Below are 57671 nucleotides of genomic sequence, written 5' to 3' on the forward strand. Positions count from 1 at the left end.
CATGACAACGCCAACGACGCCAGGGATAGCCTTCAGCCGCTTCTCCACGGCGAGGCAATCGAGCATTGCGATGAGCCCGCGGACCTCAAGCGTGATCTTTTGCGTCATTTTTCCGTGCCTTGCCGTGAGGTGACAGTTCCGGCGAGTTGGCAGCATCAAGATTGCCGGAAACTCTATCGCCGTTTGCTCGATCTTCCACCATTGCCTGCTAGCTCCAGATTCAACTTCAGCCCAGCCAACCGCCGGCGAACCCGGCGCGGCGCAATCCGGCCACGATGTAGGGACAACCACGCATCAAGCGCCAAATCAGGCCGCTCAGATGGTTCTCGATCATCAACACTATGGGGCCCTGGTTGATGCCGAAGTGCCAGGGCGACACCCAACAGCTATAAGGATTGCCGGGCTCGCCTGGATGAGTGGGATTAAAGGCGGCCTTGAAGCCGTATCTGTTGAACTGCTTCAGTTTCGCCTGGTGGATGCAGAAACTGATCGCCTGCAGCACGATATCGGGTGCGAACGGCACCGAAGCAACGACCGCCCAAGGCGCGAGCGTGCCGTCATCCGGTCCGTAGGGCACGCCACGTCCGACATAGTCGTAGAACTCGCGCTGGATGCCGTTCAGCTTGAGAGTCGCCGGACCAGGCCCCTCGCTTGCGGTGATGCCCCAGCAACACTCCCGATAACCCTCGAACTTGCGCGGGTTCATGGTCGCATAGCATTGCTGGAGGTAGGTTGCCCGGCGACTGTTCTCGAAGTAATCGATGCCCTTCTTGCGCATGAAGGTGTCCTGAATTCCGCGAAAATCGATCCACACATGTGAAAGCTGGTGTGTGAAAAGCGGTCCGGCGTATAGGTACTCGTAGCCGTAGCAGCTCTCCCAGCGATAGGTGGACGTCCAGGCCGCGTAGCTGCTTTCCGGAAGCGGGTATGTCGGCGAGCCAAGTCCCAGAATGTAAAGGAGCAGCGCCTCGTCGTAGCCCTCCCAGCGGTATTTGATGAAGTCCGCCTCGGGAGTCCAACCGTGGGTCACTGTCTCACCCAAGTTCTGCGCCCACTGCCAGTCTACACGACGATAGAGTGCGTCGGCGAGCGTGCGGATTTCCCTCTCGTCGGCTGCTTCCTTCTCGAAATACGCGGCCGCCGCCAGCGCGCCGGCCAGCAGGAGGGCGCTGTCGATCGTCGACAGCTCGCATTGCCAGGCGCGCCGCCCCGTCTGCATGTCGAGGAAATGATAATAGAAGCCGCGGTACCCGGTAGCATCGGGCTCCGGTCCCTGGGGGGCTGTCCAGAAGAAGCGGAGCGTAGCCAGGGTTCGTGCGACAGCATCATGCCTGGCCATGAATCCGCGCTCGACGGCGACTGGGTAGCAGGCGAGAGCCAAACCCGTCGCAGCGATGCTCGACGGCCAGTCGGCGGCAGTCTTATCGAGGATGAGGCCGTTAGTAGGGTTCACCTCATTCAGAAAATAGTCGAAGCTCTCCCACTGCAGCTGCAGCAGCTCTTCCACATCGGCGCTTCGCCTCGCGTTCACCATACTGCCAATCGCCATGAACTCACCGCCTCGGTCACATTGCCCCGCAGTCGACGCCGATAAGCTCATCCGCCGTCTTCTTCTGCTTGTCGTTCAGAGCAGCGTACAGCTTCTCGGTCGCTGGCTTCACGGCCTTCATGGCTTCGACAATGGCTTCCAAGCCCTCTATTCGGGCATCCATCCGGTCGGTCGCGCTGCCTTGTTGCATTCTCTCCGTCACGCTCTCGCGCGCGTTCTGCAGGACGTCCACCCGGCCCTTGACGGCCCCTGCATAGGCGTTCCAGACGCCCAACTGGTCGCTGGTGATGCCCAACTCGTTCTTCAGGAAAGCAAGGCGGCCTTCGACCACGGCTCCTATTCCAGCCCCTGGATGGACGGCCATGGCACCCATCGCGCTCTGGCTTCCGGTCACTGCCTGGCCCATCAGCATTTCCATCATCAGACAGCCGCCACCCATCATGCCGATCACAGGCCTCGTCTCGGCAAGGGAGATCCCGGCAATCGTCGCGGCCGATGAGGCGGCCAGCACAGCCACTGCGAATGATCTCGACATGACACCTTTCCTCCTGGTTTCAGAACCTCTCGATCTCTGGCGATTTCCGGTTCGAAAGCCTCTATTCCTTCAAGCCCAAGACATAGGCCGACACGTCTCGCACCTCGTCCTGCGAGAGCTTTATTCTCGGCATGGTGGGATGGTCGTGAGCGGTAAGCCAGAAGTTGAGCGCTGCTGCGGTCATTCCCGGGGTCGCGGCAATCTCCTCGAAGCTGGGCGCCTCGGGGACGGGTGACTGAAGCTGGCCGGCGACGACAGCGTGGCAGGACGCGCAGACCTCGAGCGCGAGCTGGTACCCCTGCTGAACGTCTTGCGCCTGCGCAGCCGCAACCATCGTGAGGGTGCTCGTGACTGAGGCAATCAGTATTCGCATGGCAATATCCTCCCTGGTCCGGAGGCTGGCGGGACTTGGCCACCGCTCTCGTCACGTCATGCACATCGGGGCTGGCATGAGCAGCTTGTCCGCCAGCGCTTTCTGCGTGTCGTTTAGCGACGCGTAGAAAGGCTCCAGCGCCGCTTTGAGGCGGCGGAGCCCTTCCAGCCTCGCCGACAGCATTTTCTCGTGAAGCTCGATCCTTTCGACCGGCGTGCCGTCTGCGGAATTCATCGACATCATCATGGCGGCGGGCATTCCGGCCATCATTGCCTTTGCGGCACGGGCATTCGCTCGCAGCGCCTCCGCTACGGCCTCCCATAAAGGCTGCTGCGCCTCGGTCAGCTTGAGTTCGGTCGCGAGGAAGGCGATGCGGCCCTCGACGTGCTCCGGCGACATCATCTGTCCCATCGGACCGCCGCCGCCCGCCATCATGTCCATCATCATTTTCATCATGCCGTCGGGCATCATGCCGTTCGACATCATGTTGTTCGGTGTCGGTCCGCCCATCATCATCGAACCCGTTGCCGGGCCTGCGTCTGCGCCCTTCGGCTGCTCCGATGTGGCTGCAGGAGGTGTTTCCGATGCGCCTTCGGTGGTGTGATGGGCTTCATTTGCGAGAGCGGGGACGGTCAGAACCAGCATCGCCGCCATCGCCATGCTTCTGTACAGGGTACTCATGGCTGTCTTCTCCTGTTGGTTGGTAGTTTCATCGCCGGCCGCCTTCACCCGGCGGCCGAGGCGCGCACGATCCTCGGCGATCGCCGCGACTGCCGCATTGCTCTGCGATTGTTTCTCATGGTCTATACTCCCCCTTCAGGCCGCGTAATCAACGACGGTCATCATGCCGGTCGCCATGTGGTAGAGGTGGTGGCAATGGAAGGCCCAGGTTCCGGGGTTCGCGGCATCGAATGCCACCGTCACTTCGCGCATTGGCGGCACCCATACTGTGTCGCGCACTGCTCCGGCAAAGCGCTGGCCGTCAATGGCCACCACCTGGAAATGATGGCCATGCAGATGCATGGGATGTCCCATCATGCTGGCGTTGCGCATGGTGAGTTCGATGCGCTGCCCGTTGCGCACCGAGATCGGCCGATGGTCGCCCCATGTCTTGCCATTGAGGGTCCAGGAATAGCCCTGCATCGATCCGCCGAGCACCACCGGCTGCTGAAGAGCCGCTGGCATTTCCGCCAAAGGCTTGACGGCTGCGAGACCAACCTCGAATGCGAGGTCGAGCGCCGGCGCAGCTTGTTCACCAGCAGGCGCGACACGCTTCACCGCGCCGCCCTTGGTCGCCAGAACGAACCCTGTCCGCTCGACGCTGCCCTCGCGCAGTGCCAGGACCGGCCAGGCTCCCGCTTCATCGGGAATGCGCAGCCTGATGTCGATGCGCTGGCCCATGGCGAGTGGGAAGCGGCGGCCGCGGACCGGGACGACGGGGTTCCCGTCGACCGCAATTGCCTCTCCTTCGACCAATCCGGTGTCGATCCAGAATGCGGTCGCGGTCGCTCCGTTGATGAGGCGCAGCCGGACGTTGCCGTTCCGTTCGACCGGGAACGCCTGCGGATCGTCGAGTGTGCGGTCATTCGCCAGGTAGGCGTCGTACTCGATGTCATTGACGTCCATGGGCATCGACATGCCTTGGCCGTCGTCGGCCATGCCCGTCGCGGACATATTCATGCCCGGCATCGAATGACCCGACATCGAATGACTCGTCGCGGCACTAGCCGCGCCTGTCAGTCCGGCAAGCAGCTCCTGCGGCGTTTTGAAGCTGAAGTCGTGGAACAGCACCACGACCGGGTGTTCGTCCACGTCCGCTTCAGCGGCGTCGGTTACGATCAGCGGCGCGGCAAGCAGTTGCTGCTCCTGCAGCGTGTGCGCGTGCATCCAGTGAGTGCCCGGCGTCGCGATCAGGAAGCTGTAATCGTAGCTCTGCCTCGGCTGCAGCAGCGGCTGCGGTAGGTCCGGCACGCCGTCCTGCCCGAACGGCGGCGTCAGGCCGTGCCAATGGATCAAGGTCGGTGCGTCGAGCGCGTTTTCCATGCGGACTTGGAAGCGGTCTCCAGCGGAGGTGACCAAGCCGTGCGTGCCGTCTGGCTGGACAAGGCCGAGCACCTTGGCAGCTCGGCCGCCGACGTCGATGATCCGGGTGTCGGCACGAATGACCTTATAAGCGGCCGCTCGCGCTGTGCGCGGGATCACCAGCGGCAGAAAAACGCTCGTTGCGCCTATGGCCGCCGCGGACGCCAGGACCTTGCGACGGGATATCTGTTGCATGTGAAAGCTCTCCATCTTCGTGGCTCGAAGCCGGCTCGTCGGCGGCAAGCGCGAGCGTGGAAGCGCACGCGCTCAGGCGATGATGAGGAGCTTGGGAGGGCGTGGCTTGGTCGTTACGTCACCGGGAGAGGAAATGACGAGCGGTGCAGTCGCGGTTGGCTGGGCTTTGGATGCGATTTCGACTACCTGAATGTCGACGGGAACGCAGATTGAGCAGCCCGAAGCGGACGCACAACTTGTTCCTTGATCGTGCGCGTGGCCAATGTCGCAGGTCTTGTGGCGGCCATGTTCTGGCGCCACAGAGCTTCCATGGATATGTTCGGTTGCGTAGTGAGCGCCCTGGCCCGCGACTGCATTGGAATGGCCCCCGTAGACGATCGCGGAGGCCGCCATCAGCATCGCCAGAGAGATAGCCAGCCACCACGATCCGCCCAATTCCGACAGATGCATCATGAAAGGCTCCAATCCTGATCGGATAGCGTACCGATCCACAAGCCAACCCTCCTACATGCGCGGTGCCAAGCACCATCCTTAAGTGAATAATACCCTGCAACCGCGAACGACGAATTGTTCTAGGTCAAAGTTGTTCGCACGCAGCGGCAGTTTCCAGCTGCCCCAAATACCGGCATCGACAGGCGCAGCGTTGTGGATTCCGCAATCTTCGGCTTTCCGCGCCGATCGGACTGTGCGCTCTTTCTAAATTTCCGTACCTAAAGCCGCCGTTCCGCTGCCGTCCCCAGGGCTGCCTGTCATCAAAGCGCCTACAGTCGGGGTCATTGCGATACATTTGGCCATTGCTGAAAGCGGACATCAACTGACCAGTCCTCGACTGCCTGATCAAATGCGCCACACTATAAGAGGCGGCGCCGACATGTCCAAATTTGCAAGTGGCTCGTGTGATTGTCTTTGGTTGTGCATCGCCGTCATGCGCGCCGCGCAATCGAAGAGCCTGCTCCAAAATCTACAGCGGCAATCCGGTTTCCGGGTGTCGGTGGGGCGCGAGATCCACACCGGCGCCTGCAAAATCGCCCTCCGGCGATTGGCCGAGGGAGCGGAGGACCTCGGGCAGCGAAAAAGGATGAACCAACCCGGAAGCTTGCCGTGTGACTGGGCATGATGGCCCCGCATTTAACGCGCCCGAAGAGATTCGAAATCCTGCCCTCCAGATTCGTAATCACCCTGGCAAAAATAGCTGTTTTAAATTAACAACTTAAATCGTCTCAGCGCATAGGACATTACTAAGAGTTAGACTTTCCAAGCACTCTAGGATTCCGGGAACCCCATTGGCGGCCAATCCCTTTCAACGTTGTGAACCCCCCGCCTGAGCAGAACTCATACGGGCGACAATGGCCAGGTGACTTGTCTGTGGATGCCCCTAAGCGGCGTAGCCGCGACCGACATGGCTCCGAGTCAACATAGCAGCTAGGGGCAATCAGTTTAAGCGATAAGGTTCCAGCACAGGATTGAGCCGGCCCGGACGCCCGGCAGTTGTGAGGGTTCGTGAAGTCCCTCCGACCTTGATCCAGGTAAATGACGCCGTGCGACCTTCATACTAGCCTTAGGCACAGCACAATCTTGACAGCTGCACTGAACGAAAGCTCCGCAAAATGCCTGGCACAAAACATTCGATGGAAGAGGCTGTAGCGACAAAAAGCGTTTGAGCAGCGTTTCAGCCATAAAGGCGGCGTGGAGGCGGTTGGGATTTGCCGGAATCCACGAACAGGCGACTTGGCGCTGAATGTTCAGGTCCCCACGAAAAATGAGGCTGCCCTGGTGCCGGCGACATTTTGCGGTTTGGAAGTACTCGTAGATGTAGTTGGCACGGTTAGTGCTTACAAGGTTCACTAGCACTCCAACGCGCAGTTGCTAAAGTTCGCAACCGGTGTCTCGCCAAGCGGAACACCTTAGCGAAAGAAGACGCCTGTTAGATCGAAGCCATTGTAAAGCGCTTTACCGCAAGGATGTGCCGAGCGATGACCATCTCCTCGTCGGTGGGGATCACCCGCACTTCTACAGCGCTATCCTTGCTGCTGACGACATCCGCGTGAATTTGGTTGGCCGCGGCATCCAGTTCGACGCCGAGCCACCGTAGCTTGTCGCAAATGGCCGACCGCACCGGCGCCGAGTGTTCGCCGATGCCAGCCGTGAAAACGAGGCATTCAAGGCCCTCTAGCGTATTGGCAAGCGCGGCAGTCTCGCGCGCGGCGCGAAACACGAAGAGCTCAACAGCCTCGCGCGCCGCGTCGCCGGTATCAGTGATCAGCGCGCGCATTTCTGCAGAGACGCCTGACACGCCGAGCAGGCCCGACTTGTGATAGAGAAGATCCTCGAGTTCGGCGGGGCTCATGTTTTTCTGCATCAGCAGATAGAGCAGGACCCCGGGATCGGTGCCGCCCGGACGCGTTCCCATCACCAAGCCGTCGAGCGCGGAGAAGCCCATGGTCGTGTCGACGCTCTTGCCGTCGCGCATGGCGCAGAGACTTGCTCCATTGCCAAGGTGCGCAACAACGGTTCGCTTGCGGGCAAGCTCCGGCGAGATATCGCGCAGTCGCGTCGCGATGTATTCGTAGGACAGTCCGTGAAAGCCATAACGGCGGACCCCTTCGGCCTCGTAGTTGCGCGGCAGTGCAATGCGGCTCACCGTCGCATCGAGCGACTTGTGGAACGCTGTGTCAAAACAGCCGATCTGCGGTAAGCCAGGGCGAAGCCTTGCGATGGCGTCGACGCCGACCAAGGTCCGCGGCTGGTGCAACGGCGCTAGCGGCGTAATCTCCCTGACGGTTTCGATATTCGACTGGGTGAGCAGCACCGGCTCGTCAAACGAACGACCTCCGTGGACGATGCGGTGACCGACTGCGACCAATCCTCCTACGCCGGCACGTTCATCCAGCCAGCCGAGCAACGCGCCAAAACCAGCATAGTCCTGCTGGTCAGCAACCAGCTCGCGGTCCACCAGCACCGATCCGTCAGCCGCCTTGGCGCTCAGCCGCCTATCGCCCAGATCGAGTATTCCGCGTGAAAGCAGCTGCGGATACCCCAGGTCAACTTCATAGAGCCCGAATTTGGTGCTCGACGAACCAGCGTTGAGGACCAGAACGATGTCCGGCATCAGTGTCCGACCCCAGCCGCATCCTCTTGAGACCAGTTCCAGTTGCGGATCTCAGGCATGTCGTCACCGTGCTCACGGATGTAGCTCTTGTGCTCCGCCAGCCTGCGCTTGAGATCGGCGACGAGGCCACCTGCCCGGTCAGCAAGTCCCGGTACGCGGGCGATCGCGGCGAGCGCCAGATTAAATCTGTCGAGTTGGTTCAGCACAACCATGTCAAACGGTGTGGTCGTCGTGCCCTCCTCTCGGAAGCCATGCACATGCATGTTATCGTGATTGGCGCGTTTATAGGTGAGCCTGTGAATGAGGTAGGGATAGCCGTGATAGGCGAATATGACCGGCCGATTCTTAGTAAACAGCGCATCGAATGCTGCGTCGGCAAGCCCGTGTGGGTGCTCGGAGTTCGACTGCAACGTCATCAGGTCGACGACATTGACGACACGTATCTTGAGGTCGGGCAAGGCTGACCTGAGAAGATCGACAGCAGCAAGCGTCTCCAAGGTCGGCACGTCGCCGGCACAGGCCATCACGACGTCAGGCTCCTGGTCTTGCGGGCAAGTGCACGCCCAGTTCCAAATGCCAGCGCCAGCGCGGCAATGTGCGTCCGCCGCTTCCGCCGTCAGCCATTGCGGTGCCGGTTGCTTGCCGGCCGTAATTACGTTGATGCGATTGTAGGTTCTCAGGCAGTGATCGGTCACCCAGAGCAGCGTATTGGCGTCCGGCGGAAAATAAAGACGTACCGTGTCGGCCTTTTTGTTGGCGACGAAGTCGGCAAAGCCCGGATCCTGGTGACTGAAGCCGTTATGGTCCTGGCGCCAGACATGGGAAGTGAGCAGGTAGTTAAGCGACGAAATTGGCTTGCGCCATGCGAGCTCACCAGACGTCTTGAGCCATTTGGCGTGCTGATTGACCATTGAGTCGACGATGTGAATAAAGGCCTCGTAGCAGGAGAACAGGCCGTGGCGGCCGGTCAGCAGGTATCCCTCCAGCCAACCTTGGCATAGATGCTCGCTCAGCACCTCCATGACGCGGCCATCGCGCGATAGCCCCACGTCAAATGACTCAATCCGCTCCATCCACACGCGATCGGTGACCTCGAGGACAGCATCGAGCCGATTTGACGTCGTCTCGTCCGGACCAACTATCCGGAAATTCTTCGCCTCTGCGTTGAGGCTCATGACGTCGCGCAGATAGCACCCCATGATCCGGGTCGCCTCGGCTTTTGCTCCGCCGGGTAGCCGAACCTCGACCGCGAAAGCCTTCCAGTCGGGCAGTGTGAGCTCGCGGCGCAAGAGACCGCCGTTGGCGTGCGGGTTGGCTCCCATGCGGCGCGCGCCGGTTGGCGCCAATGCAGCCAGTTCCGGCATCAGCCGACCGTCTGCGTCGAACAGCTTCTCCGGCCCATAACTTCGCATCCAGTCTTCAAGTATGCGACGATGGGCATCGTCCTCGCGCGCGTTTGCAACGGGCACTTGATGCGAACGCCAGAAATCTTCGACCTTCTTGCCGTCCACCTCCTTCGGCCCTGTCCAACCTTTAGGGCTGCGTAGCACAATCATAGGCCAGCGCGACGGCCCGCCAGCCCACTGCGGTGCGCGGGCCCGCGCCTGGATGTTGCGGATGCTGTCAAAGGCCTTGTCTAAAGTCGCCGCCATGAGCTGGTGCATGATGGTCGGATCACTTCCCTCGACGAAAAGCGGCTCATAGCCATAGCCCGCGAACAGGCTCCTCAGCTCTTCGTCGCTCATGCGGCCAAGGATCGTCGGATTGGCGATTTTGTAGCCGTTCAGATGGAGGATCGGCAGGACGGCCCCGTCGCGCGCCGGATTCAGGAATTTGTTGGAGTGCCAGGCTGCTGCAAGTGGTCCGGTCTCGGCCTCGCCATCGCCAACGACGCACGCAACGATGAGCTCGGGATTGTCGAAGGCGGCGCCGTACGCATGGACCAGGGCATAGCCGAGTTCGCCGCCTTCGTGAATCGAGCCGGGGGTCTCCGGCGCAGCGTGGCTCGGCACTCCGCCGGGGAAGGAGAACTGGCGGAAGAGCCTGCGTAGGCCGTCTGTGTTGCAACCGATCTCTGGATAGATTTCGCTGTAGGTGCCCTCGAGATAAGTGTTCGCCACCATTGCCGGCCCGCCATGCCCCGGTCCGCAGATGTAGAGGATATCGACGTTGCGGGCGCGGATGATCCGGTTCAGGTGCGCGTAGATGAAGTTCAATCCAGGCGTCGTACCCCAATGCCCAAGAAGCCGTGGCTTCACATGCTCCGCGCGAACTGGCTGGCTCAGCAGCGGATTGTCGAGGAGGTAGATCTGGCCCACCGAGACGTAGTTCGCAGCGCGCCAATAGCGATCGATGAGACCGATCTCGACCGGAGAAAGCGGGTCGGCACTACCGTCCTGAACGTCATGCATGGCACTTACTCCATTCAATTCTCAAATTGGTGCTGCGGAATGAAAGAGGAGATCCCGTCAGCGAACCATGGCCGCCGTTTGCTGTTGGCTTCCCTTCTCAAGCAGCGTCGCGCCTATTCCTTCGCTTCCCGTCCAGAAACCTCTTCGATGGCAATGCGGAAGAAGATGTGTAGGGCCTCATTGGTCGCGGGTGGTGTAACCGGCTTCAAGGCGCCCGGCTCCCACCAATTGGAGTACTTGCCTAGCAAAGACCAGGCATGGTCTCGCTGCCGCTTGTGCCCGATCCGGTCAGGCAGCTCCTCATAGCGTCCGTCCACGATCACGCTTTTCCACTCGCGTCCTCGTGCCCGGCTTTGGACAAGCACCGATACGAGTGGATTGGCACGCATCCACTCGATCTTTTTTCCAGGAATAGAGAAAGCATAAAGCGCGCTGTCGGCGTACGCATAGTAGATCGGAACGACATAAGGCCGCCCGGCTTGGGTACAGGCAAGATGCTCGGTGTGACCTGCGGAAAGTACCGCTGTGCACTCTGCTGGCGTGAGCGTCCGTATCCACATCGTGAGCTCCATCCAGTTCATGACAAGCTCCAGCGCGCGCGACGCCTCTGAAGAGCCAACCTCGAGGATGGCCTCGCGAAGATAGCGCGTAGCGAGAGCGCGACTACTCGCTCATGTCGCGGAGAGCTTGGCGGTTCATCAGCTCAACTTCGCGTGAACCTTCGAGACCGATGAAGCCCATTTGCCTGAATTTGGTGAAAATGCGCGACACCGTTTCGATTGTCAGCCCCAGATAGTCGGCGATGTCACCGCGCGACATCGGGAGGTCGACATGGTCCAGGCCACCCTGCCGTTCAGCTATATCCAGGAGGAATGCAGCGACGCGTTCGGCCGCATTCTGTCGCCCCAGAACAAGGAGATGTTGCTGAGCGCGCGACATAGTTAGAAGCGCCAGGGGGAGGAACTTGGGTGACGCGGCGATCTCCGACGTCAGCCGGATCTTGCGGACGCCGGTGCCTCCGATTGCCTCGGCAAAAAACTGATGCATTGGCTCGGCCTCGAAGCCGAAGACCTCACCAGACAAGTAGAAAGCGGAAATCTGTCGGCGGCCATCGGCCATCAATCTGTAGACGCGCACACAACCGAACTGGACCTGAAAGAGATTTCCCGCCTCCTCCCCCTCGGCATAGATCTCGGCGCCTGACGGATAGAATGGGATGGGCTGTCCCATCACTGCCGGGAAAAGCGGTTCGCGGATTTCGTGTGAAGCAATCTCTCTCATCGTGTGCGTGATCATCTCGATCTCTCCCGAAAGCTGATGAGAGATCCATCGCGCAAAGTCGCCGTGCAAGAAATTGGATCACCGCCCTAAGGGACTTCCCTTAGTCCTGCTGGCGGCGTCAGCGCGGCGAGCCCTCCCGCTCCACATGATCGTCAGCCAGCCTCACGGTCTGGCCACTATAACCTTCGCGAGATCTTGCAGCTATCGAGGGCCGATACCCGCCGTGAGCGCCATACGAACGAGCTCAGGCAAGTTCCGGGCCTCCATCTTGGCCATCACGTTGCCTCGATGGACTTCGACGGTCTTGGGACTGATGTTCAGGTCGTAGGCAATGGTCTTGTTAGGGAGGCCGGCGACAACACCCGTCATCACCTCCCGCTCTCTTTCGCTCAGCAAACCCAATCGCGCGTTGATCACTGAGACGTCCACGCCGGCGGCAGTCTTGGAGAGCTCGGATGCGGCGTTCTTGATCGATTCGATAAGGACGGTCTTCTCAAAGGGCTTTTCGATGAAGTCGAGCGCGCCGGCTCTCATGGCTTCCACGGCCATAGGCACATCCCCGTGGCCGGTGATCACGATGGATGGAATTCGAACCGGCAGCTCGCGTATTCGTTTCAACAGCTCGACGCCACTCATATCGGGCATGCGCAGATCGGTGACCAGGCAGCCGTTCCTGATGGAAGGCGCTGCTGAGAGAAAAGCAGTGGCGGAATCGTGCACGCGAACGCTGAAGCCTGACTTAGTTAGCAAAAATGCCAGCGAATTCCGCACAGCCTCTTCATCATCGACGATGTGAACTATGTAGTCACCGATCTGCATGGGCAACGTCTTCTTCGTAAGCAGGCACGGTGAAGCTGAATGTGGCGCCACCGTGCGAATTACGGCGGACCTCTATAGAGCCGCCATGCGCTTCGACTATTCTTTTCGAGATTGAGAGGCCGATCCCCATGCCGCCTGATTTGGTGGTGACGAAGGGCTGGAAAAGCTGTGACGCGATTTCGCCGGAGATACCGGGACCTGTATCCGAGACCTCGACCAGGACCATGTCATTCGGCGTCGGCGACGTTCGAACCGTGAGCAGCCGCGTCTCGCTCTCGCGCATGGCCTCCATCGCATTTCGCATGAGGTTCATCAGGACCTGTTGGATTTGCACTCTATCCGCCAAGACGAATACTGCCCCCGGCGCGAAGTCAAATACAGACCGCACACCTCTTTCTCGCGAACCCACGAGCGCCAGCGCCCCTGCTTCCTCAACGAGCTTGCGAATATCCTCCGGGGTCTTTTCGGTATCGCCCCGCGTTACAAATTCACGCAAATGACGAATGATCTGGCCTGCGCGAAGTGATTGTTTGGAAATTTCCTCAAGAGCCATGCGGGTGTCGGGATCCGTTGCCTCATCTGTCAGACAGCCCTGCGCGTAGTTTGCGATTGCCGACAGGGGCTGGTTGAGCTCATGCGCGAGCGTCGAAGCCATTTCTCCGAGTTCATTTAAGCGAGCCAGGCGGGCAAGCTCACCCTGGATTTCCTGGAGCCGCGCAGCTGATTCCTCACGTTCCGTGAGATCCCTGATGAAGCCGGTGAAGTACCGTCGATCGCCCGACTTCATTTCCCCAACGGCAAGTTTCATCGGAAACGTAGATCCGTCCTTCCGCCGCCCGACGACTACCCGGTCGACGCCGATGATGCGCTTCTCGCCCGTGAGGAGATACTTTTGAATGTAGCCGTCATGCTCGGTATGGTAGGGTTCAGGCATTAGCATTCGCACATTCTGGCCGATGACTTCGACCTCCTGATATCCGAACTGCCTTACGGCGGCGGAGTTGAAGGACACGATCTTCCCGTCTTGCTCGATGACGACTGTTGCATCCAGCACGGTGTCCAGAATGGATCGGAGATGGGCTTCCCGCTCGTCGAGCGTGCGCTTAATCGTTTTGATCGAATGCCATCCGCGATGCAGCAGTTCCCCGCCGCCAGCGATTGCCACTCCAACGATCGCGAAAACTGCCAGATCTAGGGCATTCTGGGGAGGAGCCAAGCTCCGAAGATAGAGCACGGCTGGCAACGTCAATGCCAATGACACGAGTCCGGGTCTAATACCGCCGGCGACGGACGCGATCAGGATTGCAGGCGTGAAAAAGGTGAAAACCGCCCGATCGTCTAGCCAGCCCTGAAGCGACAATCGCACGACAAAAGCAGCAGCGACGCTGACGGTAGCCAGCAGGTATCCCGCATTGCCCTCAAACCGACTGTGGGCAACGCCGTTCAGGAATCGGCCAAAGCGGTCGATTGTGGCTTGTTCAGCCATCGTCGTACCCAGCACAAACTGACCGAACAGCTAACCGCCGGCCACCCCTCAAGATGTTTATTCTCAGAACAACCTAGCAGATAATCGGCAGGCTGACAGCACTGCCCGGGCTTTTGAGCAGCGTCAAGGATTTGACCGCGCAAGGCTGGTACGCAAGTTCAAAATCACGACGGTTGGCCGATTGTGCGAAGCTCGGATCATCTTGGTCCAAGACCGGATTACCCTCACTGGGGACAAGGCATACTCGGTGATGCACGCTCTTTATAGCGAGGTTCAAGCGCGATGAAGGCGATGGTCCTCGTGCGAGTTGGGCAGCGCCTGCAACTGGTCGACTACTTACAGCCTACCCTAGGTGCTGGCGAACTGCGTTTGCGCATCGAAGCGTGTGCCGTATGCCGCACTGACCTCCACGTGGTCGACGGCGATCTGGCCAATCCCAAACTGCCCCTTATCCCTGGCCATGAGATCGTCGGCATGGTGGAGGCCGTTGGCGAAGGAGTAGACAGGTCGCGGATTGGCCGGAGGGTCGGCGTGGCATGGCTCGGCCACACATGCGGATCCTGCTGTTATTGCGTGAGTGCAGCGGAGAATCTGTGCGATCAGCCGCTCTTCACAGGCTATACGCGCGACGGCGGCTTCGCGACTCATACGGTGGCGGACGCCGCCTATGCTTTCGATCTCGATCTCGAGGCCGATCCAGTATCGTTGGCACCCCTGCTCTGCGCGGGCCTGATCGGCTGGCGTTCGCTGAAAAGGGCTGGCGACGGCAAGCGGATCGGCATCTACGGTTTCGGCGCGGCGGCGCACATCATTACGCAGGTCGCCCGCTGGCAAGGGCGACAGGTCTTCGCCTTCACACGGACGGGCGACCGCACGGCTCAGGATTTCGCGCGCTCGCTCGGGGCAGTGTGGGCAGGCGGCTCGGATGAGCAGCCCGGCGAACCTCTCGACGCCGCAATCATCTTCGCACCGGTTGGCGAACTTGTGCCGGCCGCGCTTCGCGCGGTCCGCAAGGGCGGCCGTGTAGTATGCGGCGGCATCTACATGAGCGACATTCCGGCGATCCCGTACCGGCTTCTATGGGAGGAACGCGAACTCGTCTCGGTCGCCAATCTGACCCGCCGCGATGCCGAGGAGTTCTTTCCGATTGCGCGGTTGGCCGGCGTGCGCACACATACGAAGACCTACCCGCTCGTGAACGCCAACGACGCGTTGGCAGATCTTCGCAGTGGAAAGCTTAGCGGAGCGGCGGTGCTCGTCCCGTAAGTAACCTATGCGCGTGATCAGGATGCTCGCTCACCGAGCTTGCGCATCCGACCGACCCATCTTGCATGCTTCGCATTCCCAGCGCTTGCGACTGATCCGAAAAACGTCTCCCGCACGGGCTTGATCCCCACGAAATTGAGAATGTTCCGGCGCATCGCGGCGGTGCCATGACCGAAATACCAGAATCGGTAGAAAAAGGCCGGCATGCCCATGGTGACGACAATTCGGGCAGACCGCCCGTCGAGCAGCGTCTTGGTGAATGCACCGGCCTTATCCGAATACTCGAAGGCAACCCCTGGCCGCATGACGTGTTCGAGGAAAGCCTTGAGCATGGCCGGCAACGTGCCGAGCCACAGCGGAAATACAAACACAAGGTGCTCAGCCCAACGCACGGCCTCAGCCGTCTCCTTGAGGCTGTCAGGAAGGACTCCGTGTTCGAACTCCTCCATCGTGCGCAGCCAGGGATAATCGAGCGTCGTAAGGTCGATCCGACGGACCGTATGCCCGTTTCGCGATGCTCCCTCGGCGTATGCATTGGCTAGGGCGCGGCAAAGACGATCGGGGCTGGGATCGGGATGCCCGACGATCACCAAGATGTGGCGTGGCATCACGGCTTCTCGACGCGAGCCACCTGATAGGTGTGCATAGCGCCCTCCCGCCCGATCGAAACGTACTCACCAGTGACGAAGCGCTCCTCGCCCAGGCGAAATCCGATTTCGTCGTCCCGTTCGCCTTCCACGTAGTCGAAGTACCATCGTCCGCCCGGCTTGCGCCGCAAACGCCCAATGCGCGCGTCCTCGATACCGCTGAAGCGCCGCACCCGGCAGGCGGCTTGGTGTGCTTTCCACGCGCGCGCGTCGAGACGACCGTCCTTGTCGAGCGGGACGAGCAGGTCGTAGCCTTCGTCACGTTCACCTTCCGGATGGCCCTTTTCACGTGCAAGCAGCAGCCGCACGCTACGAAAGTTCGGTGTCAGATTCTTGGTTTCGGTCATGGCGTTTCCCTTTCTTCGGCTGGTGTAGCCGCAGGGATCACAACCGCCTTTGATCGGCATCAACGGTGGCGCGGTCAGAAACGAGTGAGGGAAAGGTAGGCCGAAGCACCGAGGCCGCCAGCAGTCAGGGTCGCGACCGCCAGTGGAAGCCAGAAGCGAACAGGGCCTGCCACCGCAGCGAGCGCAAGTCGCAGTAGCGCGTTTACAACAATCGCGGCTAGCGCAGCTTCGCCAGCAGTCGCCACGGAGGCAGCTGTTCCAACCAGGCGCAGCGTGCTCAGGACGGCCACGTCGACATCGACTGCTCCGGAAATCGCCGCTGTCGCCAGCAGGCCTCTTGCCCCGACATATCCGGCCAAAGCTGCGTTTGCTGTCGCGACAACCGCAAAGAGCAGCGCGAAAAGAAGCAATGGCCCAAGGTCGAAGGGATTGCGCGCGGCCGGCGCGATTGGAGCGCTGTCGGTGCCACGCGCCAGAAGCAGAACGCCGCTAGCTCCAAAACCGGCAGCGGCTGCGAACGCTGCCAGGCCAATGGCGCCCAACACCTGAACCTCAATGATGGCGACGATCAGGCAGACACGCATGATCGACACCATAGCCGCCAGCGAGGCGGCGCCTGCCAAGCGCACCGGATGATCTGTCTTCGCGGCGCGGCCCAGAGCGATAGTCACAGCAGTAGAAGAAATCAGAGCGCCGGTCACTGTGCTGATGACCAGACCCTGCGTCGCGCCAAACACCCGTACGGCGATGTAGCCGAAATAGGAGATGGCCGCGGTGAGGACGGTGAAGAACCAGACCTCCCACGGATTGAGTCCATCCCAGGGATCGATGGTTCGGTTCGGCAGGATCGGCAAGATGACGGCCGTCATCACCGCCAGGATCATTGCCGATCGAAGCTCGATCCAAGTCAGCCGCCTCAGCAGTCCATGCAGGACCTCACGACTGGCAAGAACCGCGGCAAGGGCAGTGCCTCCGGCTGCGGCGGCATAGACGTCTCCGGTAACCGCCAAGGCGCCCAACAGGAAGACGCCAAGGCCGGCAAAGACGCCTGTGACGCTAAAGTCATCATCATGAGATGCCTCACGTGCCTTGAACCATGCAAAAACAGCGGCGAAGCCGAGAAAGCTGGCGACCAGCACGGACACCCCGTCGAGCGTGTCCGCCAATGCCGCCGAAGTGCCGCCGAGCAGCCCCGAGATACCGTAGGTGCGGATCCCGGCTGTGCGGCTACCCTCCGCCGCGTCGCGCTCGCGCCAGCCGCGCTCAAGCCCTACGAGGAGACCGATTGCAAGTGCCAGTCCGAGCCTCGCGATGAGAGTGTCCATCAGGGCTGCCTGCTTTCAGGCGGCAACGGAAGGCAGCCGTTCGCGAACCCAGGCAACGATCTGTCTTGTGCTCATCGCGCCCGAGGCGCGTGCAATCTCCTTGCCGCCGTGAAACAGGATCATTGTCGGAATACTGCGTATCCCGAGTCTTGCAGCGATTTGTTGCTCGGCGTCCGAATTGAGCTTGATCAGTTGCACATTCGGTTCAAGCTCTCGCGAAGCGGCTTCATAGGCGGGCGCCATCATTCTGCACGGGCCGCACCAAGGCGCCCAGACATCGACGAGCACGGGCAACGAGCTGCGGCCGATAAAGCGGTCGAAAGTCGCGGCATCGACATCTTCGGGGTGACTCGCGAACAACTTGCTGCCGCAGGAGCCGCATTTGGCGGCCTCTGCCGGTCGAGAAACCACCAGCCGATTCACGCCGCCACGTTTGCCGCAGACAGCCCGTCTCTCGTTCATCTTAGTACTCAAAGCCCTTATCATGCAGCGTGCGAAGGGCGTTCAGGATCACCGCGACGTCGATAAGCTCCTGCAGCAGCGCGCCGGCCACCGGCGTGATGAAGCCGAATGCTGCGGCGATCATCCCCCCTCCGGACAGCACCAATCCCGCCACAATACTCTGCATGGCGATTGCCCGTGTCCGCTGCGCAATAGAAACCGCATCGGCCACCGGACGAAGACGGTTGGGCAACACAATGACGTCTGCCGCCTCGGAGGAGGCCGTAGCCCCCCGGGCACCCAACGCTACGCCGACGGTCGCCGTCGCCAAGGCCGGCGCGTCATTGATGCCGTCTCCGACCATCATGGTCGTCCCGTGCCGCTTCTCCGCCTCCACCGCAGCAACCTTATCGGCAGGGCTTGCATCAGCAATGACGCAGTCTATCCCAAGAGCTGACGCCACGCGTGCGGCAGTACCAGTATCGTCGCCCGTCAGCATGACGAGATGTGACACACCAGCCGAGCGAAGGCTCCGTATCATTTCTCGAGCGTCGCCCCTCAGCGAATCGCCGAACGTGAATACGCCCGCAAGCCGGCCGTCAGCAGCAACGAATACGCGCAGCACAGGCTGACCGCTGTAGCGGGCCTCCCCACCTGCGGACCATCCAGGAAGCTGTTGGTCACCAACGACAAGAGATCGGGATCCAGCGCGGACAGGCGTCCCATCGACGATGCCTTGCAAACCTGAGCCGCGAACCTCGCGAACGTTTTCGGGATGGGAAAGACTGAGACCTTTCTCACGGGCGAGCCGGATGATCGAATCACCTATAACGTGATGCGACGCCTGCTCGAGCGAAGCGAGCAGCCTCAACAATTCGTCCGCATTTCGGCCGGGCGCAATGTCGATGTCGATCAGTTCCGCCCCACCGAGGGTCAGCGTGCCGGTCTTGTCGAAGACTGCGATGCGAACGTTCGCCAACGCCTCAAGCGCTGCACTTCCTTTCATTATGACACCAGCCCGGGCCGCACGGGATATCCCGCCGATGAAGGCCACTGGGGCAGCAAGGATCAGCGGACAGGGGGTTACGACGACCAGAACGGCAAGCGCCCGGATCGGATCGCCTGACGAGTACCAGGCCAGCCCGGCTATCATCAGTGTTGCCGGTAACATGAAGATTGCGAAGCGATCGGCTACTCTAATAAATGGCGCTTTGGCTGTCTGCGCTGCGGCGACCATGCGAACGATCGTCGCGTAGGTGCTTTGTGCGGCGGCCGCTGTGGCGCGCATGCTGAAGGCCTCGCCGGCATTAACCGTTCCACTGCGAAGCACGTCGCCCTCGCGCCGTCGCTCTGGCAAGGGCTCGCCTGTCACCGTCGACTCATCGATGAGCGCAAGTGGATCGGTCAGCAAACCGTCCACGGGAATGAGCTCGCCGGCGCGAACCAGAAGTGCGTCTCCGACCGCGATCTGTTCGACGGGAACCGTGTCGAGCCTGTCGCCGCCTGAGCGATGCGCGACGCGCGGCGAACGGTCGGCCAATGCGGTCAGATTGCGTTCGGCGCGCCCTCGAGCAAAGTCTTCGAGAACCGTGCCCCCCGCATACATGATGGCCACCACAATCGCAGCGAGTGCTTCGCCGAGGACAAGAGCAGCTGACATCGAAATGAGGGCTATTGCGTCGACTCCCAAGCGACCTATCCAGAAGTCGCGGATGATGGAAAGGGCGAGCACCGTCACCACAGGAATCGTCGCGGCTGCCCAGATGAGACGCGGCTCTACTTCACCGTGGCCGAACCGCCAGACGCCTAGTCCGACTGCCAACCCGACCAGCGCGAGGCCAAGCAACGCACGACGAAGCAGTGGCTCGTTCAAGACGCGCATTTCGTCGGCTTGGGCGAGTGGCGTTGTCATAGTCCGCTGACTACCTCATGAAGCAGTCGCCGAACCTCTGCCGCTACGCCTGCGAGGGCCGGGTTTTCGACTGCTGCCATGGAGGCGATGGGGTCGACTGCGGCGATTTCGACCCTGCCAGGCTCGCTCTGACGGACGATAACGTTGCAAGGCAGCATAGTGCCTATCTTGTCTTCGGCCTGCAGGGCTCTCCATGCCAAATGGGGGTTGCAAGCACCGAGGATCGTGTACGGCTTGAAATCGACACCGAGCTTATTCCGCATGGTTGTGCGGACGTCGATGGTCGTCAGCAGGCCAAAGCCCTTGGCCGCAAGTGCCTTAGTGACATGGACGACGGCATCATCGAACGCCATGTCCACGACCTTGCTGAAATAGTACTGCATCGGAGCTTTCCTATTCGCCTCTCAGCCATTTGAGCGCATAGCTAGCCGCGGAATGCAGTGTTGGCGTTGATCCAGCGCAACGCTCGAGTTCACCGCCCTGGTCTAGTTGCAGCGAACGCGGAGAAGCGGATTGACCATCAGGAACTTGGAGCACGCGGTCCGGCCGAAGTCGCTTGCCGTCGTCGGCGCCTCGGCGCGACTGGGGTCGGTCGGCCACGTGGTGCTGGACAACATCATCGCTGCCGGCTTCGAGGGCGCGGTCTGGCCGGTCAACCGGAAGTACCGAGAGCTCGCAGGCCGCCGTTGCTATCGTAACGCCTACGAATTGCCTGGCGCGCCGGATCTTGCAGTGATCGCGACGCCGCCGGCCGCGGTCCCTAGAGTGATTACCGAACTCAGCGAGAAGGGTACCCGCGCCGCCGTGGTCATCACCGCCGGAATGACGCTCGAGAACGGGCTCAGACAGGCGATGCTTGATGCCGCGAAACCGACCTTGTTTCGGATCATCGGACCCAACTCGCTGGGGCTCATGATCCCGCCATTGAAGCTCAATGCAGGGTTTGCTCACTTAGCGGCGAAGGCGGGGAACATTGCACTACTCTCGCAGTCCGGCGCCATCGCGACATCGCTGATCGACTGGGCAGCAGACAACAATGTCGGCTTCTCGCATATCGTATCGCTGGGCGACATGGCCGACGTCGACGTCGGCGACTGGCTTGACCTGCTCGCCGGGGACGGCAAGACCCAGGCAGTCGTGATGTATCTGGAAACCATCCCCAATGCGCGCAAGTTCATGTCGGCGGCGCGCGCAGCAGCTCGCATCAAGCCCGTCATCGTCATCAAGGCGGGCCGGCAGAAGGAGGGCGCCAAGGCGGCGGCGACCCACACGGGCGCGCTATCGAGCCCAGCCCGCGTGGTTGAAGCAGCGCTGCAGCGCGCCGGTATTCTTCGCGTCAACGGGCTTGCGGAGCTATTCGACGCCGTTGAGATCACCGCGCGATTTGCTCCCTTGGATCGCGCCCGCCTCGGCATCGTCACGAATGGCGGCGGCGCCGGGGTCCTTGCAGTAGATCAGGTTATCGAATGCAAAGGCGAACTGGCCGCATTCTCGGCGGCAACGATCGAAAAGCTGAATGCCTCGCTCCCGCCAACCTGGTCCCATTCCAATCCGGTCGACATTATCGGCGACGCGCCAGCTGACCGTTACCGCTCGGCCATCGGAGCGGTCGCCATGGATCAGGGAACCGACGCAGTGTTGGTGCTGAATTGCCCAACGGCGTTGGCCTCGGCTACTGAAGTAGCAAAGGCAGTGGCGGGCCTAACCAGCAGCGGAAAAATCAACGGCAAGCCGGTCCTCACCTGTTGGCTCGGCGAACGCACCGCGCGCGACGGCCGTCGCATTCTGCACGAAGCAGGAGTCGCGAGTTTCGAGACGCCGTCTGACGCGGCTATCGCCTTGTCCTACCTTAGCGACTGGTCCCGGGCACAGAAGGCGCTGACCCGTGTTCCATCGCAAAGAAGCGAGGACGTCAGCGGCGACAGCGAGGCCGTTCGCGCAATCTTTCGCCAGGCAGCAAAGGATAGCCGCCGTCTGTTGACCGAGCCGGAGGCCAAGGCAGCAATCGCAGCCTATGGCATAGCCGTTCCCGAGACAGTGGTCGCGCTGACCATGCGGGACGTGGCTGTGGCCGCCAGGCGCCTGCTCATGAAATCGGGCGCCATTGCCGTAAAGCTTCTGTCGAAAGGGATCTCCCACAAGTCAGACATCGGAGGTGTCGAGCTGAACATCACGACGCCAAAGGCGGCCGAAGAAGCAGCAAACGCTATTGCGCGCCGAGCGCGCGAGAAAGCCCCGGGCGCAGTGGTCGAGGGTTATGCCGTTCAGCCGATGGTCGTACGCAGGCAAGCGCAGGAACTGATTCTCGGCATGAATCGCGATCCGATCTTCGGCCCTGTGATCCTGTTCGGTGCCGGCGGCGTCGCGGTCGAGGTCATTGACGATACAGCCGGCGCTCTCCCGCCGCTCGACGACGTGCTCGCCGGCGACCTGATCGAACGGACTCGCATCGGGCGGCTCCTTGCCGGCTTTCGCGACCATCCGCCGGTGGACCGCAAAGCCATTGCCGCGGCGCTTAACGCCGTGTCCCAGATGATCGTCGACTTCCCGGCGATCGTATCGATGGACATCAACCCGCTGCTTGCGGATGCCGGCGGAGCGATCGCGCTTGATGCTCGCATCGAGATCGACCCTTCCGCGGTCGAACAACACGGGCCCAATCCTACACTAGTGATCAGACCCTACCCGGCCGAATGGGCAAAAGACGTTTCAACTGACTGCGTCGACGTTCACATCCGGCCGATTAAACCAAGCGACATCGAGCTTTATCCCGAGTTCCTGGCGCGCATATCGCCGGATGACATCCGGCTGCGGTTTCTGGCGCCGCGCAAGAACTTCCCGGATCAGATGCTAAAGCGATTGACGCAGCTCGACTACGACCGCGACATGGCATTTGTCGCATTGGACAAGAAGACCGGAGCGCTCGCCGCTGTTGGTCGGCTGTCGGGCGTTCCAGATCGGACAGTCGCGGAATATGCACTGCTCGTCCGCACAGACCTGCAAGGTTATGGACTCGGTTGGAAGTTGCTCCAGCACATTGTCGATTACGCGCGAGCCGAAGGGATTGGCCGCATCGAGGGCGTCGTCCTCAATGAGAACGACGCGATGATGAGGATGTGTCGCGAGTTCGGTTTCTCGGTGGTGTATGATCCGCATCAGCCCGGCATTTCCAAGGTCGAACTCGCGCTGACTTAAAGTCTCCGGTGGCCCACTTGGAGAGATCGCAATCGCAAGGCGTGGTGCCAGAGCCCCGCCTTTCAGAATGCGGTCCCCGGCGCACCGCTGCGTCAGTCGGCAGGCAACTCTTGCCGTTGACATTCGGCGATCGTCGCAGGCATTCGACTGCCTGGCGATGGGACCACTTGATCGTAATCAACAATTGCTCGCCGCTGCAACTTCGAATGTTGATCTGGCGCAATGAAGATGCCGTTCACCGCAGAGATGCTGCTCAGGCGATGGTTGGTCATCGCAACCGGCGAAATGGAGCTGCTCAAATGGCATTCAAGACATTACTGTCCGTCACCGACCCGGAGCTCGGCGATAGGGACCTCCGGATTGCTGCCGATCTCTGTGATCAGCTTCACGCGCACCTTTCGGTCCTCGTCCTTGGTCTAGCGGCGCCTCCGCCGGTCGGTGAATATGCTGCGATGGTCTCCGACGTCTGGCTGGAGGAACGCCAACAGGATATGAAGAAACTGCAGGAGCGCACGGCTGCCGCTTCCAGGTTCCTCGCGGAGAGCGCGATCTCGAGCGACCTTTCCAGCGAATATCAGGAGATTGCCTGGGCCGACGAAGCCGTCGGACGTCGCGCGCGCTATTCCGATCTGACCGTGATCGGACCGGAAATGCTCGGGCGCGAAACACTTAAAGACAAGGTGATCGAAGGCGCTCTCTTCTCATCCGGCAGACCATTGCTTCTGATCCCGAGAGGCTCGCGGCCAACGCTGAAGCCAGCACGGGTCATGGTTGCATGGGATTCTCGCGTCGAAGCGGCAAGGGCCGTGCGCGAGTCCCTGGAAATTCTCGCCGGTGCGCAGGAGGTGCGCATCGTCCTGGTTGATCCAGCCGAGAGGGAGAGTGGGCACGGCGCTGAGCCTGGAGCAGACATCGCCACATATCTCGCACGCCACGGAGCGAAGGTCTCCGTCGACCGACTCCCGAGCGAAGGCAAAACCGTCGCCTCGGTGCTTGGCCGACACGCAGTCGATACCGCCGCCGAACTTGTGGTGATGGGGGCCTACGGTCATTCGAGGTTCCGCGAGCGCATCCTCGGCGGTGTCACCAGATCGATACTGGAAAACCCCGCACTGCCAGTCCTGATGGCGCGGTAACACCCCTGATCTGCGGCATGAAGCGGCCGGTGCGCTGGCCGTTTCAGCCGACCTTGGATGCGCTGCCGGAAGCGACCGATCACTCTCTCGCCTCTCGTCCCGTAAGCTCTTCCATGCGAATTCGGAAGAAGACATGGGGAGAATGGTCTGACAGCGGTGGCGCCACGATCCTCAAGGCACCTGGCTCCCACCAATCCGCATGCTTGCTCAGCAACGCCCAGGCGTGATCCCGTTGCCGCTCGCAGCCCTCCCTATCAAGCAATTCCTCATAGCGTCCATCGACAATGACGCTCTTCCATTCGCGACCCTTCTTGTGCTCTTCGATCAACACTGAAACCAGCGGATTGGTCCGCATCCATTCGATCTTCTTGCCAGGCATCGAGAATGCGTAAAGCGCATTGTCGGCATGGGCGTAGTAGATCGGGGTAATGTATGGATGCCCCCCATTCGAACATGCCAGATGGGCCAGGCGATTAGCGTCCAACACCTGGGTGCATTCGCGTGTGCTGAGGTTGCGTAGCCACATGCCTGCTTCTCCTTCCGCGGTGTAGAAGAAGCTACGTCCGACGCCGCATTGTCGGCGTTGACACGCATCAAAGGCCGAACGGCTCGGGTATAGCTAGTTGCGCTGCTCGACCAAGGTTCCTTCGGTGAGCGTGTCGGCGGGATGGACGACAATCCTGTCGCCTACCGCGACTCCTCCCTTGAGGATCTCAGCGACTTCATCGTTCATATGGCCAACCTGAAGTTCAGCCTGTTCTAGCCGGCCATCCCGGACCACAAAGACATTCCACTGGCTTCCATTTCGAAACAAAGCACTGATCGGCACCTGCAGGCACTCACCGCACTCCCATATCGTCATCTCGGCGAAGACGCGGTACCCGTGGCCCAGCCGGCGTTCCGGTTTATCGAGATCGATCACCGCGTTAACGCGTTGTTCCTCGATGCCGAGTGCCGATACCTTGGTGAATCCGGCCGGATCGACGCGCCGGACGATCGCGTTCAACGGTTGATCGCCTCCCCAATCCGAGATGACGGCCTTCGTTCCCGTTGAGATGCGCACCGCATCCGCCGACAGCAGGTCGACGGTGATCTCCAGTGCGCCCGTATCACCGATCTCAGCGATCTTCATGCCCGGCACAACAGCCTGCTCGCTCTTGGCAAATACCGCGAGGACGGTTCCGTCGACCGGGGCGAGCAGATTGACGCAGCAGCTGCCGGCAGTCGGATCGAGCGGATCGGGCTGCAGAAGGCGGGCCTCGGCGCTTGCGAGTTCAGCCCTGCGGAAGCCGATCGTGGCCTTCGCCGCCTCGACCGCAACCCTTCGCAGCTCGACCTCGTTGTTGGCCCGCTGTAGCGCGGCCTCGGAGATGACACCCGGCTTGATGAGTTTCAATGCACGCTCGAGATCGTCCTCCACCAGCTTCAGCGCCGTCTCGCTTCGTTGCAGTTCGATTTCCGCAATGCCCACAGCTGATCGCGCGGCATCGCGAGCAGCCAGCAGCTCTGCCTCCGTGCGCTTGTCGATCAGCGGCGGGTCGAGCGGATGGATCGACGCCACCACGGTTTCATTTGCCTTGACACTATCCCCTTCCTCCAGCACCGAGCGCGCCAGGTGACCGGCCATGGCCGTCGACACCGTGTAGACGTCACGGACACGCGTGACACCCTCCTCCTTGATCGTCACGCGCATTGGCCCCTCGCTCACTAAAGCGACGTCGACCAGAGAAGGTTGCTCGCGCAGTGCATAGGCAAAACCGCCTGCCACTGCGGCCAGAGCAAGAACCGCTCCGCTACGTTTGAGCCATAGTGATCGCATAAAGCTAATCCCTCGTCTTGAGCACCCGCACCAGATCCAGTCGATCGACGCGACGGCGAACGAGCAGCGCGGCCAGCACGGCAACGCCGACCACGACCAGGCTGGCAATCGCAAAGGTCGATTGCTCGACCACAAACGGAATTCGAAAGAGATCGCTATCGGAGGACTGCACGACCAGCCACGCGAAGCCGTAGCCCGCGATCCAGCCGAGCGGTTGAGAGAGCAACACGATGACGGCAAGCTCGATGAGCAAGACGCTCGAGACTTCGGCTCGCGTGAAGCCGAGCACCCGCAGGCTCGCCAGCTCGCGAGCGCGCTCGGACAGCTGGATCCGCGCCGTATTGTAAACGACTCCGAAAGTGATGATCACCGCCAGCGTCGTGTAGACAGTGGTCATGATCGTCATGTTCTCCTTTATCGTCTCGCCGAAGCGCGTTCGCGAAACGCCCAGCAGAGCGACCGAGGCGATCACAGGTGTTTTCTTGACCGCAGCATGGAAAGCATCGAGGTGTCCGCTATCGACCGCCAGCCTTACGCTGCCGATCCTGGGGCCATCACCGACCAACCGGTCGAGGGACTCAAGCCGCATGAACACGGCCAGGCCGACGAAGCTCTGCACGATCGCCGTGACCGGAACGCGCTCGATCCGATGATCTCGCTCCAGAAGCTCGACCTCGACCAGATCTCCAACCCGCAAATGTAGCGTGGAGCTTACCCGCTCCGAGATCAGGAGGCCGCTCGACGGTAGCTCGACCGCCCGGAGGTGTTCGTCCAGGACCTGAATGAGGTCGGGCTGGCGCGGGACGCCAGAGATCGCGAGGCGTTTCTCCCGGTGGCCCTTGCGCAAGATCACGGGGACGGTTCGGAATGGCTCGGCCCTGAGCGCGCCGGGCAATCGGGCGACGTCCTCCAGAACTCGCGGGGAAAGCTCCTGATTGAACGTCAGCAGGGCGTCCTGCCGCTCGGCGCGGAAGAACACTGTGTCGATCATAAAATCGAGGGAATCAAAGGAGAACAGCGCCATGATGAGCAAGGCGAGCGACAATGAGGCCCCAAGCATTGTAAGCAGCGTTCTCGCCGGCCAGCGCACCAGATGGCGGAGAGCCATGACGGTGAGTTGCGACATCAGTGCAACGGAGCGCGTACCGCCGGCCAAAAGGCTGCGGTAGCGCGTCGGCGCCGGTGGCTGCATGGCGACCGCTGGCGGCAAGACCACGACTGACCAGATCGCACGGGCCGCGCCCGCAAGCGCGGCCATGACCGCAGCGCCGCATGCGATGACATAGAGATCGAGGCTTTGCCGGAAGATGAGGAACGGAAATGAATAGAACTCGGAGTAGAGCCGGGTCAGTCCGATGCCGAGCTGATAGCCCGTAACAGCACCGATCAGAAGGCCGATCGTCGAGATCACGAGCGTGAGCTTGGCGTAGTGCCAAGCGACCGCCGCCCGGCTGTATCCAACCGCCTTGAGCAGCCCGATCTGCTCGCGCTCCAGCGAGATGAGGCGTGTCAGAACCATGTTGACGAGAAACGCCGAGACGAACAGGAATACCGGGGGGACGACCGCAGACATCGCCCTCAGCTGGGTGAGCTCGTGATCGAGGAAGGCGTGAGAGAACTGGTCGCTTCGATCATAGGCGCCTGTGCCTCCATAGGGCTTAAGCAGCGCATCCAGAGCGTCGATCACCACGGGCAAGTCGGCATCGCGGCGCGTCCGCAGCACGACGTCGTTGAACGCCTCGTTCATGTCGAAGAGACCGGCGAGCGCGGTTCTGTCCATGAAGAAGATACCGAAGCGCTTCTGGTCCGGCAGCATGTCGCCAGGCCCCACGGCGTAGATGAATTCCGGCGATAAAACGATGCCGGTCACCGTCAGTGTGCGCTTGCGTCCGTTCAGGACCGCATCGAAGCGGAAACCGGTCGTCATGCTGTGAGCTTGCGCAAACGGCTCTATCACCACGACCTCGTCGGCCCTGCCCGGTTCGGGAAAGCGGCCAGAACGCAGATAGAGTCGGTTGACGGCCGGCTCGCCACGATCCGGGATAGAGATGGCAAGGCCCGTCGCAGGTTCGGCCATCCCGGCGATGTCGAGCAGCGCGGGCCGCACGACGCGCAACTCAAGCGCGCTTACACCGTCGATGCTGGCGATCTTCCTGCCCAAGTGCAGGGGCGCGCGGGTCAATCCAGTAAACACGGTCGCGAAACGATAGCGATCGTAGAACGCTGAGCGTGTCTCCTCGAGCGAACGATAGCTGCCGATCGCAAGAAGGAGAGTTGCGACCCCGCAGGCCATAACCAGCGCGATCGCGAGGACCTGCGCCCACATCCTGCTGAGGTCGCGCAAGAGCTTGCGGTCGAGGATCGAAAGCATACTACCAGGTCACTTCCGCCGGCTGGGCACGTGTCTCGTTGGCCACCGCTCCGACAATGCGGCCGTCCCTGAAGGTGAGGACCCGGTGCGCGATCCTCTGGATGCCTGCGTTGTGGGTGATGATCGCCATGGTCGTCCCCAGCTCGGCATTGATGCGGGAGAGTGCCTCGAGCACGAGGATGCCGGTCTTGGAATCAAGGGCGCCCGTCGGCTCGTCGCACAGCATCACTTCCGGCCGCTTGGCAATTGCCCGCGCGATAGCCACGCGCTGCTGTTCGCCGCCGGAGAGCTGTGCCGGGAAATGAGACATTCTCTCCTTGAGCCCGACCATCTCCAGCGCCTCCTCTGGTGGCATTGGATCGGTCGAGATCTCGGTGACCAGGGCGACGTTCTCCCACGCGGTGAGGCTAGGAATCAGATTGTAGAATTGAAAGACAAAGCCGACGTGATCACGTCGGTAACGGGTCAGCTGGCTCTCTGACGCAGTGGTCAGTTCCTTATCGCGGAAACGGACGGTCCCGGAGGTGGCCTGATCGAGCCCGCCCATGATGTTGAGCAGCGTCGACTTGCCGCTGCCCGAAGGTCCGAGCAGGACGGCCATCTCGCCCGCGTAGAGATCGAGATCGACGCCACGCAAGGCGAAGACCTCGACATCACCCGAGCGATGGACCTTTGTGAGGCCGTGGGCTGAGAAGATCGGCTGCTTCATCGAGTGACTGCATTTGTTAGCGCAGCCACAGGACACGCTTCCGTCAGTCAGTGCTTTGATGCGTATCAACTGAACCGCGCGAGAGAGTTCATGGATCAGCTGCGCGAGGAAAGAACGCTGCGTGAGGCTTCCGGCGACGTGCTACCTCCTGCAGCGCCTCGGTGACCTCGCCGTCGCTCAAGTGCGGAAATGCTTTGTAGTGGTACCCAAGTGCGTGGAAACGCGTAGGCTGGCTTAGGCAGACCACTCTGTTGGCCTCTAGCATAAGTTCCTCGATTGTATCGAGCGGGGCGACGGGCAGTGCAACGACGATCTCGCGCGGCGATCGCCGCCTGAGCGCTCGAACGGCGACCTTCATCGTGGTGCCGGTCGCGGCTCCATCATCGACAACGATCACTGTCTTGCCTTCAACCGACAGCGGATGGCGGTCACCAAGATAGGCAAGTCGACGCCGTTCCAGTTCAGGACGCTCGCGCTTGATCAAATCGGCGAGCTGAGAGTTGTCCAGCGCATATGCTTCGACGATCTCGCGATTGAGCACGACGTCTGGCGGATCGCCATCGACGATCGCCGCCACGGCAAGTTCCGGGTTCCCTGGCGCTCCGACCTTGCGCACGATGACCAGGTCAAGGGCGGTGCCCAGCACTTTTGCGACCTCAGCGGCGACAGGCACTCCGCCACGAGGCAGAGCAAGCACAACGGGCTGCTGAAGCCGTAGCTTATCGAGTTCGGCCGCGAGTTGCCGGCCTGCCTGTTGCCTATCCTCGAACATCAGTGTGCCGGCCAGAGTTGGCGAAGGGATTTCTTCATCGAGGCCCGAACCTGCACGCTTTCGCCTTGCGAAATGTGACGATCGATCAGCGCGAAGACGGCATTGATCGCGCCATCGTAATTGATGTTGGTCTCGTATCCGAGCGCGCTCTCCACTCGCATGATGAAGTCCTGCTTCTTGCGTTCTGCCGCGGGCGCATCCGCGGGATTCCAGCCCTCGAAGTAGATGCCCCTGATGAGCGTCGGCAGCTGCGCGGACAGATCGGCTGACTCTTCGGGAGAAAGCCAATCACGCAGCGTCGTGAGCACGGCTTTCAAAAAATGAAACGCCCGCCGGTCGCTCCAGCCGAGCTCCGTCGCCAGCTCGTTGACCCATTGCTGGGCCTGCTGCGCCGAATGTGAGAAATTGGGTATCGAGGTCATGTCGATTCCTCCTTGCGATTCTGCCATCTGAAAGGCCAGGCGACATCGATGCGAACTGCCGATGGATGCCGCCTGCCGGTGGTCAGGCCGCCTTCACCTCGATCTTCTTCTCGGCCTTCTGGGCCTCGGCCGTCTTCGGCAGCTTCACTGTCAAGACGCCCTTGGCGAAGTTCGCCTCGATCTTGTCGGCGTCGACGCCCTCGGGCAAAGCGAAGGAGCGCTGGAAGGAGCCGTAACGACGCTCGGACAGGTGGTAGTCCTTCTGTTTCTCCTCCTTCTTTTCCTCCTTCTCGCCCTTGATGGTCAGCGTATGGTTGGCGAGCTTGATCTCGACGTTCTTCTCGTCGATCCCCGGCAGCTCGGCGGTGACCTCGTACTCCTTCTCCTTCTCGACGAGATCCATCGCCGGCGCCACGGGCCACTCGCCGTGCAGCCTTGGCATCCCGAAGTCGAAGATCGAGCGTGTGGCCGGCAAGGATCTGCCGAAGGGATGGAATTCGTCGAACAGCCGGTCGATCTCGCGGCGCAAGCTGTCGAACGGCGCCCAGCCCGGGGTGGCCGAAGCAGGTGTCGTGGTCTTCTCGGTCTTTATTGGCAGTTTGGTGGCTTCAGGCATCGTTTTGACTCCTCAGGGAGGTGGGGTTGCTCCACAGGCATAGCGTGTGTCCCCAACGGGGCCTTGCTATCCTGCTTGTCGAACTCAGCTTCCAACCGGCCCGACAAGTGCAGCAATTCAAATGCGCAGAAGGTGCTTCATCATTGACCTGCATCAACCGGCGATCGATCGAGCCCTCCGGACGTTTCCGTTGATCAATTCGAGAAGAGCCGATGGAGACCGGTCTCGCTGAGGAGCGACCGAGTCACACCACCGAACGCCCATTCGCGCAGCCGACTGTGGCCATAGCCACCTGCCACGACGAGATTCGCGCCGGTTTCGGCCGCCATGGTGCCGAGCGCATCGGCGGCCTGTGAACTGCCGAGTGCCATGACTTCGGATCGCGCCTTGACGCCGTGCTTCATGAGAAAACGTACGACGTCTGCGACACTCTCGCGCGCGCCCTTCGGGTCAATATCGTCAACCGCGGCTACCAGGACATGCTGCGCCTGCGTCAGGAACGGCATCGCGTCGACGACCGCCCGGCGCGCTTCGCGCGTATCCTTCCAGCCCACGACCACGCATTCGAGCCGTATCGGTGCAAGGTTGTCCGAGTGCACAAGGACCGGTCGTCCGGCCGACAGGATCAGGGCGCCGGCATCGACGAAACCGCGGGACGGGCCGAGCGAGCCGCCTGGCGCACCCGCCACGATCAGGTCCGCGGCCCTAGCATTTAGCGCCAACAGCCGCGTTGGATCGCCAATATCCCCACGCCAGGACGCACGAGAATTGCCATTCGTTACCGTCTGGAATTCCTTCTCCAGTTTCTTGAGTCGCGCCTCGATTTCCTCGACCTGCTGACGCATCACTTCGGCAGCTGCGATGCCATCGTTCCCGACTGGCACAATGAGGTTCGATTCAGCGGCAGCAAAGGCAATCATGTCCGCTTCGAAGCGGCGTGCGAGATCCCAACCAAATTCGATGCGCGGAGCGGCCGGACTCTCAAGATCGAGCTGCACCATGATTGTTTTGAACGTCATTGTCTCTACTCCGTGGATGGAAGCGAGACGATCACGGCTGCTGACGGCCGGCGTTGATGCACGTCAACTCGACGCTGCGGCACTCCTCATGCGCCACATCATTGGATTCGCAGGTGGCGGGCTCCCATTTCAGGGGTTTATCGACGCCTCATCGGAATATCCCCGGCACGAAACGGACGCCAAATACGAGCGGCCCATCGGCATGTCGCACTGCAACTGCCCTACCGGGGCGCCTCTCCGGTTGATACCGATCAACGTCTCCAGTGGATTTGCTGCTTACCCTTGGGCGAAGAAGAGGCCGTGATGGGACCGATCTTATGAATGCTGTCACACGCGTCGGTGACTCCGGTCTGTCGCAAGCCGAAGCCGCCGACCGGCTGCAACGGTACGGGCGCAACGCTCTCCCGGAGCCCAAGGCCCCTTCTTTGGCTGTCGTGTTCTTCCACCAGTTTCGCAGCCCGCTGATATACATTCTTTTTGTTGCGGCCGTCGTTTCGGCTGCAATCAGCGATGTCGAGGATGCGATCTTCATCGGGATCGTTCTGTTGATTAATGCGGTCATCGGTACGGTTCAGGAGCACTCAGCCGGCAGGGCCGCTATCGCCCTCAGGAGACTGGAGCAGCCACATGCAAGCGTGATCCGGGACGGCATCCGTCAGGATATCGATGCACGCGAGGTCGTTCCTGGCGATGTGGTCTTGCTCGAGGCAGGCGGGCGCGTTCCGGCGGATCTGCAACTCCTGGCAAGTGAAGATCTCCGGTGTGACGAATCCCTCCTGACTGGCGAGTCCGCTCCAGTCAAGAAAGACGCTTCAGTCGAGCGTTCGGATGACAGGAGCATGCTGGCCCATGCTGGCACGATGGTCACCCGCGGGCGCGGGCGCGGCTTGGTTACCGCGACCGGTCAGACGACGGAAATCGGCAAAATCGCCCGAGAGATCGCCAAGAGCTCGCTGTCGCGTCCACCTCTGCTGATCAGGCTCGATGCCTTTTCACGCACGATCGCGCTCACGGTTGGTGTAGCGATCGCTGCGCTCGTAGCGGTCGGCTGGCTGCGCAACATGGACATTCATTCATTGTTCTTGATGGCGGTCGGCCTGGCCGTCAGCGCCATCCCCGAAGGACTGCCGGTCGCCATTTCGGTAGCACTCGCCATCGCGATGCGGCGCATGGCGAAGGCAAACGTCATCGCACGCAACATGACGGCAATCGAGGCGCTCGGCTCCTGTACCGTGATCGCCACAGACAAGACCGGCACGCTCACGATGAACGAGTTGACGGTCAAGGAGCTGAAACTGCCGGACGGCACCACGATCATGTTCGAAGCCGGGCATGATCTCGATGCTTGTCTGGTCGAGTCTCCTAATGTCGATGCGCAACGAGCGAGAGTCCGCGCGGTTGGCCTTCTGCGGGCAGCAGCACTCCCGAATGAAGGCTCTCTGATCGTCGCGGAAAACGCATGGAAGGGCTTCGGCGATACCGTCGATGTGGCACTTCTTGCGGCCGCCCGCAAATGCGGAATTGTGCACGAGGAAGTTCTGGCGGGTCATCCACTGCTGACGCGCATCCCCTACGAGCCTGATCTCAAATACGCCGCCTCATTCCACGAGCGCTCGGATCGCGTAAAAATCTTCGCAAAGGGCGCGCCCGAGCAATTGATCGGCATGTCCGACCGTATGGATATTGGCGGCACCGCCGTGCCGATCGATCGTGCCGCGCTGATAAACCAAAAGGAAGAGCTCGCCGGTCGCGGACTGCGTGTCTTGGCTTTCGCCGAAGGCGAGATCGACACCGACGTGAATGGTGGCTACGGCCACAGACATTTGGTCAATCTCGTCTTTCTCGGCTTCGCTGGAATGCACGATCCGTTGCGTCCTGAAGTGCCGGATGCGATCCGCGCCTGCCGCACCGCCGGTGTCGACGTGGTTATGATCACCGGTGACGATCCGAAGACTGCAACCGCGATTGCACGCGATGCCGGCCTCGAGTTTTCCGAAGATCGCGTCGTCACCGGAGCGGCTGTGCGCCAGGCGGAAGACCAGAGCCAGGCACAGCTCGACGAGTTGACCCGTTCTGCTCGCATTTATGCGAGAGTGGAGCCAGCTCAGAAACTGTCGATCGTGCTCTCGCTGGGACGAAATGGTCAATTCGTTGCTGTAACCGGTGACGGGGTCAACGATGCCCCCGCACTGAAACACGCTCATGTCGGAGTGGCAATGGGGAGGAAAGGCACGGACGTCGCTAAGGAAAGCGCCGACATTATCGCCACCGACGACAACTTTGCTTCAATCGTCGGCGGCATTCGGGAAGGTCGCGTCGCCTATGCCAATATTCGCAAGGTCGTTGCCATGCTTGTATCGACGGGCGCCGCGGAGGTGGTTCTGTTCCTGTTGGCCATTCCGCTTGGATTGCCGATGCCCCTACTGCCAGTGCAGCTTCTATGGCTAAACCTGGTCACGAACGGCATTCAGGACGTCGCCCTTGCAGCTGAGAAGCCGGAGGGCGACGAGCTTTTCTATCCGCCGCGCAGTCCGTCTGAGCCAGTCTTTGATCGCGCGATGATCCGGCGCATTCTGCAGGCCACCGTCGTGATGGGCATCGGCGGCTTTCTGGTCTTCTGGTGGCTCCTGGAACGCGGTCACTCCGAGCACGACGCGCGCAACTATCTTCTGCTCCTCTTCGTGCTGTTTGAAAATTTCCAAACCTTCAACAGCCGATCCGAACGGCACTCCGTTTTCTCCCAGCCGATCTCTGCCAATCCCCTCCTCGTCATCGGCGTCGTTGCAGCACAAGCATTGCATATCGGGGCGATGCACCTGCCATGGATGCGCGACACGCTTGGACTGACGCCAGTCTCGATCAGCGACTGGGCGCTGCTATTGGCGATCGCCGCGTCGCTTCTTATGGTTTCGGAGGTCGACAAGCTGTCAATGCGTTGGCGGCAACGTCCTACGGCCAAGCATCTCGCAATAGGGTAGCTGCTCCACCACCGGCGTCCAGCGGCTTGATTCGTCGTGTTGCGCTAGATCAACGCCAAGCGCGGTGACAGGCTTAAGCTGCCAACATGATTTCCATCCGCAGCAGTGATCGACTGACCAAGGCGTTGTCCCTTGGGGCGTTGTGCCTTGGGTTGGCGGCATTTGTCCCGCTCTCGACCTCGCCTGCCCGCAGTGGTCCGGACATCGCCCAAGGCGAGGCTCTGGTGCGGACGAACTGCTCGCCATGTCACGCGGTAGCTGCAGCGGATTCCAGCCCACATCCCGACGCGCCTGCTTTCCGGGTGCTGTCCGCGCGCTATCCGGTCGACAATCTGGCAGAGGCGCTCGCCGAAGGGATTTCCACCGGTCACCCGGATATGCCGGAGTTCGTGGCATCCCCTGACCAGATTGAGGCGATCATCGCCTACATCCAGAGCGTGCAACTCAAATGAACATCGCCACGATCAAATCTTCGGTTATCGACTACCACGCGGCGAAATGCGTCTTGGTCGCGATCCATGGGCAGGCGACGTTCGCCGAAACGCCCGCTCTGCGTTTTGCCATCGAGTTGGCGGCAAAGCAACGCGCAAGCTTGTCGCTCTATGTGCTTGCGCCAATCCCGCTGGCTCCCTTGGCAACAAGTGCAGGATCGGCCTCCGCTTGGCTGCGGCGCGAGAGCGAACGACTGGAGCGCCAATGCTCAATCGTGACAAAGGGCGTTAGCAAACTCGTCAAGGGCGTCGGAATAGATTTTATCGTCGAGCAAGCGAGATCGCCTTTCGAGCAGCGCTCCTCGCGATTGATGCAATTGGCACGAGTCCATGACCTGACCGTGCTCGATGCCGGCGACGCGGTGGGCACGACTGCTCGCACGACTATCGAAGACATTCTCTTCGACAGCGGCCGCCCTGCCGTAGTCGTCCCCGCACAGGGCGGCAGCGCCACGCCGCGCCGCATCGTCATCGCGTGGGATGGCAGCGCCCGTGCGGCCAGATCGGTCATGGACGCACTGATGTTTCTGCAAAGAGCGGATTCAGTCATCGCTGTAACCGTCTCAGGTGAAAAGGATCTTTCACGCATGGCGCCGGGCGCCGACCTTGCGACCTATCTCGCTAGGCACGGCGTGAACGATTGCAAGCTCGCGACATTGACAGCGAGGCGTGCAGATGTCGCAGCGCGATTGCGCCTGTTCGTGACCGAGGAAGACATCGACCTGATCGTGATGGGCGCTTTTGTGCATTCGCGCTTTCGCGAAGCGGTCCTGGGTGGTGTCACTCGGTCGTTGCTCGATGAGGCGCCAGTTCCACTGTTCATGTCGCATTGAAAATCAAAACGTAGCCCACGGAGGCAAGCATGAAGATCCAAGCCATTCTGCCGCTCGTCACTTATCCGGATGCAAATTCCGATGCCGTTGCGGCAAATGCCGTGGCTGTCGCCGCCTATCTGGGCGCCGACCTGCAAGCGCTGACCCTGAATGCAGATATACCGGACGTCTCGAACACGCTGTCACGCTTGCTTCTGAAGTTGCCCGAGCTCATCAAGCAGGCCGAGAGGGTGAGTCGCGAACGGGGCGAACATCTACTAGCAAAAGTGAAAGAGGAAGCCGCTAAACAGGACGTGAATCTGACGACGATGGCAGCGTCGCCTGCACTCGCTTTTCTTGGCGAGGCTGCGGCAGCCGAGGCGCGCTATTTCGACATTGCCCTGCTCGGGTGGGAAGCAAGCAATCTGACATCGCGAGCATGCGCGGAAGCGGTCATATTCGGCGCCGGCCGTCCGGTTCTGTTGTTACCGGAACTCACAACCATCCAAACGATTGACCACGTCGCAATTGCCTGGGACGGAAGCCGGGTGGCTGCCCGCGCGATGGCGGATGCAGCACCCTTTCTTGTGCGGGCTGCGAAGATCTCCGTACTGACCGTCGTCGATGAGAAGCCGCTCAGGGAAGGCGATATGGGGGAGCGGTTGGCCGCTGGACTGCGGAAGCGTGGCCTCGCTGCAGAGGGCTTCTCGATCCATGCCGAGGATTGCCCGATCGGCGTCAGCCTTCAGGAGCGTGCCATCGAGCGCGGAGCGAAGTTGCTGGCGATGGGCGGCTACGGCCACTCACGCGTGCGGGACTTCGTGCTGGGCGGCGCAACGCAGGATGTGCTGGACGACCTGCGCCTTCCGGTGCTCTTTTCACATTGACGCGCAGTGTCGCGCTCTGTCGAGATCAGGCCTAGGCGCACGAGCAGTCGGGACCTTTCGCGCCTCTTGCGAAATGCGGCACGCAACAAGTGTCGCGGCCTCGAATCCATTGTGCTGTGATGATGTTGCCAACGACGAGACAATTCGACATTGGCTCCGCCAGGTGGGCTCAAATTCGGATCTGTCCTACAGCGCCCGAGAGTCTTCTCTTGGCAACATTCTGTCCGCTGCCTTGAAGTAGGCGCGCGCGTGCGCGACGATCTCGCGATCGGTCGGGTGATCGGCTGGTTCGACGCCAATCACGCGGTCTGCCAGGTGCGGGTCCCGCGCACGGATGTGGCTGGCCAGTTCATCGCGTGCCGAGCTCGGCCCCACGATCAACCATTCCGTCGCCGGCTCGAGCGCCGTGACAATCTTCTCGTAGTAAGACTGGTCAGGCGCTGCTCGCTTGCCGTCAATCGTGCCGGCCCTGTTGTGGGTCTGGTGATGCGGCAGCTCAGTCGACACGGTCGCGCGCTCGAATCCCTCACGATCAATGAGGAATATTCGCGCCTCGCGGTGATCGACCCAAACGACGGCGTGTTGAATGTGCATCGTTAGTGTCCTTCTCTACGGCTTCCGAGAACTCGAGCCGCTGGGCGTGAGACGACAAAAGGTTTCTCTCGGCCAAGTCGCATGGTTGCCGCCCTGCTCGACGTCAGATTGCGGCTAGGATAGGCGCGCCCGAAGCTCGAGCATTGACGTGGATCAACGCCGATGATTGACGTTGCTAGGGCGCGCTCGCGAGAGCAGTCGCGACCATCTCCTTCAAGATTTCCGGCACCGCCCTTTGTTGATGCGGATCAATGTTGCTGGATCGCGTTCGGCTCACCTTACCCGCATGTCAAACCATGGGGGAAGACATGGCCATTACCCAACTGGACGCTTCCGTCACTCGGGTGACGAAGATCGCTGCTCAGGACAAGAAACTCCGCCTCGGCGCACTCACGGCTCTCGTCATCGGCTCGATGGTCGGTTCCGGCGTCTTCAGCCTGCCGCAAAACATGGCCGCGGGCGCCGGCCCACTCGCCATCATGATCGGCTGGGGTATCACGGCAATCGGCATGCTGGCGCTCGTCTTCGTCTATCAGTCGCTGGCGACGCGTAAGCCGGACCTCGATGCTGGGCCCTATGCCTACGCCAAAGCCGGCTTCGGTGCATTCGTCGGATTTAACAGCGCCTGGGGCTACTGGCTCAGCGCCTGGATCGGCAACGTCTCGTACGCTGTCATCGTTTTCAGCGCCCTCTCATACTTCTTCCCGAGCTTCGGCGACGGCAACACCTGGCAGGCGGTACTCGGCGCATCGCTGCTCTTATGGCTTGTTCATTTCCTGATACTCGCCGGCCTGCGCCAAGCCGCCCTCACGAACCTGGTCGTGACCATAGCGAAGGTTGCGCCCATCGTTCTATTCATCGGGATCGCAGCAGTTGCCTTCAAGCTGCAGGTTTGGACCCTCGACTTTGCCGGGGCCGGCAATGTCGACTTGGGCTCGGTGACAGACCAGGTCAAGAGCACAATGATGGTGACGCTTTGGGTGTTCATCGGCATCGAGGGCGCGAGCGTGTTTTCGGCAAGGGCCGAGCGCCGCAAGGACGTCGCCGTTGCTACCGTCATCGGCTTCGCTGTCTGCCTCGCCCTCTATGCCCTCGTCTCGTTACTATCACTCGGGATCATCAGCCAGCCAGAGCTCGCAGCGTTGAAGAACCCGTCAATGGCTGGCGTTCTCGAGGCCCTCGTCGGTCCCTGGGGTGCTGTGCTGATCAACATTGCGCTTGTCGTATCCGTCCTCGGCGCTTTCCTGGCCTGGACGATGCTGGCGGCCGAGATTCCACATGTGGCGGCGAAGGACGGTACCATGCCCTCCTTCTTCGCCCGTGAAAGCGAACGGGGCGTTCCATCGACCTCGCTGCTCATCACTAACCTGCTGGTCCAGGGATTCCTGATCGTCACCCTGTACGCCCAGAGCACATACCAGGCGCTGTTCTATATCGCATCGGCGGCCATTCTGGTGCCGTACATCTTCTCGGGCGCTTATGCGGCCAAGCTCGCCATCACCGGCGAAAGCTATGGCACGGGCGACAACCGCGCCTGGCCGATGCTGGTCGGGCTGCTGGCGACCGCCTATGGCCTGTGGCTCGTCTATGCTGCCGGCCCCGTCTACCTGTTCATGTGCGCGGTGCTCTATGCGCCAGGCGTGCTGTTCTACGTGTGGGCACGACGCGAGGGCGGTGAGCGCGTTTTCCATCCGATCGAGGCGGTGATCGCAGCCGTTCTGGTGGCAGTCGGCCTCTTTGCCGCCTACCAGATGTGGACCGGCGCCGTAAGCGCGCTGTGATGGACGCCGTGAACCCGCTTGGCGTTCATTCCGAGGTCGGCCTGCTGCGCGAAGTGATGGTGCATCGGCCCGACCTCAGCCTTCGCCGGCTGACGCCGGAGAACTGCAGATCCCTGCTGTTCGACGATGTGCTCTGGGTAAAGCGTGCCCGCCAGGAGCACGACATCTTTGTCGACGCCCTGAGGGAACGTGGTGTCATCGTGCACTCGTTCGGCCAGTTGCTGGGCGAAACGTTGGCCCTCGCCGAGGCGCGTCGCTGGCTGCTGGACCGCCGCGTTCACGCGTCGGTCGTCGGGATTGATATGGTGATGGAACTGCGCAGCTGGCTGGATGAAATGCCCGCCGAAGAACTCGCCACGGCATTGATCGGTGGCATTGCACGCGCGGAACTGCCGTTCAAGCCTGCCGGACTTACCGGACGGACACTGCTCCCCCAGGATTTCGTGCTTCCGCCGCTCCCGAACCAGCTGTTCACCCGCGACAGCTCATGCTGGATCTACAGCTCCATCTCCGTCAATCCGATGTACTGGCAGGCGCGCAAGCCCGAGGCGACCAACGTCGAGGCAGTCTACCGATACCATCCACGCTTTCGGGGTGCCGGCCTACCCTTTGTCTCACCCGAAGGCCTCGGGCCAGGCGTTAGCCTTGAAGGCGGCGACGTGATGCCGGTTGGGGGCGGTGTTGTCCTGGTCGGAATGGGAGAGCGGACGACGCCGCAGGCAGTTGGCGCTCTCGCTCGCAGCCTGTTTGCCGCCGGCGAGGCGACCCGCGTCATTGCGGCGCTCATGCCGCGCGACCGCAGCTTCATGCATCTCGATACGATCTTCACCTTCTGCGACCGGGATGTGGCGACGACGTATCCGCCGGTCGTCGATCGCCTACGGACTTTCTCCATCAGGCCTGGCGAGGCAGAGGCCGCCGTCGATGTGATCGAGGAGGATCGGTCCTTTCCCGCGGTGGTAGCCGAAGCAATGGGGATCAAGAAGCTGCGCATCATCGCCACCGGTGGCGATGCCTACGAGTCCGAACGCGAGCAATGGGACGACGGCAACAATGTCGTCGCCATCGAGCCAGGTGTGGTCGTCGCCTACGACCGCAATGTTTACACCAACACACTTCTGCGCCGGGCGGGAATTGAGGTGATCACCGTCGATGGTGCCGAACTCAGTCGCGGCCGCGGCGGCGGGCACTGCATGACGTGTCCATTGTCGCGCGATCCAGTCTGAAGGGAAGAAGCGATGCCGACTAACCTGCATGGCCGTTCAGTGCTGAGCCTCGACGATCTATCCGCCGAGGAAATCCGCTTCCTTCTGCGCCTCGCCGCCGATCTGAAGGCGGCCAAGCTTGGCGGTTATGAAGAACCACGCCTGACCCGCAGGAACATCGCTCTCATTTTCGAAAAGGACTCGACCCGGACGCGCACAGGCTTCGAAGTAGCTGCCTAAGACCAAGGCGCACATGTGACGTATTTCGGCCCAGGCGGCAGCCATATCGGCCACAAGGAGTCGATGAAGGATACCGCACGCGTGCTGGGGCGCATGTATGACGCGATCGAGTATCGCGGTTTTTCCCAACATCAAGCCGAGATCCTAGCGGCCCACGCCGGCGTGCCTGTCTACAATGGTCTCACCGAGGAGGCGCACCCGACCCAAAACCTCGCCGATTTCATGACGATGCGCGAATTCACGCACAAGCATCTGTCGGACATCGCCGTCACTTTCGTTGGTGAAGGCCGCGACAACGTCGCCCAGTCGCTGGCGCTTGGCGCGGCAAAGGTCGGGATGGACATGCGCATCGCCTCGCCGCGAGAACTCTGGCCGGACGAAAATTTCTGCGCTCACATTAAGGACCTCGCGGGCCAGAGTGGAGGCCGGTTCAGACTCGATGAGGATGTGACGAGCTGTGTTCAGGATGCCGACTTCATTTACACCGATGTTTGGCTGTCGATGGGCGAGGATGAAACCCACTGGGCCGAACGTATCCGTTTACTCACCCCGTACCGAGTGACCAGCGAGGTCATGACCGCAACAGGCAATCCTCACGCCAAATTTATGCATTGCTTGCTGCATGGAGGTCACCGACGAGGTATTCGAGTCGCCCGCATCGATCGTCTTCGACCAAGCCGAGAACCGTATGCACACGATCAAGGCGCTCCTCGTCGCCACGATCGGACGCTGACATGCTGATCGTCGCCGCTCTCGGCGGAAACGCGCTGCTACGCCGCGGCGAACCAATGACGGCGGAAGTCCAGCGCGCCAATATCCGACGCGCTGCGCTGGCGCTGACCGAACTTGTTGCTGCCGGACATGCGTTGGTGATCACGCACGGCAACGGGCCGCAGGTTGGCCTGCTCGCCCTCCAATCCGCTGTGTCGGGCGCAGGTGATCCCCTAGACGTTCTCGACGCGGAAAGCGCTGGCATGATCGGTTACGTCATCCAGCAGGAACTCGGCAACGCGCTCAGGGACCGCAAGGTCGCTACGTTGCTGACGCAAGTGAAAGTCGATGTGCGGGACGCGGCGTTCTCGCATCCGACCAAGCCAATCGGCCCTTCCTATGAGGCTCCTGTTGCAGAGCGGCTCGCTGAGGAGCGCGGCTGGCAGATAGCCAAGGATAGTGGCAAATGGCGCCGCGTTGTCGCCTCACCGAAACCGCGCGAGATCATGGAGTCGGAGATAATCTCGTTTCTCATTGCGCGGGAGGTCATCGTCATCTGCGCGGGCGGCGGCGGCATTCCCGTCGTGGAGCGCGAAGATGGAAGCCTGATCGGTGTCGAAGCAGTCGTCGATAAGGACTTCGCCAGCTCGCTTCTGGCTCGCCAGCTCGGAGCTGACATGCTGTTGCTCCTGACTGACGTCGATGGGGTCTATACGAAATTTGGCACGCCTGCGGCACGCAGGTTAGAGATCGTGAGTTGCAATGACATTTCAGCATCAGATTTTGCCGCCGGGTCGATGGGCCCGAAGGTGGGCGCAGCAATCGAATTCGCCGAGGCCACCGGTAAGCCGGCTGGAATAGGAAATCTGGAGAATGCGCTGGCCATCGTTCGCAAAGCGAGTGGGACTCTAATCATTGCGGCTGCGCCGTGATGAGCGCATCCCGAGTCGGCAACGAAAACCAAGGTGGAATAGGCGGGAGACGGCACTGCATTCGATACAGCATGGTACCGGGCGAAGGGGTCTATTGAGCGGTGGTTTGCGTGGCTTTGTAGTCGGCGCAATGGCCGAGATGCGACACGGAGCCGGCGTTCAACCGCGTAGCGAGTGCGTCGGGCAACGTCAAAACGGGTCACCAGCCGCCATCTGCCATGTCGTCCATCCGGCGGCAACGCGGTAGGACAGCCGTGGCAGGCGGACGGCCAGTTCCGGCGCCAGAAACCGCGTGATAATCCTGGATGCGTTCGATCGTGGCCGTTGCCTGACGAAGTTTCGCCGTAGGAGCCGACGCACTATGCCCGAAAGCGTTACTTACGAATATTCTATCCTGCGCGACGCGGTTGTCTTCCTTTTGGCTTCTATCGTGGTCGTGCCGCTGGTGCGCAGGCTCGGCGTTGATGCGGTCATCGGCTACCTGATCGCTGGTCTTGTTATCGGGCCATACGGTTTTCGGCTGGTCGGAGAGGTGGAAGGGACCCATCGGCTTGCCGAGCTCGGCATAGTGTTCATGCTGTTTGCCATCGGCCTTGAGCTGTCACTGGACCGCCTTCGTACCATGGCGCGATATGTTTTCGGACTGGGCGTGGCACAGGTGGCCGTCACGGGAGCTGTTATTGGAGCGGGGATAGTCGCGTTGGGGGGAACCATAGGGCAAGCTGCGATTATCGGTGGCGCGCTCGCTCTCTCATCGACGGCTTTCGTGTTGCGCCTGCTGTCGGAACGCGGTGAGTTGTCCAGTCATCTCGGACGCGTCGTTCTTTCTGTTCTGCTCCTTCAGGATCTTGCGCTGGTCCCTGGTCTGGCCATTGTGACGGCGCTGGGCCAGAAGCCCGAAGAACTGGGTTGGACACTCACCCAGGCGGGCATCAAGGCAACCGTCGCCCTGATCGTCCTGCTTGCCACCGGTCGCCTACTGCTGCGTCCGCTTTATCGCGTCATTGCCGGAACGAGTAACGCGGAACTTTTCGTTGCCGCTACCATGCTGGTGATACTCGGCACCGCTTTGGGCACCGCGCAGGCGGGACTGTCAATGGCGTTAGGCGCCTTCCTTGCGGGTCTCATGCTCGCCGGCACAGAGTATCGCCACCAGATCGAAGCAGACATTCGGCCGGTCAGAGGTATCCTGCTCGGCCTGTTTTTCATCTCGGTCGGGATGCTGGTGGACCTTCGGGTCGTCTTGCCTCAGATCCACTGGATCCTGTTGGCCGTGATCGCGCTCGTTGCCGTGAAGGCGCTGCTGCTTTTCGGTCTATGCCGGGCCTTCGGACTGCCGCCGCCACTTGCTGCAAGCGCTGGCCTACACCTTGCTCAAGGCGGCGAGTTCGCTTTTGTGTTGTTCAGCCTCGCCATGGGCACTGCGGCGCTCTCGGTAGGGACTGGTCAGTTCCTGCTTGCCGCCGTCGCCGTCAGCATGGCGGCTACGCCGCTTCTCGGCCGGGCCGGTCGAGCGGCCCAGAACGCGCTTGAGCGCCGAGGGCTGCCCGGCAGACCTCAGCTCCAGGCAGAGATCGAAGCTGACTCGGGCCATGTCGTGATCGCGGGGTTTGGGCGGGTCGGCCAGATGGTCGGCAAGTTGCTGGATGAGCGTGGACACAGATGGGTTGCAATCGACCTCGATAGCAAAAACGTCGAGCAGTCCCGGAAAGAAGGCCGGCCCGTGTTTTATGGCGATGCTTCGCTGGAGGAAATGGTTGCTGCGGCAAAAATCGGTAGCGCGAAGGCTATGGTTATTACACTGGACGATCCTAAAGCCGCCAAGTCGGTTCTTATGGCGCTGAGACGCAAACTGCCGGATCTCCCGGTGGTGGTACGGGCGCGTCACCATGCGCATGTACAAGAATTGTTGGAGAAGGGCGCGACAACCGTGATGCCCGAAGCAACGGAGTCCAGCCTTCTCCTGGGAGCAGCCGTCCTTGAACAGCTAGGGGACAGTAAAACGGATGTCGAAGCGGCCGTTATGTCCGTCCGTCGCGCAATTGAATGAGAAAACCATCGTCTGGTCCTTTCGGATCGCCTCCGTTTGACTGAGATGGACCGAGCGGAAGCTTGCTTAGGTTCCGCTACTGACGACCAGGACCATGGCTCAACAATGCTGACTGTTCCGACCGAGATCATCTGCCGATCGGACACGCCGTGACCGTGGGCCGCCGTGCGCCGCGCAGAAATTCAACGCCGTCATCCAATTGTCTGGCCGCCGGTCATCCGGCACGGCATGTCCGGACCAAGAAAGGCCAACGGATTCTCGGGACCCAGCACGTATTCGGGCCACGCGCTGACGATTGCGGCAACGCTTCCTCCAGCGGGTGAGGCTGAGGGAAGGAGCGCGCGTTCTGCCGCGGCGATGAAGCGGGTCAATGCCTGCACAATCGCCGTCGCACCATTGACCGCCGGAACCGTCAATCGAATACCGCTCGTTGCATCCAGCAGTATGTGGCAGCAAAGGTCATGGTCGCGCTTCGTGCTGTCGAGAAACCGGCGGTAGTCGAATGCCCGCCCCTGACGCGCATGGATGCGAACGTCATAGAGATAGCCGTATTTGCCGGCGATCCGGCCAGCGAGCTTGGCGCGATGCCAGGGCCGACGGAGGGCCTCCACGGTGACGCCAAGGCGCATATCGGAGGAGCGATGCCGATGCGGGCGATCCCGTTGTCTCCGACCGCCGACCAAGGAAACGGGTCAAGTCCGATGAACTGCTTCGCCACCGGATCGCGTCGCGGCGGGTAAATGGGCTGGCCGTCGTTGTACGATGTAACAAAAGTCCATACCCCCTTGTCGATGTCGTCGAGCAGCTGAGCAACCCGCTGAAGATCGCCCGGGTGGCCATTGCGGAAGTGCGCCACGCGGTTGCGGATCTGGCTGACCTCTTCCATGCGCGCTTTCCAAATCGACTGAACCGGAAGGTACGGCGCGAAAAACCGCCAATGTTTGGTGATCGTCTTCAGCAACGTGTCGAAGGTGATGTAGCTCAGAGGATTGCGTTCCCTTGTCGGCATGTGCGTGAGGCGCCCGTCGGCCTGCTGCGAACGCACGCCGGCCTGCTGAGAGCGCTTGGCGGCTTGGTGCGAGCGCCTGCCGGATTGGACAACAATGTAGTTCAACCACGCGCCGCCGTGGCGCGCCTTGAGTTCCACGTACACGATTTCGCGAAGCCACAGTTCGAGCTGCCACAACAGCGTGTAGCAGGTAAGCCGACCATCGGGCATCGGCGGCCAGATTTCGGTTGCGGCCGAAGGTTTTGGCCGCTTAGTCGCTCGTTTACTACCGGTAGAACGAGTCATCGCGAGTCATCGGATCGAAAAGGTTGGCAAAAGGAATCCTGGCATTGTTTCGCAGCAGCTTCGGATGTCTCGCCGAAGAGGCCGGCGACGACGTTTCCGTCGTCGCACCGACGCACATCATATGCGAGCACCGTCATTTGACCTCGACGATCTTCACGCCGGCGTCGAGCAGCAGCTGGTACAGCGTCGCGATTGCCCGACGCTCCCCGCGCTGGGCACAGTAGGTAAAGATTACCCGCTGCTTGGCACGCGTGAACGCGACGAAGAAGCCGGCAGTTGCCTCCGCCCTATCCTCTTCGAAGCTGCGACGCCAAGCGCCGTCGTCGAGACCTACGAAGATAACAGTATGATACTCGAGCCCCTTGCTCTTGTGGATCGTCATCAACGGGACGGCATGGATACCTTCGTAGGCGTCAAGCGCGTCGGTCCAGCTTTTTGCCGCCTGTGATGAGGCGTTTAAGTGAAGCGTCGCGGCCTCGATGACTTTGTCGAGCCAACCGCCCTGCGCATAGGCCGGATGTGCTGCCAGTAACCGCGCGCGGCCGATGAAATCGACGATTTCGGCAGTGAGTGCTGCCGCCGCCGCAGTGCCGCTTGGAGGAGACGGATGGCGCTTGCGAAGGTCGACGGCGAATTGATCGAGTTCAGCGGCGAAGCGCGCCTGCGCGACGTCATCGTCGGGGGCGGTCCCACGCAGCGCACCAATCGCTTCCTGGCAGTCGGTCCAGTGCCGGCCGGCACGTACCGTCATGGCGAGACGCAAGACGCTAACCAGCAGCGTCGAAACCTCGTCGGGAAGGAGCTCCTGCAAGGTGACGGCGCCCACCGTGCTGGCCTCGTTGCGCAAGGCCAGCCCCGCCGCGCGAAACGCAGGCTCCAGCACGGCGGCGTACCGGTCCGCTCGCTGACGGACGAGCAGGACGAAGTCGCGCGGGCCCAAGCTGTGAGCCTTCATCTCCGAGGCGATGAAGGTGGCGAGACGCGCCGCCTCGATGTCCGGCGTGGGGAAGTCCCAGATGACGCAGCTGTCGCCGGTGATCGTGGCATTGGCCTTGGAGACTGGCTTGATTGCACCGCGATCGAGAGCCTGCGCCAGGACGTGCTGGATCCGAACGAGTTCGGGCGACGAGCGATAGTTGTTGTGGAGTGACGTGCGCACGGCGCGAAAGTCCGCGTCGAACGCCACGAAGGGATGATCCATCGCCATCGCCCAGCGCATAATCTGTTGCTTGTTGTCGCCTACAGCGGTGATGATGGCGTCAGAGCCGAGGAAGATCGTCTTGACCAGGTCGTACTGGACCTGAGTCGTGTCCTGGAACTCGTCCATGAAGAGATGCGAATAAGTCAGCCGCAGCGCCTCGCGGGCCATGGGATTGAGGCGCAACAGCAATTCGGCAAGGCGACCGATCATGGCAAAGGACAGTCGGCTCTTGCGCCCGCCGTGCAGCGTGCCTTGCCAGAACCGCTCAGCTGCCCACTGGCCGACCGTTGGATTGGGCCATCCGTCGACTGGCAGGGGCGAACCAAACAGGAGTTGGCGTTCAAAGGCCTTGACGGTGATCGCCTGCACGTCGGCGACGCGGCCGATGTTCGCCGGCGGCGCACCCACCTCCTGGAAGAGGAAACTGCGAAACAGCGTGTCACTGGTCCACATGATCTCGTAGTCGGGCCGCGGCCGCCAACGCTCCGGGAGGATTTGTCCGAAGCGGTCAACCAGGCCTTTTGAAAATGCGTCGAACGTAAGAGAGTCGAGCCGCGCGGCGTGGCTGCGATGACACCGCGTGCGCACCCGTGCGGCGAGGTTCGTCGCGGCGTCACGCTTGTAGCTGATCGCAAGGATCCGCTGGGGTGCAGGCGCGCCACCCGTCTGCAGGAGGTAAGCGGCGCGTTGCGCCAGCAGCTCCGTCTTTCCGGCGCCGGGTCCGGCGATCACCGAGCGGTTGTCGTCGGAGCGGACGACGAGCATCGCGTTCGGCTCCAGCTCGTCGACGCCGATCGGGCGCCAATCGTCAGGACTTACGCGGCGGGCGAGTACGGTCATGATCAGTCCCGCCGCAGAGACTTGGCCACATGCCCAAGCACCTCGGCCAGGATCGGCGGCATCTTCGCCTCGAGGTCCTTATGGGCGATGTGCGCGAGCGCGGCCAGATGGGTGGCCGGCTTGCTTCGTGTCAAGAAATGGTAGCGGTAGGCGGGCAGGAGATCTGCTCCCTTGTCGTAAGGGCCGATGTACTGTTTGAGACCTGGGTCGGATGTGCCCAACACCGTTTCGGCGGCCTTTTCCAGCGTCGAGCGCGGGCCGCCTCCAGCCGGGATCGTCGCGGCATAGGCCTCAGGGAACGCCTTTAGCATCATCAGGTCGAGGTCGAGAGGCTCGGAAAAGAAGACGCCGTATTGCTTCAGGAAGCTCGCCCAACCGGGAAGATACGCGACGTCCGTCCACGCGTGCATCTGGGCGAATTCCGCACCGGAGAGGTGGCCTTTGTCCGTTTCGAGCAGCTCCGTCTTCGGCTTGCCAATCGCGATCAAATTCTCGATCGCGGTCTTCACGCGCCCAAAGCCGCCGCCCTCACGACCGACGTCGAGGTCGAGCAGCGTGGCGTAGGGGATCTCGAGATCGGAGAGCAGCCGCCAGAAATACTGGACGTGGCGCCCCCCGAGCGGAACGATGGCGACAAAGGCCGGGTCGATCAGGAGATCAAGCGCCTCGGCGAGCCGCGGCAGCACGATCCGTTCCGAATCGCCTTCGACCAGCAGCACGAAACGGGCAAAGTAGAGTTCGGGATAGGCGAGCAAGGCGCCGCGGACGAATTTCGCTGCTTCGGTCGCATCAGGCGGCAGCTTGATCGGCTTTATGGATGATATCCGCGCCGTGGGGTGACAGCGGCAGTAGCGCACTTCCTGCGGCTCCACACGGCTCAGCACGGCAGGAGAATGGCTGGTGACGACGGCCTGTGCGCGTCCTTCCGTGGTGAGGGACCGGACCTGCCGGACGACGCGCGAGAGGAAGAAGGGTGAAAGATGGTTCTCCGGCTCTTCGAGCGCGAAGATCGAGAGGGCGGGGATATGCAATTGGTCCTTGTGAAAGCCCGCGACCTTGCCGGAAACCACCTGCCGTTCCATGTCGAACACGGCGGCGGCCAAGGCGAAGTAGAACAGCGATTGCTGGCCATCGCTCAGCGCGTCAAGACCGCGCTCACGTCCGTCCGGGCCCTGCTCGAAGATGACGGCGATCTTGTTGATCACCTCCTCGAAGCGGCGGCTGACCAGGCTGAGGCGGGGCCGCGTGTCGACCTTGTCGTCGTGCAGCGTTGTCCACCGGGCTTGCAACGCCTTGCCGATAGCTGCGATCGCCGCTTCGCCCTCGAAAGCGTCCGTCAAGCCCTTGCTGGCCGCTTCGACCGCACCTTGCGCCACCTCCGACCATTCGATCGCCCTCAGCAGCCGCGCGGCCAGCGCGCCTGCTGTCGACCGCACCTGCGCTGCTGCATCGCGGCTGGCCGGCGTGTAATAGAGCTGGATCAGGCCGCGATCCGACGGCGAGACCGCTTTCTTCTTGTCAGCGGACGCGTCAGGCTCGAGGGAATCGACCCAGTACAGCTCCTGCGAGACTTCCCCCTCCACGGTGCCGTCGTCCTCCCAGCGCGCCTCCAGCCGCAACCGGCAGACAGGCGGCTGGTTCTTGCGCGTGAGCAGCATGTGCCGGAACGAGGGCGCGACGGTCTCGGGGGTTGCGGTGTCGTCGGCGAGTTCCGGCAAGACGACCAGGACATCGATGAACAGCGCCTTCGGCGAGCGGTCGTCCGGATCGGCGTCCGCAGCGACATGAAAGTCCGAACGCTGCACAGTCCTTTGCGCCCGCGTCACGCCGAAGAGCTTGGACAGCCCATGAAGCAAAGCGGTCTTGCCGGCGGCGTTCGGGCCGATGACAGCGGTGATGTCTGGCGCAACGGCCATGGTCATCGGCTGGGGGCCGAAGCAGCGGAAGCCGGACAGGGTGACGCTTTCGAGACGCAAGAGATTATCCCCGAAAATCAGATGTTTGAAATGAGGGCAGATCGACAATGCGCGGATTGCCATCTGCGGGCAGTCTGGTTTCGTTGTACGGATCAACGGTTTGGTATCGACCGCAATCGAGTTGTACTTTACGTTGCCTGTCCACGCTGGTGAAAGAACTGCGCGACCAGCGGCGGGGGCGACGTTGAGCGACAAGAGGTCGGGCGCGCTCGCGGCGACCTTCGATGTCGTCGACGATCTTCTCTGGCAGGCCGAGGCCGGCCGACTGCCGAGTCGCGGCGCGCTTACCCTCGGACGCTCGGGTCAGATCGGGCCCCTGGTAGAACTGGCGCTCGCCGCACACACGGCGCCAACCGCTTACGCATCGATCGCCGTTACCCCGCCCTTCTTCAACCAAGTTCTGCGAGGCTTCTCGGCCGGTCGCGTCAGCGGTGGTGGAGCGCGCGACATCGCCGGCGTCTTTCCATTGGCGCGGCTCGATCCGGCTGGAGACGACGGCCCCTGGGAGCAGTGGATGAGCCACGCGGAGAACGCGGCGTTGGCTTCGGGACTGGCGCGCGGTCTCGTTAGCGGCTTGCTGGGCGCGCTCGGCGAACTGCAGGAAAACGTCTACCAGCACAGCGGCCGGCCGGAAACGGGCCTGGTCGCGTATGCCGCCGTGAACGGCATGTTCGAGTTCGTGGTCGCCGATGCCGGCGTCGGTGTCCTGACAAGCCTGCGACAAAACCCGGAGTTCGCGCAGATCGGCGACTCCGGCGAAGCGCTGCGGGTCGCCGTCTCGGATGGCGCGTCGCGCCATGGGCGCGCCAGCGGACGCGGCTACGGCATCGGACAGGTGTTCAGGGCGCTGGCACATGACTGGGCCGAGCTACGCTTTCGCAGCGGCGATCACGCGCTGCGGCTCTGGGGCGATGCCCCCAGCCTCAGCGGACACTTCGAGGTCGCCCAAAAGGCCAGACTGGATGGGCTGATCATTACGGTCAGGTGCGCGCCTGGGCGCGGCGACCAGACGTAGGCGGGGCGCTGGCTCGACGCCGAGTTCATGCGCCAGGCGCACGATCTCGACGTTATGGGCAAAAAGGTCGTCGATCGGGGCGCCCTTCGGCGTCGGCGACGATGCCCATTTTAGCCGGCCGGATTCCGTTAGCATCGCGCGCCTGCGGCGGATCGCACGCGCGAAAGCCTCGGTGTCGATCAAGGTGACGGAGGCGAAATGGCGCCGAAGCTGCGGCGCTTTCCGGCCTCCGCCGCGGATCACGAGCGTAAGCGGACGACTGACCTGGTCGGTGAGCTTGCAAAGCTGATCGACATGCCAATCGATGCGTTCGCCGCGCCCACCGCCGGTCGCGAACTCGAAGGCGAGAGTCTCGATCTCGGGTCGCTTCGCTATGAGGTCGGCCCACCGATGGTAGTCGTGGTCGGTGCGGGCGTTGACATGAAGCGCGGCGCGGAGGCCGGCGGCTGCCACCTCCGTCCACGCAAGCAGGATGCGCTTCATGGCGTAGAGATTGTCCGTCCGCGGGACGTCCAGGAGCACACTGTAGTTCGGCGCGGTGACCAGCGCGACGCCAAGTCGCGCGAGTTCGGCAAAGATCTCGGGGCGGTTCGGAAGCTCCCACCAGCGCTCGATGGGGCCGTCCTTGTCGACGCCGCTGAGGACAATCGTTGCGTCGACCGGGATCAGGAAGCGCGCCGCAAGCTCCTGCCGGGAGGTGACATGCAGCTGGCCGGTCGCCATATTAACGACCTCGTAGAGCGACAGTGCAACGACCGGCTCGTTCAGCGTCGCCGCACGACCATAACGATGATCGACGAACGGAACGAGCCGAGGCAGCTCGGGAACGCCGCGCGAAGGCACGCGCGGCGCGGTGTCGAACGAGAGCCCGCCGACCTCCCGCATTCGGGCGAGAAATAGGCGCGGATTAAAACGGCAGACCATATCGCACCGGCTCTTGTCGCGGCATGTGCACAGATCACGACAATCGAGGACTCCGGCGTCGGTGTGGACGCCTCCGCAGCGACCGAACTCGAGACAGGTCGGGCAGCCAAGGGACGGGGCGTGACGGGTATCATCGTCCCACAGGCGCTGCGGCTGCGGAAAGTGGCGCGACGGCTCGTTCGGTGGGCGCTGGTTCATCGGATGCTCACCTCCGCCGTATCGCCAAACAGGCCGATGCGCTGCGCCGTCCCCTCGGCATAGCCGCCTCCCGTAGCGAGGGCGGACGCCAGATCAGCGGAGGGCCTGGAAACGCGACCGATCGGGCGAAGACCGTCGCTGACGGTGACACCCGTCGGGCCGCGTTCGACAATCAGGGTGTCCCCCGCCCGCAGAGACGTGCCGGGCTGAAGCTCCACCGTCACGGTTTGGGCCGCCTCCGACATCGTGAGGTCGAGCAACGTCGGCTGCTTCAGGCGGTCGAGACCGCCATTCCAGCGCTTTTTCCAAGGCTTGCCCGTCTGGGCGCGGATGTAGTCGAGACCCATCAGGCAATCTCCAGAAGAGGGCTGAACGACTTGGTTTTGCCAGTCCGCCGCTCGACCAGCAGCCCCTTCGCGGCGAGGCCGGAAAGGCGGTTGTTCCAGGCAGTCGGGCCGATGCTTTGATCGCGGTATCGCGCGGCGAGTTCGGGCGCGGTGACCACGCCAAGCTCGCGAACGGCATCGAAGGTAGCGCGTTGCGCGGGATCAAGTTCGCCGACCAGCTTGGCGCCGCTCACCCGTGCGGCTGGACCGAGGTCACAGACCCAGAACACGTCATTTCGGGTGCGCAGAAAGAATTCGAGTTCCTCAAGAACCGCAGCCTCCAGGTTTGCGGCCACCGGGTAGACGTTGACGAGGGATAGGCGAGCGTAATCGCGAAAGCCGATCACCGACTCGCGCAGGAAGGAGCTTGTGGCCACTGCTATGCCCGCGAAGTCGAGGAAGGCGGCAGTCGGGACCGATGCGGGCGGCGTCACGGCGATCAACGCCGTCAGCAGTTTCCGCCCCGAGATGCCGCCTGACAGCACTTTGCGCCCCTCCATCAATTTCAGAACTTCGTGCCGCATTCACTATCCTCACGTGTTGTAAGTGAAGATAATGAGCGACCCGAGCGCCGTCAAGGGGCACGCCACAGCCGTCCACAGCATTCCCAATTGGGTGGGTGCATCTATGGTGTCGACGGCCGCCGACGAAGGTTTTGGAATTGAAGCGGCTGGCGAAACGACAAAGGCTGCAAGAAGGTAAGCCCAACTCAAGGCAGCCCAAGCCAAGAGGAGCCAACCGGAGCCGCCTTTAGCCCTCCCGCGGGTCTCTCACCTTCCGGGCAAGCAGCCATTCTACCAGCGTGAGCTGATCTTGATCCGATATGATGCTGTGCTTGTACTTCAGATCCTCGCAGAGCTCGGCGATCACCGCCTCGCGCGGAACGCCGCGGCTCATCCGGAAGTCCATACGCGCCTTCAGCGTCGACACCAGCGAACGAAAGGCGGAATACGCCTCGTAAGCTGAATCGTATGGCGCGTTCTTGCGCAGTCTTTCGCAAACCAACGCCTGATCGGCGACATGGGCCGCATTGGCGCGGACTTCCTGCAGGGCGTCGCGGATGTCCTCAAGCTTCAGGTGGCTGTCGGGCGTCGACCGGTCCCGCTGCCGGGCATCGCGCCGCACATCGGCGCAATCGGAACAGACATCGACGAAATACGAATCCCCCACCCAGAGCTCGTGTCGATAGCCAGGGAAGAGACGCATGCGCGTCGCAATCGCATCCGCATCCGTCTCCTCCACCAGGATGCGCAGCTTCCGTATGCCCCCTGACCACTTGCCCTTGCTTGCCCGACGCACGACCTCGCGCTTGCGACGGCCGCAGCACGCACAGGTCCAGTCGTCGCCCGTTGCGGCCCAGGTCTTTGGCGAGACCGCGTCGGAATAGGCAGCGTATTCTTCGTCGGTCGGGCCGCAAGACGGCTTCACGGTACGGTCGGCGAGTCTGCGGGAATCGAGACTCACGGACCGCGTCAGGAACTCACGGCGAAGGCCTGACAACTCCCCGCGCCGCTCGTCCTCGCGCACCTGGTCCAGGAAGGCCCTCCACAGCATCTCCTGGCCGCCCATGGCCAATTGCATCGGAATCACGCCCGGCCACCCTGCCTTGTCGTGGGCGAGACCGCCGGTCCCGATCTCACTTATTAGCATGTCGAGAAGCCGCAGGCGCATTTCAAACCCACCCCGCTGGATTTCCCAGATGGTGCGCGCACGCTCGATGTCGATCTCGTGATCCCGCCCCGGCCGGGCGATGGCGAACGATCTGATCTCCGAGACCGTGAACGTGAAACGGTCATCGATGCCGGCGACCTCTCTCTTCGCCTTTGCGTCCGCTGCATTGCATTCGGAACAAACGAGTGCCTCGGAGAATCGCGACACCAGGTCCCTTACAAGCCCCAGCATTTCCCCGGTTCCAGGAATCCTGTCTCGCCAGTCATGCCCGAGGAGTTCGCCGGCACGCGGCCAGACCAGGTCGCGCATATGGTCGTGATGAAGCTCGAGCTTCGCCAGAAGCACTCCCTTCTTTGACAGTCGAAAGCATTGGTCTTTCGTCCGCCCGCAGCTTGGACAGGACCAACCTGGTCCCACGAGAGCCCAGTTGTCGTTAAGATCGAGACCCTTCGCCCCGGATCTCGCGAGCGCCGCCTTGCTCTGCCGGCTCCATTTCCCATCGCGGTCGCCGAAATGCCACGCCATCTCCTGGTCGGACAGTTCCGACGGCCGATGGATCGTCAGGTAAGCGCTCCAAGTAGCGAGCGAGGGCCTGTAGTCAGGATCGAGGAGCTGCTCGTCCTCATCCTCGAATATGTCCAACTTAATTCCTCCCAATTGACCGCATTTATAATCGGATGATGCTGCCTGGAACAACTCGTGAACGGATAAGTGCTAACAACTCTCAGCCGCAGTTCCTGAAGGCCCGGCTGGAAACCGAATGGCGTTGCAGCACGGATCCTTAGCCTTGGCGACCATCGCCGTCCGCTTGAAGCATGGTGTGCCTCGGCGATCCCGTGCGCCCAGTTCGACGATCCTGTCGTCAGGCGCGCGGCTCGCTATGAAGCCGAAATGCTTGTCGTCCAACGGGAGCCGCGTCCTTGACATTCCTACTGCGTAAATCAGCAGCCTGTTCAGGGGCACGGGTTTCTCTGCACTCGACAGCTACGAGGCAACGGCCTCTGGATTCGCGGTAGTCTCGCCGCATCGGCGAGGTCAGGCCGCCGTTAAGTGCGGGGAATGCCTTCCCCTGCGGCCGAGCCGAGGTCTCGCCCGACCCCTTCTGCGGGGGGACCCCGCAACGCCCCCTCAGAGTGAGAGTGCGGACGGGTTTGCCGTGACGGGTTGAAAGCTGGAGGAGAGCTTCCGGCGCCCGTCGCGGAGATCCGCGATGTCCAGACCTCACCGCCACGCTCGCGCCGGCGCCGACCGGACGAGCCTTTACGACGAGATCACCGGCAAGGTCATTGCCGAGCTCGAAGCCGGCCGCTTCCCCTGGGTGCAGCCCTGGGGTACGCCGGCTGCTCACGCGCGGCTCGGCCTGCCGAAGAATGCCAGCACCGGCCGCGCCTATTCCGGCATCAACATCCTGATCCTGTGGGGTGCCGTGGTCCAGCACGGCTTTCCGGGCCAAGGCTGGCTCACCTTCCGCCAAGCGCTGTCCCTCGGCGGCAATGTTCGCAGGGGCGAACACGGCACGACCGTGGTCTATGCCGACCGCTTCGTGCCCGAGGACGAGAAGCAGCGCGCCCGCGACACGGGGGAAGAAGCTCAGGCTATCCCCTTCCTCAAGCGCTTCACCGTGTTCAACGTGGCGCAATGTGAAGGTCTGCCGGAGGACATCGCCGTCGAGATGCCGCCGCCTCCGCCGGGGATGATCGAGCCGACCGTCGAGGCGCTGATCAAGGCCAGCGGCATCGACTTCCGAATCGGCGGCGATCGGGCCTACTACGTCCCGGCGCACGACTATGTCATGGTGCCGCCGCCCGCCGCCTATTTCGAGCCGATCAACTGGCACCGCACGGCGCTGCACGAACTGGGCCACGCCACCGGTCATGCCTCGCGGCTCGGCCGCGATCTCGGCGGATCGTTCGGGACCAGAAAATACGCCTTCGAGGAATTGGTGGCCGAGATGAACGCGGCCTTCTGCTGCGCGGCGCTCGGTATCGTGCCGACGGTGCGTCATGCCGACTATCTCGCCTCCTGGCTCGAGGTGCTGCGCGAGGACAACCGCGCCATTGTCCGCGCCGCCTCGCAGGCCAGCAAGGCGGCGGACTGGCTCCTCGGCTTCCTGCCCGATGCCGGCGGGGCAATTGATGGCGGCGAGCCGGGCGAGCCCGCAATCGACAGGAGGGCGGCATGATCCTCCTGACCGACGATCTGCGCGGCCGCCTGCTCGCCAACGGGCATGATCGCGATGCCGATCACATACCGGTGGTGAAGTTCTTCAATCCGCTTGGCGAAGGCGTCTGGCTGGCCACCGAACTCGACGCCAACGGCGATACGCTGTTCGGACTCGCTGACCTTGGCTATCCGGAACTCGGCAGCTTCTCGCTCGAAGACCTGACCTCGGTTCGACTGCCATCCGGCATGGGCATCGAACGCGACATCCTCTTCCAGACGGACTTGCCGATCTCGGTCTGGGCCGAAGCGGCTCGGCAAGCCGGCAGCATGCGCGCGGCCGAACGCATTATCGCTGCCATGCCTCGCACGCGGCCGCGCGCGTCCTGACGAATGAGCCGTGGGGCTCGGCCCACCCTCGATTCCGCAAATCCGTGTTTCAGGCTTTACGCTTCCTCGCAAACCGCGCGCGCGGCGCCGTCCTCAGAGTGAGAGGGCGGCGCCGCTCTTCGTGACGGGTTGGAGGTCGAGAGGAGTTCCCGGCCGCCCGTCGCGGAGACACGACCATGGCGACCGCCAAGCAGAAGATCACCCTCAACGCCTCGCGCGACATCCCCTTCAACAAGCTGATGCTCAGCCAGGCCAATGTCCGGCGCATCAAGAACGGGCAGTCCATCGAGGATCTCGCCGCGTCCATTGCGCGGCGTGGGCTCCTCCAGAGCCTCAACGTCCGGCCCGTGCTCGACGGCGAGCGCAACGAGACCGGCATGTTCGAGGTGCCCGCCGGCGGGCGCCGTTATCGCGCGCTCGAACTGCTGGTCAAGCAGAAGCGCATGGCCAAGACCGAAACGGTGCCCTGCGTCGTCTCGGACGCCAACAGTGTCGTGCCGATCGAGGAAGACTCGCTCGCGGAGAACTTCCAGCGCGAGGATCTGCACCCGCTCGATATGTTCAGAGCCTTCCAGACGCTCCACGACCAGGGTGCAAGTCACGAGGATATCGCGGCCCGTTTTTTCGTGTCGGCCACCTTCGTGCAGCAGCGCCTGCGTCTCGCCAAGGTCTCGCCCAAGCTGCTCGAGATCTACGAGCAGGACGGCATGAAGCTCGACCAACTCATGGCCTTCACCGTGACCGATGACCATGCGCGCCAGGAGCAGGTCTGGGAGACGCTCCAGAATTCCTGGTCGCGGGAGCCGTACCAGATCCGGCGCATGCTCACCGAGACCACTGTCCGGGCCAGCGATCGCCGCGCTTTGTTCGTTGGTGTCGATGCATATGTCGCCGCCGGTGGCATCGTGCTGCGCGACCTGTTCGAGGCCGACAATGGCGGCTGGCTGCAGGATCCGGCGCTGCTCGACCGGCTGGTCGGCGAGAAGCTGCGTGCCAGCGCCGACGAGATCGCCGCCGAAGGCTGGAAGTGGATCGTCGTCGATATGGATCTGCCCTATGGCCACGCCCAGGGCTTGCGGCCGCTCACTGGCAGCTTCG

At 61.9% G+C, this 57671-nt stretch carries 50 protein-coding genes and 1 pseudogene (1 of these 51 running past the window's edge); 16 read left to right on the plus strand and 35 right to left on the minus strand.

Annotation, left to right across the window (positions count from 1 at the left end):
• Window positions 1-226: 226 nt before the first annotated feature.
• The 12 genes from EOA78_RS07715 to EOA78_RS07770 all read right to left on the minus strand — a co-directional run bounded on the left by EOA78_RS07715 (window position 227) and on the right by EOA78_RS07770 (window position 13840).
• Window positions 227-1534 (minus strand): glucoamylase family protein, encoded by a 1308-nt coding sequence (locus EOA78_RS07715; protein WP_127314674.1) that lies wholly within the window; start codon window positions 1532-1534, stop codon window positions 227-229.
• Window positions 1535-1565: 31 nt separating this feature from the next.
• Window positions 1566-2084 (minus strand): Spy/CpxP family protein refolding chaperone, encoded by a 519-nt coding sequence (locus tag EOA78_RS07720; protein ID WP_127314606.1) that lies wholly within the window; start codon window positions 2082-2084, stop codon window positions 1566-1568.
• A gap of 61 nt (window positions 2085-2145) precedes the next feature.
• Window positions 2146-2457, minus strand: a complete 312-nt coding sequence (locus tag EOA78_RS07725; protein ID WP_127314607.1) for a c-type cytochrome — start codon at window positions 2455-2457, stop codon at window positions 2146-2148.
• Between the two features lie 51 nt (window positions 2458-2508).
• Complete coding sequence (locus tag EOA78_RS07730) at window positions 2509-3138, minus strand: Spy/CpxP family protein refolding chaperone (protein WP_127314675.1); 630 nt, start codon at window positions 3136-3138, stop codon at window positions 2509-2511.
• A gap of 135 nt (window positions 3139-3273) precedes the next feature.
• Window positions 3274-4734 (minus strand): multicopper oxidase family protein, encoded by a 1461-nt coding sequence (locus EOA78_RS07735; RefSeq protein WP_127314608.1) that lies wholly within the window; start codon window positions 4732-4734, stop codon window positions 3274-3276.
• 72 nt (window positions 4735-4806) lie between these two features.
• Entirely contained in the window at window positions 4807-5187 is a 381-nt protein-coding gene (locus EOA78_RS07740; protein WP_127314609.1) for a hypothetical protein, read from the minus strand.
• A 1471-nt stretch (window positions 5188-6658) separates the two neighbouring features.
• Window positions 6659-7843, minus strand: coding sequence for an acetate/propionate family kinase (locus EOA78_RS07745; RefSeq protein WP_127314610.1), 1185 nt, complete (start codon window positions 7841-7843; stop codon window positions 6659-6661).
• Entirely contained in the window at window positions 7843-10254 is a 2412-nt protein-coding gene (locus EOA78_RS07750) for a phosphoketolase family protein (RefSeq protein WP_127314611.1), read from the minus strand. Before EOA78_RS07750 ends, EOA78_RS07745 begins: the two co-directional genes overlap by 1 nt.
• A gap of 113 nt (window positions 10255-10367) precedes the next feature.
• Window positions 10368-10814: a pyridoxamine 5'-phosphate oxidase family protein gene (locus EOA78_RS07755; protein WP_127314676.1), complete on the minus strand. Its 447-nt coding sequence runs from the start codon at window positions 10812-10814 to the stop codon at window positions 10368-10370.
• Between the two features lie 103 nt (window positions 10815-10917).
• Window positions 10918-11484 (minus strand): helix-turn-helix domain-containing protein, encoded by a 567-nt coding sequence (locus EOA78_RS07760; RefSeq protein ID WP_245477430.1) that lies wholly within the window; start codon window positions 11482-11484, stop codon window positions 10918-10920.
• A gap of 252 nt (window positions 11485-11736) precedes the next feature.
• Window positions 11737-12348, minus strand: coding sequence for a response regulator FixJ (gene fixJ / locus EOA78_RS07765; RefSeq protein WP_164783672.1), 612 nt, complete (start codon window positions 12346-12348; stop codon window positions 11737-11739).
• Window positions 12341-13840, minus strand: coding sequence for a PAS domain-containing sensor histidine kinase (locus EOA78_RS07770; RefSeq protein WP_127314614.1), 1500 nt, complete (start codon window positions 13838-13840; stop codon window positions 12341-12343). Before EOA78_RS07770 ends, fixJ begins: the two co-directional genes overlap by 8 nt.
• A 282-nt stretch (window positions 13841-14122) precedes the next feature.
• Here EOA78_RS07770 and EOA78_RS07775 point away from each other — a divergent pair, with 282 nt between their 5' ends.
• Window positions 14123-15106 carry a zinc-dependent alcohol dehydrogenase family protein gene (locus EOA78_RS07775; RefSeq protein ID WP_127314615.1) on the plus strand — a complete coding sequence of 328 codons (984 nt, stop codon included), beginning with the start codon at window positions 14123-14125 and terminating at the stop codon, window positions 15104-15106.
• A 17-nt stretch (window positions 15107-15123) separates the two neighbouring features.
• Here EOA78_RS07775 and EOA78_RS07780 read toward each other — a convergent pair whose 3' ends face one another.
• The 6 genes from EOA78_RS07780 to EOA78_RS07805 all read right to left on the minus strand — a co-directional run bounded on the left by EOA78_RS07780 (window position 15124) and on the right by EOA78_RS07805 (window position 20161).
• A complete protein-coding gene (locus EOA78_RS07780; RefSeq protein WP_127314616.1) occupies window positions 15124-15714 on the minus strand; it encodes an NAD(P)H-dependent oxidoreductase in 591 nt (196 codons plus the stop codon).
• Window positions 15714-16100 (minus strand): hypothetical protein, encoded by a 387-nt coding sequence (locus tag EOA78_RS07785; RefSeq protein WP_127314617.1) that lies wholly within the window; start codon window positions 16098-16100, stop codon window positions 15714-15716. The genes EOA78_RS07780 and EOA78_RS07785 overlap by 1 nt, the downstream gene beginning before the upstream one ends.
• 74 nt (window positions 16101-16174) lie before the next feature.
• The gene (locus EOA78_RS07790; protein ID WP_127314618.1) at window positions 16175-17425 is read right to left on the minus strand and encodes an MgtC/SapB family protein; all 1251 of its coding nucleotides are present in this window, start codon (window positions 17423-17425) and stop codon (window positions 16175-16177) included.
• A gap of 15 nt (window positions 17426-17440) precedes the next feature.
• The gene (gene trxC, locus EOA78_RS07795) at window positions 17441-17887 is read right to left on the minus strand and encodes a thioredoxin TrxC (RefSeq protein WP_127314619.1); all 447 of its coding nucleotides are present in this window, start codon (window positions 17885-17887) and stop codon (window positions 17441-17443) included.
• Window position 17888: 1 nt separating this feature from the next.
• Window positions 17889-19778: a heavy metal translocating P-type ATPase gene (locus tag EOA78_RS07800; RefSeq protein WP_287383519.1), complete on the minus strand. Its 1890-nt coding sequence runs from the start codon at window positions 19776-19778 to the stop codon at window positions 17889-17891.
• Window positions 19775-20161 (minus strand): DUF302 domain-containing protein, encoded by a 387-nt coding sequence (locus tag EOA78_RS07805; protein ID WP_127314620.1) that lies wholly within the window; start codon window positions 20159-20161, stop codon window positions 19775-19777. The genes EOA78_RS07800 and EOA78_RS07805 overlap by 4 nt, the downstream gene beginning before the upstream one ends.
• Window positions 20162-20291: 130 nt before the next feature.
• On the opposite strand from EOA78_RS07805, the gene EOA78_RS07810 reads away from it, so the two are divergent.
• Window positions 20292-22973, plus strand: a complete 2682-nt coding sequence (locus tag EOA78_RS07810) for a bifunctional acetate--CoA ligase family protein/GNAT family N-acetyltransferase (protein WP_127314621.1) — start codon at window positions 20292-20294, stop codon at window positions 22971-22973.
• A 299-nt stretch (window positions 22974-23272) separates the two neighbouring features.
• Window positions 23273-24109 carry a universal stress protein gene (locus EOA78_RS07815; RefSeq protein WP_127314622.1) on the plus strand — a complete coding sequence of 279 codons (837 nt, stop codon included), beginning with the start codon at window positions 23273-23275 and terminating at the stop codon, window positions 24107-24109.
• A gap of 79 nt (window positions 24110-24188) precedes the next feature.
• Here EOA78_RS07815 and EOA78_RS07820 read toward each other — a convergent pair whose 3' ends face one another.
• The 8 genes from EOA78_RS07820 to EOA78_RS07855 all read right to left on the minus strand — a co-directional run bounded on the left by EOA78_RS07820 (window position 24189) and on the right by EOA78_RS07855 (window position 31819).
• Window positions 24189-24635 (minus strand): pyridoxamine 5'-phosphate oxidase family protein, encoded by a 447-nt coding sequence (locus EOA78_RS07820; protein WP_127314623.1) that lies wholly within the window; start codon window positions 24633-24635, stop codon window positions 24189-24191.
• Between the two features lie 93 nt (window positions 24636-24728).
• The gene (locus EOA78_RS07825) at window positions 24729-25877 is read right to left on the minus strand and encodes an HlyD family efflux transporter periplasmic adaptor subunit (RefSeq protein ID WP_245477424.1); all 1149 of its coding nucleotides are present in this window, start codon (window positions 25875-25877) and stop codon (window positions 24729-24731) included.
• A 55-nt stretch (window positions 25878-25932) separates the two neighbouring features.
• Complete coding sequence (locus EOA78_RS07830) at window positions 25933-28299, minus strand: ABC transporter permease (RefSeq protein ID WP_127314624.1); 2367 nt, start codon at window positions 28297-28299, stop codon at window positions 25933-25935.
• A gap of 1 nt (window position 28300) precedes the next feature.
• Window positions 28301-29008, minus strand: a complete 708-nt coding sequence (locus EOA78_RS07835; RefSeq protein WP_127314625.1) for an ABC transporter ATP-binding protein — start codon at window positions 29006-29008, stop codon at window positions 28301-28303.
• An 88-nt stretch (window positions 29009-29096) separates the two neighbouring features.
• Window positions 29097-29780, minus strand: a complete 684-nt coding sequence (locus EOA78_RS07840; RefSeq protein ID WP_127314626.1) for a phosphoribosyltransferase family protein — start codon at window positions 29778-29780, stop codon at window positions 29097-29099.
• Complete coding sequence (locus tag EOA78_RS07845; RefSeq protein ID WP_245477425.1) at window positions 29780-30202, minus strand: DUF2267 domain-containing protein; 423 nt, start codon at window positions 30200-30202, stop codon at window positions 29780-29782. Before EOA78_RS07845 ends, EOA78_RS07840 begins: the two co-directional genes overlap by 1 nt.
• An 82-nt stretch (window positions 30203-30284) precedes the next feature.
• Window positions 30285-30818: an Hsp20/alpha crystallin family protein gene (locus tag EOA78_RS07850; RefSeq protein ID WP_127314628.1), complete on the minus strand. Its 534-nt coding sequence runs from the start codon at window positions 30816-30818 to the stop codon at window positions 30285-30287.
• A 194-nt stretch (window positions 30819-31012) separates the two neighbouring features.
• Window positions 31013-31819 (minus strand): universal stress protein, encoded by an 807-nt coding sequence (locus tag EOA78_RS07855; protein WP_245477426.1) that lies wholly within the window; start codon window positions 31817-31819, stop codon window positions 31013-31015.
• Between EOA78_RS07855 and EOA78_RS35880 the strand changes: the two genes are divergently transcribed.
• The 5 genes from EOA78_RS35880 (at window position 31818) to EOA78_RS07875 (ending at window position 37005) form a co-directional block, all read left to right on the plus strand.
• On the plus strand, window positions 31818-32141 hold the full coding sequence (locus tag EOA78_RS35880) for a hypothetical protein (protein WP_164783670.1): 324 nt from the start codon (window positions 31818-31820) through the stop codon (window positions 32139-32141). The two genes, EOA78_RS07855 and EOA78_RS35880, sit on opposite strands and share 2 nt — an antisense overlap.
• A gap of 13 nt (window positions 32142-32154) precedes the next feature.
• On the plus strand, window positions 32155-34815 hold the full coding sequence (locus tag EOA78_RS07860; RefSeq protein WP_127314679.1) for an HAD-IC family P-type ATPase: 2661 nt from the start codon (window positions 32155-32157) through the stop codon (window positions 34813-34815).
• A gap of 86 nt (window positions 34816-34901) precedes the next feature.
• Complete coding sequence (locus tag EOA78_RS07865) at window positions 34902-35267, plus strand: cytochrome c (protein WP_127314630.1); 366 nt, start codon at window positions 34902-34904, stop codon at window positions 35265-35267.
• Window positions 35264-36139 carry a universal stress protein gene (locus EOA78_RS07870; RefSeq protein ID WP_127314631.1) on the plus strand — a complete coding sequence of 292 codons (876 nt, stop codon included), beginning with the start codon at window positions 35264-35266 and terminating at the stop codon, window positions 36137-36139. Before EOA78_RS07865 ends, EOA78_RS07870 begins: the two co-directional genes overlap by 4 nt.
• A gap of 29 nt (window positions 36140-36168) precedes the next feature.
• Complete coding sequence (locus EOA78_RS07875; RefSeq protein ID WP_127314632.1) at window positions 36169-37005, plus strand: universal stress protein; 837 nt, start codon at window positions 36169-36171, stop codon at window positions 37003-37005.
• Window positions 37006-37191: 186 nt separating this feature from the next.
• Here the strand turns inward: EOA78_RS07875 and EOA78_RS07880 are convergent, their stop codons facing one another.
• The gene (locus EOA78_RS07880) at window positions 37192-37599 is read right to left on the minus strand and encodes a translational machinery protein (protein ID WP_127314633.1); all 408 of its coding nucleotides are present in this window, start codon (window positions 37597-37599) and stop codon (window positions 37192-37194) included.
• Window positions 37600-37907: 308 nt separating this feature from the next.
• On the opposite strand from EOA78_RS07880, the gene arcD reads away from it, so the two are divergent.
• From arcD to EOA78_RS07905, 5 genes and pseudogenes are all read left to right on the plus strand, one after another.
• Complete coding sequence (gene arcD / locus EOA78_RS07885; protein WP_127314634.1) at window positions 37908-39380, plus strand: arginine-ornithine antiporter; 1473 nt, start codon at window positions 37908-37910, stop codon at window positions 39378-39380.
• Window positions 39381-39388: 8 nt separating this feature from the next.
• Window positions 39389-40606 (plus strand): arginine deiminase, encoded by a 1218-nt coding sequence (locus tag EOA78_RS07890; RefSeq protein ID WP_127314680.1) that lies wholly within the window; start codon window positions 39389-39391, stop codon window positions 40604-40606.
• Window positions 40607-40618: 12 nt separating this feature from the next.
• Window positions 40619-41558 (plus strand): annotated as a pseudogene (argF, locus tag EOA78_RS07895) (ornithine carbamoyltransferase).
• A 1-nt stretch (window position 41559) separates the two neighbouring features.
• A complete protein-coding gene (gene arcC, locus EOA78_RS07900) occupies window positions 41560-42468 on the plus strand; it encodes a carbamate kinase (RefSeq protein ID WP_127314635.1) in 909 nt (302 codons plus the stop codon).
• 361 nt (window positions 42469-42829) lie between these two features.
• The gene (locus EOA78_RS07905; protein WP_127314636.1) at window positions 42830-44518 is read left to right on the plus strand and encodes a monovalent cation:proton antiporter-2 (CPA2) family protein; all 1689 of its coding nucleotides are present in this window, start codon (window positions 42830-42832) and stop codon (window positions 44516-44518) included.
• Window positions 44519-44709: 191 nt separating this feature from the next.
• Here EOA78_RS07905 and EOA78_RS07910 read toward each other — a convergent pair whose 3' ends face one another.
• The 8 genes from EOA78_RS07910 to EOA78_RS07945 form a co-directional block, all read right to left on the minus strand.
• Window positions 44710-44934 carry a hypothetical protein gene (locus EOA78_RS07910; RefSeq protein ID WP_127314637.1) on the minus strand — a complete coding sequence of 75 codons (225 nt, stop codon included), beginning with the start codon at window positions 44932-44934 and terminating at the stop codon, window positions 44710-44712.
• A complete protein-coding gene (locus EOA78_RS07915) occupies window positions 44931-45737 on the minus strand; it encodes a hypothetical protein (protein WP_128239195.1) in 807 nt (268 codons plus the stop codon). Before EOA78_RS07915 ends, EOA78_RS07910 begins: the two co-directional genes overlap by 4 nt.
• A 208-nt stretch (window positions 45738-45945) precedes the next feature.
• Window positions 45946-47853, minus strand: a complete 1908-nt coding sequence (locus EOA78_RS07920; RefSeq protein ID WP_127314639.1) for an ATP-dependent helicase — start codon at window positions 47851-47853, stop codon at window positions 45946-45948.
• 2 nt (window positions 47854-47855) lie between these two features.
• Window positions 47856-49829 carry an AAA family ATPase gene (locus EOA78_RS07925; protein ID WP_127314640.1) on the minus strand — a complete coding sequence of 658 codons (1974 nt, stop codon included), beginning with the start codon at window positions 49827-49829 and terminating at the stop codon, window positions 47856-47858.
• 868 nt (window positions 49830-50697) lie between these two features.
• Window positions 50698-51966, minus strand: coding sequence for a DUF4417 domain-containing protein (locus EOA78_RS07930; protein ID WP_245477427.1), 1269 nt, complete (start codon window positions 51964-51966; stop codon window positions 50698-50700).
• Window positions 51963-52313, minus strand: a complete 351-nt coding sequence (locus EOA78_RS07935; protein WP_127314641.1) for a hypothetical protein — start codon at window positions 52311-52313, stop codon at window positions 51963-51965. The genes EOA78_RS07930 and EOA78_RS07935 overlap by 4 nt, the downstream gene beginning before the upstream one ends.
• Entirely contained in the window at window positions 52313-52876 is a 564-nt protein-coding gene (locus EOA78_RS07940) for a hypothetical protein (protein WP_245477428.1), read from the minus strand. Before EOA78_RS07940 ends, EOA78_RS07935 begins: the two co-directional genes overlap by 1 nt.
• 226 nt (window positions 52877-53102) lie before the next feature.
• On the minus strand, window positions 53103-54332 hold the full coding sequence (locus EOA78_RS07945) for a hypothetical protein (protein ID WP_127314642.1): 1230 nt from the start codon (window positions 54330-54332) through the stop codon (window positions 53103-53105).
• A gap of 901 nt (window positions 54333-55233) precedes the next feature.
• On the opposite strand from EOA78_RS07945, the gene EOA78_RS07955 reads away from it, so the two are divergent.
• From EOA78_RS07955 to EOA78_RS07965, 3 genes are all read left to right on the plus strand, one after another.
• Window positions 55234-56205, plus strand: coding sequence for a zincin-like metallopeptidase domain-containing protein (locus tag EOA78_RS07955; protein WP_127314643.1), 972 nt, complete (start codon window positions 55234-55236; stop codon window positions 56203-56205).
• Window positions 56202-56573 carry a DUF2958 domain-containing protein gene (locus tag EOA78_RS07960; RefSeq protein ID WP_127314644.1) on the plus strand — a complete coding sequence of 124 codons (372 nt, stop codon included), beginning with the start codon at window positions 56202-56204 and terminating at the stop codon, window positions 56571-56573. The genes EOA78_RS07955 and EOA78_RS07960 overlap by 4 nt, the downstream gene beginning before the upstream one ends.
• A gap of 176 nt (window positions 56574-56749) precedes the next feature.
• A protein-coding gene (locus EOA78_RS07965) for a ParB/RepB/Spo0J family partition protein (RefSeq protein ID WP_127314645.1) crosses the window boundary here: on the plus strand, window positions 56750-57671 show its 5' portion. The gene runs 1259 nt beyond the window's last position; only the first 922 of its 2181 coding nucleotides appear in the window; it begins with the start codon at window positions 56750-56752; its stop codon lies beyond the right edge, outside the window.

Source organism: Mesorhizobium sp. M5C.F.Cr.IN.023.01.1.1, from assembly GCF_003997585.1.
Classification (GTDB): Bacteria; Pseudomonadota; Alphaproteobacteria; order Rhizobiales; family Rhizobiaceae; genus Mesorhizobium; species Mesorhizobium wenxiniae.

What these genes read in the sequence shown, in the direction of transcription:
- EOA78_RS07940 (WP_245477428.1), bottom strand. Translation starts at nt 52,876, where the DNA reads ATGCGGCACGAAGTTCTGAAATTGATGGAGGGGCGCAAAGTGCTGTCA.
- EOA78_RS07955 (WP_127314643.1), top strand. Translation starts at nt 55,234, where the DNA reads ATGTCCAGACCTCACCGCCACGCTCGCGCCGGCGCCGACCGGACGAGC.
- EOA78_RS07730 (WP_127314675.1), bottom strand. Translation starts at nt 3,138, where the DNA reads ATGAGTACCCTGTACAGAAGCATGGCGATGGCGGCGATGCTGGTTCTG.
- EOA78_RS07840 (WP_127314626.1), bottom strand. Translation starts at nt 29,780, where the DNA reads ATGTTCGAGGATAGGCAACAGGCAGGCCGGCAACTCGCGGCCGAACTC.
- EOA78_RS07735 (WP_127314608.1), bottom strand. Translation starts at nt 4,734, where the DNA reads ATGCAACAGATATCCCGTCGCAAGGTCCTGGCGTCCGCGGCGGCCATA.
- EOA78_RS07800 (WP_287383519.1), bottom strand. Translation starts at nt 19,778, where the DNA reads ATGACAACGCCACTCGCCCAAGCCGACGAAATGCGCGTCTTGAACGAG.
- EOA78_RS07870 (WP_127314631.1), top strand. Translation starts at nt 35,264, where the DNA reads ATGAACATCGCCACGATCAAATCTTCGGTTATCGACTACCACGCGGCG.
- EOA78_RS07805 (WP_127314620.1), bottom strand. Translation starts at nt 20,161, where the DNA reads ATGCAGTACTATTTCAGCAAGGTCGTGGACATGGCGTTCGATGATGCC.
- EOA78_RS07820 (WP_127314623.1), bottom strand. Translation starts at nt 24,635, where the DNA reads ATGTGGCTACGCAACCTCAGCACACGCGAATGCACCCAGGTGTTGGAC.
- EOA78_RS07790 (WP_127314618.1), bottom strand. Translation starts at nt 17,425, where the DNA reads ATGGACACTCTCATCGCGAGGCTCGGACTGGCACTTGCAATCGGTCTC.
- EOA78_RS07905 (WP_127314636.1), top strand. Translation starts at nt 42,830, where the DNA reads ATGCCCGAAAGCGTTACTTACGAATATTCTATCCTGCGCGACGCGGTT.
- EOA78_RS07785 (WP_127314617.1), bottom strand. Translation starts at nt 16,100, where the DNA reads ATGACCGAAACCAAGAATCTGACACCGAACTTTCGTAGCGTGCGGCTG.
- EOA78_RS07855 (WP_245477426.1), bottom strand. Translation starts at nt 31,819, where the DNA reads ATGGTGCAGCTCGATCTTGAGAGTCCGGCCGCTCCGCGCATCGAATTT.
- EOA78_RS07770 (WP_127314614.1), bottom strand. Translation starts at nt 13,840, where the DNA reads ATGGCTGAACAAGCCACAATCGACCGCTTTGGCCGATTCCTGAACGGC.
- EOA78_RS07920 (WP_127314639.1), bottom strand. Translation starts at nt 47,853, where the DNA reads ATGACCGTACTCGCCCGCCGCGTAAGTCCTGACGATTGGCGCCCGATC.
- arcD (WP_127314634.1), top strand. Translation starts at nt 37,908, where the DNA reads ATGGCCATTACCCAACTGGACGCTTCCGTCACTCGGGTGACGAAGATC.
- EOA78_RS07725 (WP_127314607.1), bottom strand. Translation starts at nt 2,457, where the DNA reads ATGCGAATACTGATTGCCTCAGTCACGAGCACCCTCACGATGGTTGCG.
- trxC (WP_127314619.1), bottom strand. Translation starts at nt 17,887, where the DNA reads ATGAACGAGAGACGGGCTGTCTGCGGCAAACGTGGCGGCGTGAATCGG.
- EOA78_RS07835 (WP_127314625.1), bottom strand. Translation starts at nt 29,008, where the DNA reads ATGAAGCAGCCGATCTTCTCAGCCCACGGCCTCACAAAGGTCCATCGC.
- EOA78_RS07775 (WP_127314615.1), top strand. Translation starts at nt 14,123, where the DNA reads ATGAAGGCGATGGTCCTCGTGCGAGTTGGGCAGCGCCTGCAACTGGTC.
- EOA78_RS07880 (WP_127314633.1), bottom strand. Translation starts at nt 37,599, where the DNA reads ATGCACATTCAACACGCCGTCGTTTGGGTCGATCACCGCGAGGCGCGA.
- EOA78_RS07715 (WP_127314674.1), bottom strand. Translation starts at nt 1,534, where the DNA reads ATGGTGAACGCGAGGCGAAGCGCCGATGTGGAAGAGCTGCTGCAGCTG.
- EOA78_RS07760 (WP_245477430.1), bottom strand. Translation starts at nt 11,484, where the DNA reads ATGGGACAGCCCATCCCATTCTATCCGTCAGGCGCCGAGATCTATGCC.
- EOA78_RS07780 (WP_127314616.1), bottom strand. Translation starts at nt 15,714, where the DNA reads ATGCCACGCCACATCTTGGTGATCGTCGGGCATCCCGATCCCAGCCCC.
- EOA78_RS07945 (WP_127314642.1), bottom strand. Translation starts at nt 54,332, where the DNA reads ATGCGCGACCTGGTCTGGCCGCGTGCCGGCGAACTCCTCGGGCATGAC.
- EOA78_RS35880 (WP_164783670.1), top strand. Translation starts at nt 31,818, where the DNA reads ATGATTGTTTTGAACGTCATTGTCTCTACTCCGTGGATGGAAGCGAGA.
- EOA78_RS07740 (WP_127314609.1), bottom strand. Translation starts at nt 5,187, where the DNA reads ATGATGCATCTGTCGGAATTGGGCGGATCGTGGTGGCTGGCTATCTCT.
- EOA78_RS07745 (WP_127314610.1), bottom strand. Translation starts at nt 7,843, where the DNA reads ATGCCGGACATCGTTCTGGTCCTCAACGCTGGTTCGTCGAGCACCAAA.
- EOA78_RS07830 (WP_127314624.1), bottom strand. Translation starts at nt 28,299, where the DNA reads ATGCTTTCGATCCTCGACCGCAAGCTCTTGCGCGACCTCAGCAGGATG.
- EOA78_RS07750 (WP_127314611.1), bottom strand. Translation starts at nt 10,254, where the DNA reads ATGCATGACGTTCAGGACGGTAGTGCCGACCCGCTTTCTCCGGTCGAG.
- EOA78_RS07815 (WP_127314622.1), top strand. Translation starts at nt 23,273, where the DNA reads ATGGCATTCAAGACATTACTGTCCGTCACCGACCCGGAGCTCGGCGAT.
- EOA78_RS07845 (WP_245477425.1), bottom strand. Translation starts at nt 30,202, where the DNA reads ATGACCTCGATACCCAATTTCTCACATTCGGCGCAGCAGGCCCAGCAA.
- EOA78_RS07860 (WP_127314679.1), top strand. Translation starts at nt 32,155, where the DNA reads ATGAATGCTGTCACACGCGTCGGTGACTCCGGTCTGTCGCAAGCCGAA.
- EOA78_RS07755 (WP_127314676.1), bottom strand. Translation starts at nt 10,814, where the DNA reads ATGTGGATACGGACGCTCACGCCAGCAGAGTGCACAGCGGTACTTTCC.
- EOA78_RS07935 (WP_127314641.1), bottom strand. Translation starts at nt 52,313, where the DNA reads ATGGGTCTCGACTACATCCGCGCCCAGACGGGCAAGCCTTGGAAAAAG.
- EOA78_RS07720 (WP_127314606.1), bottom strand. Translation starts at nt 2,084, where the DNA reads ATGTCGAGATCATTCGCAGTGGCTGTGCTGGCCGCCTCATCGGCCGCG.
- arcC (WP_127314635.1), top strand. Translation starts at nt 41,560, where the DNA reads ATGCTGATCGTCGCCGCTCTCGGCGGAAACGCGCTGCTACGCCGCGGC.
- EOA78_RS07960 (WP_127314644.1), top strand. Translation starts at nt 56,202, where the DNA reads ATGATCCTCCTGACCGACGATCTGCGCGGCCGCCTGCTCGCCAACGGG.
- EOA78_RS07915 (WP_128239195.1), bottom strand. Translation starts at nt 45,737, where the DNA reads ATGCCCGATGGTCGGCTTACCTGCTACACGCTGTTGTGGCAGCTCGAA.
- EOA78_RS07930 (WP_245477427.1), bottom strand. Translation starts at nt 51,966, where the DNA reads ATGAACCAGCGCCCACCGAACGAGCCGTCGCGCCACTTTCCGCAGCCG.
- EOA78_RS07875 (WP_127314632.1), top strand. Translation starts at nt 36,169, where the DNA reads ATGAAGATCCAAGCCATTCTGCCGCTCGTCACTTATCCGGATGCAAAT.
- EOA78_RS07850 (WP_127314628.1), bottom strand. Translation starts at nt 30,818, where the DNA reads ATGCCTGAAGCCACCAAACTGCCAATAAAGACCGAGAAGACCACGACA.
- EOA78_RS07865 (WP_127314630.1), top strand. Translation starts at nt 34,902, where the DNA reads ATGATTTCCATCCGCAGCAGTGATCGACTGACCAAGGCGTTGTCCCTT.